This is a genomic window from Sporosarcina ureae DSM 2281, assembly GCF_000425545.1.
GTDB lineage: Bacteria > Bacillota > Bacilli > Bacillales_A > Planococcaceae > Sporosarcina > Sporosarcina ureae.
Map to the genome: position 1 here is coordinate 1 of NZ_AUDQ01000008.1, position 57,671 is coordinate 57,671.

Consider the following 57,671-nt stretch of genomic DNA (forward strand, 5'->3'; position numbering starts at 1 on the left):
CGCATACGCACACACATAGAGCGTTCGACCTCGAGCAATGAGCGGTTGTGCTTTAGCATTGAGCGCTTACACACACATATAGAGCGAAAACGCGGTAGCATTGAGCGAAGCTGGCTAGCAACCACTTAGAGTGTTTAACCATTGAACTATGAGCGGAGTTGCGTTGGTATTGAGCGGATACGCAACTACATAGAGCGCTTAACCCCAGACTATGAGCGAAAACGCGTCAGTATTGAGCGCGTTCGCACTCACTTAGAGCGCTCAACCACAAACTATGAGCGCAAACGCGGCGGCATTGAGCGAATACGCACCCACATAGAGCGTTCAACCCCAAACTATGAGCGGATACGCGTCAGTATTGAGCGCGTTCGCACACACTTAGAGCGCTTAACCTCAAACTATGAGCGAAAACACGTCAGCATTGAGCGGATACACATCCACATAGAGCGCTCAACCACAAACTATGAGCGCAAACGCATCCGCATTGAGCACAAATACAAAAAAACTGCAGACCCACTCTCATTAAAAGAGTGAATCTGCAGCCTAATCAATCAACCAATCAAACCGGCATTGGAGTATCCGTAGGTTTCGCATAGTCTCCGTTACCGTACTCCGTATCAATTGCATCACGGATTTCTTTCATGGACATGCCGTCTTGCTTCATTTGTACGGATTTCACTGCGATTTCCAGACAAGCTAGGCAACGTGTGCCGTGATCGTCCCAGACAACGGAGCCGTCTTCGCGTACTTCATCTAAGAAACAATTCATATTGCTCTTGTGTCCGGCACTTTCTCCGCAACCGCAATAGCAAGGCATGTATTCCAAAATGTCCGTTGCGTTGCCCGCCACTTGATAGATCATGCGCATATCTTCCGGCTTATCATCTAGGAATGAAGGCAAGATGTCCGCTGAAGCGGTTACTTCCTGCAAGTCGCCATTCGGCAAATGCTCTGCGTGATCATGTCCTGCTTCTGCCCTTACATCTTGTGGATCTACTTCAGCAGGTTTTTCTGTAGCGCCGTTTCCGCATGCCGCAAGCGCTACTGTCAACGCAGCCAGTCCTGCTAGTAACTTCTTTTTCATGTATATTCCTGACTCCTTCGTATAGAGATTATGCCTTTAGTATACATGGTTTGCGGGAAAAACAAGCGTACAAATTCATGACAATTATGAGTTGCCCGTCATCTTGCTTGGATCTACATATTCGTCAAATTGCGCTTCTGTCAATAAACCAGTAGAAAGTGCCGCTTCTTTCAGCGTTGTACCTTCTGTATGAGCCTTCTTCGCGATTTTCGCCGCATTTTCATAGCCGATATGCGGATTCAAAGCCGTTACTAGCATCAATGAATTCTTCACTTTATTGTCGATTTCTTCACGGTTCGGTTCAATTCCTACCGCACAGTTATCGTTGAAGCTGACCATACCGTCAGCAAGTAATTTCGCTGATTGTAGGAAGTTGTAGATAATAACTGGTTTGAAGACGTTCAATTCGAAGTTCCCTTGGCTTGCAGAAAATCCGATTGTTGCGTCGTTCCCCATTACTTGTGCCACAACCATCGTTAATGCTTCACTTTGTGTCGGGTTCACTTTACCTGGCATGATTGAACTGCCTGGTTCGTTCTCTGGAATCGTAATTTCACCGATACCTGAACGTGGACCACTTGCCAACCAGCGTACGTCATTTGCTACTTTCATCAAGTCCGCAGCCAATGCTTTTAGTGCGCCGTGTGTATAGACGACTTCGTCATAACTCGTCAATGCGTGGAATTTATTTTGTGCAGATGTAAACTCAATGCCGACAGATTTTGAAATCTCCTCCGCCACTTTTTCGCCGAATCCAGCTGGCGCGTTAAGTCCTGTACCAACTGCTGTACCGCCGATTGCAAGTTCTTTCATTGTCTGGACACTAGTTTCCAGCATGCTGTGTGTTTTCTCTAGCATTTTGTGCCAACCGCTGATTTCTTGGCCCAACGTCAATGGCGTCGCGTCCTGCAAGTGCGTACGTCCAATTTTGATGATATCCGCGAAGTCTTCGGATTTTTTTTGAAGTGTTGTTGCTAGTTTATCAATTGCCGGCAATACTTCGCGCTCTACCGCAATAACACCCGCCACGTGTAGCGCAGTTGGGAATGTATCGTTGGAGCTTTGTGATTTATTGACATCGTCATTCGGGTGCAGGCGTTCTTCCTCGCCCCACTCCTCAAGCAACTGGTTGCCACGGTTAGCGAGTACTTCGTTCATGTTCATGTTCGACTGCGTACCGCTTCCTGTTTGCCAAACCACCAGCGGGAAGTGCTCGTCCCACTTGCCTTCGATAACCTCTTCTGCTGCTGCTTTAATAGCTTTCATTTTAACTTCGGATAGATTGCCGAATGAATGACTTGCGATCGCTGCTGATTTTTTCAAATGGGCAAAGGCTTGGATTACACCAAGCGGAATGCGTTCCCCGCCGATTTTAAAGTTGTGCTTACTGCGCTGCGTCTGCGCGCCCCATAACTTATCTGCTGGTACTTGTATTTCTCCGAACGTGTCATGCTCAATACGATATTCCATCTTTACATCCACCTCTCAAAGTAATAATCAGACTCTCTATCTCTATCATGCCCTATTTTCGAGCAGATTTGAATTAAAAAGGGTTGGAAGGGGGAGTACGAGGGGATTGCAAGGGATTTGTGCGTAGTAGGGGCGACTCCGGAAAGCGTCCCCTCCGAAGCACCACTCCCTACCCCAACAGCCTCTCTTCACTCAAACATCTTGCATACGAAACGCCTTCCGAACCACTGTAAAGAAAATCACCAAAGCACCCGTACTGCATGTCAACACGACCATGCTAAGCGGCCAAGCCGAGCTATCTCCCGCTAGTCCTACTAGCGGCGAAACCGTTGCACCGCCGATGAATGGCATCAGCCCGAGAAACGCCGCTGCGCTTCCTGCCGACTTGCCCTGACTCTGCATCGCAAGCGAAAACGACGCTGGCGACACCAAACCAACGCTCGACACCATAAAGAACAACGCCGTCGCAATTACGGCTAGCGGCCATTCATTCCAGACAGTCAACAAAAGTAAAATACTAGCCGCAAATGAAAGCAACACGCCTGCGCGCAAGAACTTCACCTCGTGAATTCTACCTGAAAGTCGACCCGTCAATTGCGCCGCCGTGATAATCCCGACACCGTTCAGCGCGAAGAACAAGGAAAACTGTTGCGCCGTGACACCATAAATATTTTGTAAAACGAACGGAGAACCCGCAATGTACGCAAACATGCTCGACATAATCAAGCCTTGCGTCAACGCGATACCTATGAACCACTTATCTTTCAGTAGACCACTAAACGTCTTGACGACTGCGAGCATCCCACTCTCTGCACGTTCTTCAACCGGCAATGTATCTGGCAGGAAAAATGCCGTTGATAAAAACATCAACAAACCGATGATTCCGAGTAATAAGAACACCGCTGGCCACGAAGCAAAGTTCAGCACGACACCACCTACAATTGGTGAAAGTATCGGTGCTGCTCCACTGACGATCGACAGCATCGCCATGAATTTAGTTAATTCATTTCCTACATATAAGTCACGTGCGCAAGCTCTCGCGATCACAATTCCCGCAGCCCCTGTCATTCCTTGAACGAAACGTAATGCAACGAAAATCCAGATGTTCGGACTAAACGCACATAAGACGGAAGCGATGGCATACACGCTGAGTGTAATGACGAGCGGTTTCCGCCTGCCGTAAATATCACTTAACGGCCCGAAAATGAGCTGGCCTGCGCCTAAACCGATCAAGCAGGCTGTCAGACTTAATTGGACAAGTGAAGTTGAAGCGTTTAAGTCATCCGCGACAATGGGCAATCCCGGCAAATACATATCCATTGATAGTGGGCCGAATGCTGACAGCGAGCCGAGCAATACTACGAGCCAAACTGTCGGCATGGGAATCTTTTTTTGTAATGAAGTATTCATATGTACATAACCCTTTTCTTCTATAGAATTCATTCAGTATAGCAAAAAAGCAGCCGCTTGAGTTACCGATCTACCATATGGACAATATAGTTCCGCCTATCGCCCCGACTAGTACGACAATCCATGGAGGCATTTTCCAAAAGGTTAGCATGCTGAATAAAATTGCCGCCAATGCGAAGTCTTCTGCCCGCAAAATCGAGCTTGTCCAAATTGGTTTATATAACGCCGAGAGTAAAATTCCGATGACCGCGGCATTGACTCCCATGACTGCTCCTTTGATTTTCGGATGATTACGTAAAACGTCCCAAAAAGGCAGAGCTCCGACGATCAATAGAAAGGCAGGCAAGAATATCGCAACCGTCGCGAATAACCCACCTTGCCAACCGTTCATCACGGCTCCTAGATAGGCAGCGAAGGTAAACAATGGTCCCGGAACCGCTTGCGTCGCACCGTAACCCGCTAGAAATGACTCATTTCCAATCCACCCCACCGGTACCAATTCCTGTTCCAATAAAGGCAAGACGACGTGTCCTCCACCAAATACGAGTGCGCCTGAACGATAAAAACTATCGAATACTGCAACCCAGTAAGACCCCGTCAGTTCCCGAAGCAACGGTAACATCCCGAGCAAAGTGAAAAACAGTGTTAAACAAATGATTCCCATTTTCTTTGATACGAGGAATTTGGACGAAACAGCATCTGACGTGTCATGAACTTTGAACAGCCATAATCCCACGAGTCCCGCTAGTATAATCACACCGACTTGCGTAAAAGCCGCTTGCCATAAAAGTGTAACGACGAGCGCTAGTAATGCGATGGCTTTTCGCTTAACATCCGGTGTCAAATTCTTCGACATCCCTACTATCGCATGTGCAACAATCGCTACAGCCACGATCTTCAACCCATGCAACCAACCTGCTTCACTAATATCTGAACCAGCTAAAAGCGTGGCGAACAAGATCAACGCTACTACGGAAGGCATGGTGAAACCTAGAAAGGAAACTAGCCCTCCGACTACCCCTGCACGTGCCACGCCAATTCCGATCCCTACCTGACTGCTTGCTGGACCTGGAAGGAATTGCGCCAACGCCACTAAATCCCCATACCCTTTTTCATCCATCCACTTACGTTTTCGTACATACTCTTCATGGAAATAACCTAAATGCGCAGTTGGTCCGCCAAATGAGGTCAGTCCTAGTTTAAGAGATACGATAAGTAGTTCTACTAGTCTCTTTACAGAAGAAGCCGTATTATTCTTCATTTTGATCTCCTTTCCTCTTATGTAATACTTTACTGCCGATCATCTCATGTCTACATTAATTTTCAATGGATTTAGTAGAATTTAACGATAACTTAACAATAGATGGACAAACAAATGACTAATTGAAATTCCGCTCAAATTCTACACCGTTCGCTATCTTTTTTCGGACAGTTTTTGTATGATGTAATCACTATCGATGTCAACAATAGATGGAGGAATTGAGATGCTAGGTCCACGTAAACCCGATCCGTTTTTCACAGCGTTATTAGACATCGCAAAGCACGTGCAGGAATCTATGCACTATGCGAACGATTTTCAGATCGATTCTGTCTCAGACCTGAAAGGTGTCAGCATTCGAATGAAGGAATATGAAACAGCTGGTGATACGTTAATTCATGAATTAATCACGAAACTGAATACCTCGTTCATGACGCCAATCGAACGGGAAGATATTTTGAATATCGCGATTGCAATGGATGATATTCTCGATGGCATGGAGCATTTTCTGGCTAACCTGGAGATGTTTTCTCTCATTGAAATTGATGAATACATGCAGAAGTTCATGGTCAACATTATGAAAAGTACCGATGAAATCGTTTTGGCGATGGAATTGCTGACGAAGAAAAAGCTTGTGGAAATGCGTACGCATGCTGTGCAGATTAAAGAGTATGAACGGATTTGCGACGAAGTGTTGCGAACGTCCATTAAGCAAATGTTCATTCGCGAAAAAGATCCTATCCGCATCATTCAATTGAAAGATCTGTATGAACTGCTTGAAGATACTGCAGACTTTTGTCAAGACGTGGCAAATAATATTGAAACAATCATTATGCGCAACGCGTAAGGAGTCCTAACCCATGGATACGATTCTCATACTCACCATTCTCGTCGTGGTATTTGCCTTGGCGTTCGACTTCATTAACGGTTTCCACGATACAGCCAACGCGATCGCTACTTCGGTATCGACACGCGCACTGAAACCCCGAACTGCGATTATGCTCGCCGCCACGATGAACTTCGTCGGTGCACTGACATTCACGGGCGTAGCGAAAACCATTACGAAAGATATCGTCGATCCGTTCCTATTAGAAAATGGTTCTCTCGTAATTTTGGCTGCACTCGTTTCCGCGATCACCTGGAACTTAGTCACGTGGTATTTCGGAATCCCTTCCAGCTCCTCGCATGCATTGATCGGATCTATTGCCGGCTCAGCGATTGCGGCGGCTGGATTTGGCATTCTGAATTACAGCGGCTTCATTAAAATCATTCAGGCACTGTTATTATCTCCTATCATTGCATTGGTCGGTGGATTTATTGTCATGACCATATTACGTACAGTATTAAAGAATCGAAATTTATTTAAAGCCAACCGTCGTATCCGCTACATGCAAATAGGCACGGCTGCGATTCAATCGTTCACACATGGTACGAATGACGCGCAAAAGGCGATGGGGATTATTACGATGGCCTTGATAGCAGCAGAATTACAGACAACCGATGATATTCAGCTATGGGTACGGATTGCGGCGGCTACTGCGATGGGAATTGGTACGTCGATCGGCGGTTATAAGATTATCAAGACCGTTGGCGGCAAGATTATGAAGATCCGACCGATTCACGGGATTGCATCAGATTTAAACTCCGCAGTCATTATTTTCGGTGCTACCCTTCTTCATTTACCTGTCAGCACAACACACGTAATCTCATCTTCTATTATGGGTGTTGGTTCAGCGCAGCGCTTGAAAGGTGTGAAATGGGGAGTCGCACAGAAGATTGTTTTGACGTGGATTATCACGATGCCGATCTCCGCTTTAATGGCTGCAGTCGTCTATAAACTATTCGCACTTTTTCTATAACAACTGGAAAATCCAAGTCATTCTTCCATCGAACTAATCTTTCCACTTGCTATATCTGCCTTTTCTTGTTATGATAAAGAAGAATTATTTTTGTTCGACGTTGGTCTACGATTTATCTCGACCGTTTTTTAGAAATTGAGCAAGGATAGTAATACAATGTGTACACGAGTGTGCACGAGGAGGAAACAAACATGGAACAAGGTAAAGTAAAATGGTTTAACGCAGAAAAAGGTTATGGCTTCATCGAACGTGAAGATGGCGACGACGTATTCGTACACTTCTCAGCTATCCAAGGTGATGGCTTCAAAACTCTTGAAGAAGGTCAAGACGTGTCTTTCGAAATCGAACAAGGACAACGCGGACTTCAAGCAACTAACGTTACTAAAAACTAATTTGCCTATACAAACCACTTCCTTTTAGGAAGTGGTTTTTTTGCGCATTTCTTTCCATATTTACGTAACACTTCACTATAGTTCCTTGTTATGATAAGCATAGACAAGAAAATAATGGATTTTTTTGCATAGAGTGAGGAGGAATAAGGTTGCAACGTTTCGGGAAATGGGTAACTCGATCATATAAATGGATTTTCACGTTTTGGATTTTGCTATTTGGTATGATGACGTATTTCGCCATCCAATTGCCCGGTCTACTAGCAGGAGACGGATTCCGCGTGGACGGCGAGCATGAACAAGTGATGAAGATTGTCTCGGAAGACTTTGGCTTACCTGCAGAATCTTTGTTTTTAGTGTTTGACGGAAAAACTGACGCAGAAATCGATACTTCACTTGATCAGCTGGAAGAGTTCGGTATCATGTCGGATATCGTATCCCCTCTAGCTGAAAAAGCGCAGTATACGAAAGATTTGTCCTATGCCTTGTTGCAATTTGATAAGGCGCCTGACGATATGCCGCAAGTCGTGGAAGATATTCGCGACGAAATTGATGGTCAAACAGGCGTGACACTCACTGGGGGAGGGGCATTTGAACACGATGTCAATCAGGCCAGTCAACGCGACTTGATGACAGCTGAGGCGATCGGTTTGCCGATTGCGATTATCGTACTACTGTTTGCGTTTGGTACAATCGTCGCATCCTTCGTTCCATTAATCGTCGGCATCGGTACAGTCGTCTCTACTCTCGGAATTCTAGCATTGCTCGGCAATACGGTGGACCTTTCCATTTTCGTACTGAATATCGTACCGATGCTCGGTTTAGCCCTCTCTATCGATTTTGCGTTATTATTCATTAGTCGTTATCGGGAAGAACTGACCAAACGTAGCGTGACAGATTCTGTCGTTATGACGATCCGTACTGCTGGTCGCTCGATTATTTTCTCCGCGGTATGCGTGTTCATTGGACTCGGTGCGATGCTTCTCATCCAAGTAGATATTTTCATGAATATTGCACTCGGAGGTATGATTGTCGTCGGGATGGCGGTCGTCTCTTCCCTTACTCTATTGCCTGCCGTTTTGCTAATGCTAGGCGATCGCATCCATACAGGACGTTTGCTGAAAGAGCGTGGCGAAGAGGCGAACGGTTGGAGAAAGTTTGCGCGTTATGTGATCAAGTGCCCCGTTACGATTGCGATCGTGGCGTTTGTGTTACTCGCCATTGCCGTAATTCCAGTGAAAAATATGGAATTGACGATCCCGCAGATTGATTCTTTGCCGGAAAACTTCGATACGCGTGTAGCTTTTGAACAGATGCAAGATACATTTGGTTTAGGCGACGAGAGTACAGTGTTCTTGATCGCAGAGCGTGACGGTAGTTGGAAGACGACGGAAGGTCTTCACGATATGTTAGCGTTACAAGATCAATTGGTGGATGATTCATTGGTCAAAGAAATTTCGACTGTCTTTACGATCAGCGGAATCGATAACGTGGCGGAATGGGAGCAAACACTACGTATTCCGCAACTGTACGACCAGCTCAATCCGGTGTTGAAGAATTTCACCGACAGCGGTAACCGTTTATTCATTCCTGTAACATTACAGGCTTCCGGCAGTTCGAATGAAGCACAAGACTGGATCCGCGATTGGTCAGAGAAAGATATTGGCTTTAACATTTTGCTTGGTGGCGAACCGCGCTTCAACCAGGAAATCTTCGATGAAATAGCGGATCATATCGTCTACGTATTGCTCATTATCATTGTCTCTACCTTCTTCATCCTGATGTTCGCGTTCCGTTCATTGATCATTCCGGTGAAGGCGATTCTGATGAATATTCTCGGATTGTCCGCGACATTCGGCATTCTCGTTTACATATTCCAGTATGGCCACTTCGGATTAAATCCAGGTACCGTAGCGCTCATCATTCCAGTCATCGTCTTCAGTCTCGTATTCGGCTTGAGCATGGACTATGAAGTATTCCTCATCTCGCGCATGCAAGAAGAGTTTGCACAGTCATTCAATAATGATAAATCCACAGTCGAAGGATTGGCCACGACGAGTAAAGTTATCACGTCTGCTGCGCTGATTATGATCGTTCTAACAGGCGCCTTCGCGTTTACAGACGTCATGCCCGTGAAGCAAATCGGCGTCGGAATTGCAGTCGCAGTGGCGATCGATGCGACAATCATTAGACTATTGCTCGTTCCAAGCTTAATGAAACTGTTCGGCAAATGGAACTGGTGGCTACCGTTTGGCAAAGGTCTGTACCGTTCAAATAGCCAGAAATATAGTGTGAAAAAATGAAATGGCGCGGTTGCGACGCATACAAAAAACTGTCGGGAATAGTACATTCCCGACAGTTTTTCTTATCTTTATTGCCAGCCAAACGTACCGATTTCGGTATACGACTGGGTGTCCATTGATTGATGATTCTTTTGTGTAGGATTGTTTTTGAAGGTAGCCTGAACCATTAACACGATGCCTACTACCGCCACAATCAACACCACGACCAGCCAAATCGCAACTGTTTTACCTTTCATTCGATATCACTCCTGTAGCTGTTATTTCGTTTTGACGGAGAATCCTTCTTCTTTCAAATAACTTGCCGCCTCTTGGTAATCTCCAAAGCCCTCTTCCAAGTTTACTTCATGATAAATATTAAAGAAGCCATCTTCTTCGAGAAGTGTCAGCATCTGACCATTGGAATTCTGCCACGTTTCGGCGATTGTTGCAGGTTCCTCGACCTCTGTCGCCAACCCTTCAATTGCCGCACGGATCACTGCGCGGAATTCATCCGCAGAGTATTCGCGTACATTGACTAGACCACGGTCATCTGCTTCATAGCCTTCAACGTCTGCCACGTAGACAAACGCATTACCGTTCGGGTGCAAATGCTGCACGACCACCGTTTTATCATACAAAGACTCTTCATAATGATAGTTTAAGCGCTTCATAGACACTTCTTTCTTCACTAACTCCGGGAACTCTTCTATAATCTCTTGTTTCTCTTCAAATGTTAACATATTTATTCCTTCTTTCTAATGAAATTCGATCCTCATCTTGTCCGCCATTCCGTAATGAGGACAAGCAATATAACGACTGCAAATGCGACTATATAAAACCAGGAAGGTACACTGCTCACACCACCGAACATGCCATCCACTCCTTCCAAACTTTCCATTCTTTTTTTAGTATACCCTTTTTCCCGCTATTATTGAGGATATTTTTCAACATTTCATAGTTCCTGCTGTATTGCCAAGGTACAAACAGAGTATAATGTAATGGAGGAGTGGGTTTCTTATGATAAAACGCCTGTTTCAGTTACTCTTTCTCGCAGTACTGATCTACGCTTTCAAGCCCTTATGGGAAGGTCCTGTATCGCAATATGTGGACTTATCGTTTCTCGACCCGCTTGATGCCAAAGTAGAAACCGTGCTGAACGAGGAAGTAGTTGGATCTGCGCTTGACTATACAAAAGAATCGATTGTCGATTTAATTACATTCGTTTCCGATAAAGCCGTCGGAAGCAGTCCCCCAGAGGAAGTCGCCCAACCCGTGCTCGATGCGCCGGCAACAGGCATTATTTCTATCCACAATATTGAAATTGGTACAACCGAAGCGCAAGTGAAGGAAAAGCTTGGTGACCCTATGCGGAAGTCCGTCAATGAATACGGTACGGAATGGCTCACGTTCCATGACAACTATCAGAACTTTGTCATGCTGTCATACGATATCAAACGTCGCGTCAATGCGATCTATACAAATGATCGTCTGATCGCTTCATCCATCGGCATCGAATACGGTGTGCCGAAATCGGAAGTACGTGAAGAGCTCGGTGAACCGATTTCCGAAATACGTAAAGGTACGAACATTTATAAGTTACAAAACGATGAAGGCATGGACATCTTTCATTCGGATGGTCTCTATATGTATGTTTTTTATGATTTGCATCAAGAGAATACCGTAACTGCAGTGCAATTGATTTCGGATTCGCTAGAGCAAAAAAAAACCGCGCTCTATGCTCCTCAAAACGATGCAATGCGCAAAGGCTTTGAGATGCAACTATTTGATTTGACGAACGCGGCAAGAGTTCGACACGGTCGCTCCATTTTAACATGGGATGAACTTGCATCCGAAACGGCACGTCTGCATAGTACGGATATGGCAGTGCAAGACTACTTCAGTCATGAAAATTTACAAGGTGAGTCCCCTTTCGACCGCATGAAAAAACAAGGCGTCCAATTCGTCAGTGCCGGTGAAAATCTAGCTTACGGTCAGTCTAGCAGTATTTTTGCGCATGAAGGGCTAATGAATTCGAAAGGCCACCGTGAAAACATATTAATCCGCGACTACCAGTTCCTTGGGATCGGCGTGGATTTTAACGACAAAGAACAGCCATTTTATACGGAAAACTTCTTCGCCAAATAAGGGAATTTCCTTTCATTACGGACAGTTATCCAGTAAAATAAAGAGAAGGACTTTGGTAGATCGAAGACCTTCATTACAGCATTAAAGGAGATTATCAATTGAAAAAATTTGCTGCATTTTTCTTGGCCGCGACGTTGATTTTGTCACCACTTGGAAACATCATCTTCCAAGATGAAATTACTGCCGAAGCACGTGGCTATAAGTCTGGTAAGAAGAGCTTCAGTACACCTAATCGTGTGCAACCGAATAAAGCTGAAAAGAAACAAGATACTAATCAAAGTAATGATAAAGCAACAGCAGGTAACACAGCGAAGAAGCCAGGCGGTATGGGTGGCGGCTTGATGAAAGGTCTACTCGTTGGTGGACTGGCAGGTCTATTATTCGGCAGCTTGTTTGCGAATATGGGTATGCTTGGATCCATTATGGGCTTGCTAATTAACGTGTTAGCGATTGTCTTCATCATTTACATGGTTCGGAAGATTTTCGCGATCTTCAAAGAGAAAGAGCGTAAACGCAATGAGGATATGAATCAATGGAACAACAGATAATCTACGAACAAGACGTAGTAAATGCAGTATGTGTATTGATTGCAAAAGAGTCACGTGCAATGCCAGACGACGTGGAAGTCGAACTTGCTTACGATGACGACACTGGGTTTTCAGCAGATGCCGAGCTTCATGGCAAGATGCATCATTTGGATACCTCCCGTCTCGTCGAAGCGCTTCGCCTTTGGATCGAGCAGTATCTCGATCAGGATCCGATGGCAGCAGGCATTCAGCTAAAGCTGGATGATGAAGAAGGGATTATCGCGATCGTTCGATAATCAACAGGACGCCCCTTTCCGGGAGGGCGTTCTTTTTTTGTCTTCGAGAATGGAGAGGCTGGCAGTGAGATACGTAAGGATATTTGCGTCCTTCTACTTTAATTCCCATCACGCATAAAAAAAGGATGCCCCAAAGTCCGAGACATCCTACTTTATTTATTACTTCATACTCTCAGATGTAATCTCTGCACAAGCAAATGGTGTTCCTGAATCGCCTGCTGGATCTGTGATGTTATCATCCGCACCTTCATGGATAATCAACGCGGATCCGTCTTCATCAAGTAATGAATTATCTTTTCCAGACTCAAGTGTGACCGCATCTGTCGTCACAGTAACTTTTGCGTTTCCATCTTCATCCGCCACAAGATTCTCCAAGTCCCCTGCATGGTGTCCTTCTGGATTTTCTAATCCGTGCTTTTTATCCGTTGGGTTGAAGTGACCGCCAGCAGACTCTTTAAAGTCCGGTGCTGTACAGACGCCCGTTTCATGGAAGTGCATGCCATGTTCACCCGGCTCAAGGCCCGTTACGTCAACGTCCATCGCTACACCTGACGGTCCTTGCGTAAGCGTTACGGAACCGATTTCTTCCCCGTCAACATTCATGACTGGTGCCATTACTTCAGGCTCGGCTGTTCCTTCTTCTTCCACAACCGGATCACCGCTACCGTTCACCGGTTCTTTTTCTTCATCCGCCGTGCCTCCACAAGCCGCCATCAGTAATGCTGATCCCAATACAATACTCGGTAGTTTCCACATAATTAAATTCCTCCTTGTGTAAGTTATGTACATTGTAGTTCATTACCGCTTGGATAATGAACTCATAGTGTGTAGTGTACCCACTTTTATAATTTTCTAACATGCTGCTGAAGTTTTAAGAGCGGATTTCAAGTTGAATAGAGCGGTTGTAGAGTTGCAATAAGCGCTTTACGTCTGACTTTGAGCGGATACAGCGTGGCATTGAGCGCTTATCGTCCGACTTTGAGCCGATCCAGCGTGGCATTGAGCGCTTATCGTCCGACTTTGAGCCGATCCAGCGTGTGACATTGAGCGCTTACCGCCAGACTTTGAGCGGATGCAACGTCACATTGAGCGCTTACCGTCCGACTTTGAGCGGATCCAACGTTACATTGAGCGCTTACCGTCCGACTTTGAGCGAATCCAGCGTAACATTGAGCGCTTACCGTCCGACTTTGAGCGAATCCAGCGTAACATTGAGCGCTTAACGCCTAACATAGAGCACTCAACCAGAAACTATGAGCGGACACGCCACAACATAGAGCACTCAGCCAAATTAATGAGCGTTCACCTTCACCGCACCCCTCCCAACAATAAAAAACACTCCAAGGAACCACCCTCAGAGCGTTCTCTACCCACATTACATTACATTCCACAACACTCAATCTTCAATCAGCGGGTACACACCATTCTCATCATGCGTCTCCGTCCCGACGACTGGCGGATTAAAGACGCAAATCAAGCGCATGTCATCTTTTCCACCGCGTAAATAGTGCTCGTCGTGTTCATTCAACGCATACATCGTGCCATCTTTGATTGGGTAGACTTTGCCGTCCGCGATCGTTTCGATTTCACCATCGCCCGCCACACAGTATACAGCTTCTAGGTGGTTTTGGTAATGGATATGCGTTTCCGTTCCAGCGTAAATAATCGTTTCATGGAACGAGAAGCCCATATTGTCTTTCTTCAGTAAGAAACGTCGGCTTGCCCACGTTTCTGCCTTCGTTTCATTTTCGCTACCCATAATTTCATCTACTGTACGTACTATCACTAAACATTCTCTCCCTTAGTTTTTTACGATTTCCTCAATTGCTTCTTCTAGGATATCGAATCCTTGATCAATACCTTTTTCATCTATAATCAATGAACCGAGGAATTTGACGACTTCGCCTTCAGGTCCAGACGTTTCAATGATCAAGCCTTTTTCGAATGCTTTTGCACAGATTTTATCTGCATAGTCTTCCTTGCCTTCACCACAGACGATTCCTTGCATGAAGCCGCGGCCACGAGTTGTAGCTTTCAACTGTGGATAGTCTTCGACGATTGTTTCCATGCGCTTCGTGATGAGCTTGGATTTTTCTTGTACCGATTTAGCGAATTCATCTGTTTCCCAATACGATAAAGCTTCAGTCGCTGTTAAGATGGCCATGTTGTTACCGCGAAATGTTCCGTTATGCTCAGCTGGACCGAATGTATCGTATTCTGGTTTGATCAGCGTGAGTGCTAATGGTAATCCGTAGCCACCAATGGATTTTGACAGGCAAATGATGTCAGGTTTAATGCCAGCTGGTTCAAAACTAAAGAATGTTCCAGTTCGACCGCAACCTGCTTGAACATCATCGACAATTAGTATGATATCGTAATTTCTACAGAGACGTTCTACTTCACGCAACCATTTAAAGCTTGCGGGATTAATGCCGCCTTCGCCTTGTACCGTTTCGAGAATCATAGCTGCTGGCAAATCTAAACCACTGCTGGCATTAGCTAAATATTTTTTGAGAAAGGTCAAAGATTGATCTTCTTCTAAAAACGTATCGAACGGCATAGACGTCGTATTGTTAAGCGGTACTCCGGCTCCACCGCGATTGTATGCGTTGCCTGTTACAGACAATGCGCCAAGCGTCATGCCGTGGAAACCGTTCGTAAAGCTTACAATATTTTGTCGTCCCGTTACTTTGCGGGCGATTTTCAATGCACTTTCGACTGTATTCGTCCCAGTAGGTCCAGGAAACATTACTTTATAGTCCATGTTTCTCGGCTGCAAGATCACTTCGTTAAATCGTTCAAGAAATTCTTTTCGAACCGTCGTCCCCATATCCAAGCTATGTGAAATTCCATCATCTTGAATATATTTAATCAGTTTTTCTTTCATTCTATCGTTGTTGTGGCCGTAGTTCAAAGCACCTGCGCCGGCAAAGAAATCGATATATTCTTTACCTTCCGTGTCCCACATCTTATAGCCTTTTGCTTTGTTGAATACTGTTGGGAAACTTCTGCTGTAACTTCTCACTTGCGACTCGCGATTCTCGAATACTTCCATTACTTTCTGACTTTTTGTCAGTACCATGTGTAATTAATTCCTCCGTTAGATTCTGTATTTTTCCAGTGTCAAGTTGCGGCAATCGGCCAGTTTCTCAGAATGGTCCAATGCGGAACAGTTTTTCTGATTCGTGCCCGCCACCCGGGAATTGATCTTTCGTATAACCATCTGTGATTGTGCATTCCGTCTCTAAGTCACGTGCTAAGCCTTTAAATAGATTTTTTGACGGAATATTAGATGGCGTAACTGTCGTTTCTAGATACCGAATATTCCGACATTCATCACTTTGCAAAATCGTATGCAACATACGAGAAGCCAAACGCTTACCTCGTACAGATTCATCGACTGCCACTTGCCAGATAAACAAGGTATCTTGCGCTTTTGGTTGAATAAAGCCTGAAATGAAGCCGACAAGCTTTCCGTGATCTTCTACTACGATACTCGTGTCGCTGAATTGATCTGCCCACAGCAAATAACTGTAGGAGGAATTCAAATCGAGTATTTTCGTATCCTTAATGAGCTGCCAGATGAACTTTCCATCTTCTACAGTCGGCATACGAAATGAATACGGATCGTTCGGATCTAGCCCTGCAATCGAAACTTTGTGTTTAGTTTCCAAACAGTTTCTCCTCCAAGTTCTCTTACATGTAGTTTTACAAATTTTCATCATCTGAAATTCTCTAAGATGTGTGCTTCTTCATCCGAGAACACCATCTAACTGAAATACGTTCGTCGAATAGTCATCAATGTGAGGTTTTAAGGACCGAGCAAACACGCTCGGCAGATTCTTCTTATGAATCTAGCGGATATAGCAAGGGTACTTACGTAGAAAAGCCAAAATGGAGATTCGTGCTGGCTACTATGGGTGCTATCTTTCTGCCTTGCGGTATGAAGTGCAAAAAAGAGCGCCTTTACAAAAGCGGGGAGCTTTTGTTCATGGAAACAGCAGATATATTAAAGATTCGCTGATATGAAAGACACTTTCAATATCTTGAATTTACTACCATACGCATTCATCCAACCAACGTTCACACACTGGTGAAGAAGCAAACTATGTGTCTCCTCTGACACTGGTTGTAATTATAGGAAACTCTGAAAACGTTGTCAACAGTAAATATATCAATTTATTTATTTGATTAAAAAGTAAAGTACTGATAAGTCAGTCAGCGTATAGCCTAAGAGGGAATATAAAAAACCGGAAACAATTTTCGTTTCCGGTTGAATTTTATGAAAACAATATCTTTTCTAATTCCATTGGTGCAATATATGTATCCCCTTGATAAACACGCATATTACCACCTGAAATTTCATCGATCAACATGATGTTTCGCTCAGGATCGCGACCAAATTCCAATTTGATATCATATAGCTCTAACCCTTTTTCCGCCATCTCTGATCGAACGACTTCAGAAATTTGTTGAGTTAATTCTTTAAGCGTTGCGTATTCTTCATGCGTTAAAATATGAAGTTGCGCCAAAGCATCTTCTGAAATAGGTGGATCTTGACGTTCATCGTCTTTTAGCGTCACTTCCACGAAAGCATCCAATACTTGCCCTTCTTCAGCATACGCACCGAATCTGCGCAAGAAACTTCCGACCGCACGGTATCGACAAATCACTTCTAATCCTTTACCAAAGACCGTAGCAGGTTTCACCGTCATCGTTACTTCATCCAGATCAGCATCGATGTAATGTGTTGGTACGTTTTGCTCCTCCAATTTCTCGAAAAAGTATTTCGTCATGCGAAGCCCAGACTTCCCAGCACCATCAATCGTCAGGCCTACTGTGTTAGCACCTGGATCGAATACACCATCTTCCCCTGTTACATCATCCTTGAATTTCAATAGCACGTGGCCATCTTCCAAGCGGTAGACGTCTTTCGTTTTACCAGAATAGGTTAATTTCATCCGTACGATTCTCCTCTATTCATAAATGTGTACTACCTATTCAGTATAAAGCACTTTGACGAGAAGAAAAAGTATTGTTTGACGAAAGTTGATAGGCATCACTGCAGATTTCACAAAATACTCTTATACTTAGGATCACAAGTACACTTTAAAGAGGAGGAAATGAATCATATACTTTCATACAGTTACCTTCTATCTTTAATTGCAGCGCTTTTTGAAATTCGTACTAAGTAGCATACGTACTCTTCCATCAAGGCAAGTATGGAACCGACTCTACAAGAAGCAAGCATCCTTTGAAACAACAAAATTATGGAAATCACTGTAAATGGTGTATAAATCGGTATCGGTAATCAAATCGCTGAATGCGTACATATGTAAAAGAAACTCTTTTCATTCCGCCATACACATGATATGCTAGACATGAAAACTAAATATTTTGACCATTAGGGGAATCCTTCACAAGGACTGAGAAAAGAGTGTGGCTCTGAAACCCTTATCACCTGAACAGATTAGCACCTGCGGAGGGAAGTGGCGAGTCGTTCCGGATATATTTCTGTCGACATTTCTACCACTTTCCGATTCGGGAAGTGGTTTTTCCTATTGGAGGGGAATGAATGAAATTACTTGGCGTGACCGACGACCGTCTTTCAATTGATGAACTGACGCTACACTTGCAGCAGACTGCACCGTTTCTTGACGCCATCATTTTGCGGGAAAAGTCCAAGACAGATGAACAGCTTGTAAATATAGTCACGCGCCTTGCAAGTGCTGGATTTCCACTCAACAAGCTCATTCTACATGCCAGACCTCACCTAGCTAGCAGGCTGAACCTATCAAAAGTACAGCTGACCGGTTATGGCATGTCTTTACCAGATGCACATCAGGAATTTCCTGAGCTGGCATTCGGTTGCTCGATTCATTCGTTGGCAGAAGCAAAGGAAGCTGTGAAAGAAGGAGCAGACTGGCTTTTGTACGGGCATGTTTTCGAGACGAAATCGAAACCTGGACTGCCAGCGCGCGGAACGGAGGAATTGTTTTCTATTGCAGAGTGTAGTTCGATTCCCGTGTATGCGATCGGCGGAATTCAGCCGCATCACTTGCCCAATTTACAGCAAAACAATGTAGCAGGTGCTGCCGTATTATCCCCTATGCGTTCACTAAAAGTCTTACAAAGTTATAGAAATGGAGTGTCGTCTGATGGAGAAAATGATTGATTTGAACGGAAAATCGTATTCGGTCGTTCCGGAAGTAGGGACGATTCAGCAGTTACTTGAGCATTTAGGACTTGGCGATCGTATTTTGATTGTGGAGAAAAACAAAGAGATTTTGCAGAAAGATTACTATGACGCACCAATTATGGACCGAGACCAAATTGAAATCATACATTTTGTAGGAGGCGGATGAAAATGTTAAAAATAGCAGATAAAAAATTCTCTTCACGGTTATTACTAGGTACGGGGAAATATCCTTCATTTAAAATACAAAAGAAAGCAGTTGAGGTATCAGAAGCAGAAATCCTGACGTTCGCGGTACGACGCATGGATATTTTTGAGAAGTCACAGCCCAATTTCCTCGAACAACTAGATTTAACACGCTATACATTGCTACCGAATACGGCAGGAGCGAGCACAGCAGAAGAAGCTGTACATATAGCACGTCTCGCAAAAGCATCCGGACTCTGCGACATGGTAAAGGTGGAAATCATCGGGTGTAGCCGTTCATTGCTCCCCGATCCCGTAGAAACATTACGCGCGTCTGAAATGCTGTTAGAGGAAGGCTTCATTGTATTACCCTATACGTCAGACGACGTAGTGCTTGCAAGAAAACTATGTGAATTAGGTGTTCACGCTATCATGCCAGGTGCTGCGCCGATCGGTTCGGGCAGAGGCATTCTGAACCCACTGAATTTATCCTTTATTATTGAGCAATCCAATGTACCCGTCATCATTGACGCAGGCGTCGGCTCGCCAAAAGACGCGGCTTTTGCGATGGAACTCGGAGCAGACGGCGTTTTACTGAATACCGCAGTATCCGAAGCTGCAAATCCTGTCATGATGGCAGAGGCAATGAAGTTGGCGATTGAAGCGGGACGTCTCGGCTATAAGGCAGGACGTATGCCAGTACGCGATTATGGCGTAGCTAGCAGTCCGACTGAAGGGCTCGTGACAAATTGAGCAGTAAATATTCTCGGCAAGAGCTGTTTGCACCTATCGGACTAGTTGGGCAACAACGTATTCGCGAAGCAAAAGTTTTCGTCCTAGGAGCTGGTGCACTAGGCTCTTCCGGAGCGGAGATGCTGGTGCGTGCAGGTGTCGGCGAACTGACGATTGTCGATCGCGATATTTTGGAGTGGACTAATCTTCATAGACAACAATTATACACAGAGCAAGATGTGATCAATCAATTGCCGAAAGCGATCGCAGCGGAAAGTCGATTACGTGCTATCAATAGCGATGTGAAAGTTCGCGGGATTGTGGCGGATGTAACGCCTGAAAACGTCCTCGAGTTATTCGAAGGACATCAGTTCATTCTCGACGGCACAGATAATATAGAAACTCGGTTACTAGCAAACGACGCCGCATTACAACTCGGCATACCATTTTTCATGGGTGCTTGCGTCGGTAGCTACGGGCTGACGTTTCCTATCGGCGTAAAAGAAGGATCACCCTGCTTGCATTGTCTGCTCGAAGCTTTGCCGCCACAGTCATTGACTTGCGATACAGTCGGCGTCATCTCGCCAATCGTCGTCACAACTGCCGCCCGTCAAACCGCCGAACTGCTGAAGTGTATAACGGGCGCGACGATGGAACCCCGCCTTGAATCCGTTGATTTATGGACAGGCGAACGCGCCGCAATGAACGTGCAAAGCATGAAGAAACCTGGTTGTCCAAGTTGCTCAGACACCCCTGTCTATCCTTATCTGTCTGCCAACGAAGTCATGCGGACCGCTGTACTGTGCGGACGCGACACCGTGCAACTGACATGGCCGAAAAATCGACAAGTAGAACTAATACCATTCGCCGAATCCATCCGCGATATCGTTTCTAATTTAAAACAAAACCCTTATTTAGTTTCCTGTGAATATAACGACCATCGCCTCGTGTTATTCCGCGATGGCCGGATGTTGGTGCATGGAACGAAGGATATCACGGCTGCTCGGAAGATTGTGGCTGGTTTGCTCGGGTGATGGTTGGAGAATAGAGCAGTCGTGCATGGTTTCATGAGCGGATAACGTGTCTGATAGAGCGGGTAGCTGGCGACATTGAGCGCTCGTGCGATTTTATGAGCGGTACACTCGCTGGATTGAGCGGGTAGCGTGTCGCATAGAGCGGGTAGCCCGTTACATTGAGCGCTGCCACGATTCAATGAGCGGCTTCACGAGTAAACTCTGGATTGAGCAGATAACATGTCACATAGAGCGGATAGCCGGTTACATTGAGCGCTCCCACAGTTTTATGAGCGCTTAACACGCTATATAGAGCAGTTAACACAACGTATAGAGCGCTCCACATCGAACATAGAGCGCGCCCCCACAATCCCACAAATAAAAAAACGCTTCAGAAAGCCATAAAATGGCCGTCTGAAGCGTTTATTTCATTACTTATTCAACATCCCACTCACTCAGTCAAACCCAAATCCTTCTCAGCCGTACTCTCCAGCTTTAACACACCATCCGTCATTTTGTACACCTTATCCACGTACTTAATCAACCGTACATCATGTGTCACAACAATGGTCGCCGTCTGATTGGACTTCGTTTCATTACGCAACAACTCCATGACTTCAAACGCTCGATCAGAGTCGAGTGAAGCGGTAGGCTCATCTGCTAAAAGAATTGACGGCTTACTGAATAACGCTTTGGCAATCGCCACACGCTGCCGCTCACCGCCCGATAAATCGGAAGGATAATTCTTGTGTAACTTAGTAATACCTAAATCCTCGTATAACTTACGTTGCTCGTCTTTCGACATATTATCTTTCTTCACTTTATTCAGCAATTCCAGCTGCTCGTCAACAGTTAAAAACGGCACGAGGTTGGAAGCTTGCAAAATAAAACCAATTTCCTGTAATCGGACTTTAGAACGCTGCTTTTCATTCAGCTGCGATAACTCTTTGCCATTAATGATGACTTGCCCTTCGCTTGGAGATTGCAGACCGCCAGCCACTGTCAGGAACGTACTTTTACCTGAACCGGACGGACCGATGACTGCGACCAATTCGCCACGTTCGACTAAAAAATTGGTCTCCTTCATCGCTTCAACGAGCGTATTGCCTTCACCAAACGTCTTTTTCGCGTTTCGTAATTCCAGTACCATCGTCTTACCCCCCTATTGCTTCGAGCGGATCAATTCGGATAATCGTCCAAACCGAAATGACAGCTCCCAGAATCGCCACTACTATTAAAATCAAACCATAAAGTATCATGGTAGGTATATCGAACATGATAGGAACTGCATTTGGTAGGAAGCTTCCCGCAAGTAACGTTAGACCAAAGGCGAGGACAACCCCGATTAGCGCAAGAATGAATGTCTGTGCGACAACGGATCTTGCCAAATAGGCACTGGAAATCCCCTGCGCTTTCATCAGACCGAACATACTGATTTTTTGTACAGTCAATACGTACAAGAAAATCGCAACGATTGCAGCTGAAATGACAAATAGGAAGTAAATCATATACGTTAACGTCAAATTCTGTTCTGTATAGCCCGGCAGATTCTCGATAAACGTTTCTGTTTCAATGATTTCCGTATTGTCGGGCAAGGATAGTGTATCCCAGTCTTTATCTTTGACGACAACCGCATTGACTACGTCTTTATTCATTGTATAGGCGTCACCGAATTTAATTTTCTGCATATCATTTAACTTCATGTAGAGAATAGGCGATGCATTAAAACGCGCTTTTTCCGTGAAGCCGACAATCGTCAGTTCCGTATCGGATGATGACAACTCGAGTGTATCTCCAATTTTAAAGCCTTCATCTTTCAACACGTCGGATGCTACGACACCGTTTTGAACGTAAAACGTTGGGTCTCCTTCACTAACTTCTGGCTTAATGAACTCTTCCCTATCAATACCGAAGAGCATAACATTTTGCTTGGTATCACCATTGTTCGCAATGGCACCCATTTGGCTGACAACAGCCGTTTCTTTCGCATCCAGCTCATCGGCTACTTCCTTGTTGAGTGCCGATTCGTATAAACTCTTATCCGATTCCTCTGTCAGTAAAACCGCATCGACATTCCAAGTGTCAATCGCTTCCCTGTTCATGCTGGCTAATCCATTTGCCAGTCCGGATAGGAAAAACACAAGGAACGACACCAATAGCAAAATCGATGTAATGAGTAAAAATCGTAATTTATTCTTCTTGATTTCGCTCCAGGCTAAAAACATTCATTCTCACTCCTTTTAATCGGATATTTATAGCTACTTCTTTCGATATGCCATGAATCAAGATAATTCATAGTCTGATCTTCCTTTTTATCCTACCGACACGAACAAACTGCTATTTTCTAATTTGTTCATACTTTGTATAATGTTCATATAAGTTAATAATACATAGCTCTAACTATAAATACTAGAACAATTGACTGCATAGACCTATTTTATACTTTTTGATTTCCTGCTGATCAAAAAACCTACGATGAAACCATATACAGCGTGTCCGGCAACCCACCAGAACAAGGAAACCATGTTCGTGACATTTGGTGTTCTGTCAGAAAACGAAGTCGTCGGATACAGCACTAAACCGATGGCGACATTCACTAAAAAAGGGAACATAATCGCATGATTGCGGATGAAACCACTACTTTTATCGTACAACATCACCAGTATGATACAGAGCACCACCGAGACGATCAGATGAAAAAACACTTCAATTACTTCTGGAAATGCATACTCTTTTATAATAGGTATGTAATCTACATTCAACAACAACGTATATACTTTGTGCCCTGTAAGCGACTGCACGGCTTTTAAAAAAACAGCAAGAAAAATACCCGTTACGATACCGATCCACGTACCTTGTACACTATATGTAGTTTTCATTTTGACACCTTCCTAGAATGTAAAAATAACAGATTTGACTTGTCTCGTCAAATCTATGTATAATGTTAGACATGAAGAACAGAGCGATAATTGATCGCTAATTCTAGTACACAGAAAGGTTGATTGCTTTGAAGCCGTCGTCTGAAACCCCTACGTATACAATTAAACAGGTTGCAGATCAAACAGGCTTGTCGAGGCAAGTCTTGAGGAAGTGGGAAGAGCGCTATGATATCGTGATTCCACAGCGTCTCGATAATGGCTATCGAATCTATCATGATGAGGACATTCGGTTATTTTTGTTGATGAAGCGCTATGCAGAAGATGGTTTTGCGCTATCACAAGCAGCTGAAATGGCCAAATCCCAGAAGAACTCTACTATTTCATCGAATCCTAAAAATACCTATTTAGAAGATACATTGAGCGATTTATTGCGCCACGGTACAAATTGTGATGAGCTAGAATTAAACTTCTCCTTACAAGCGGCCTATCATCGATTAGGACTTGAACACTATCTGCAGCAAATCGTCATTCCATTTTTACAACAAGTAGGCGATCACTGGGCAAGTGGTGAATGGGATGAATATCAAGAAGCCTTGTCGAGTTTGGTCGTACGGGATCAACTCGTCCAGCTACGGCGCAACTTTCACTATCGGGAAGACTCCCCTATATTACTTGGCGCTTGCCTCCCACATGAATCACATGAAATTCCGGTGCATATTTTTTTACTGCAACTCATGCTCAAAGGTTGGCGTACAGCGATGATTGGATCTACACCAGCTCCTGGCGCTATCCAGTCTCTTGTAGAAAAGATCCAGCCTGCCAAAGTGTTGTTGTCGGCATCCACTACGTTTCCGTTTGAGAAAGATCCGCAGATGATACAGGAGTTGGACGAGTTTGCAGGCCAACATCCTAGTACCGAATTTTATCTGGGCGGATATGGAGCGTTCATTTGGGCGGATCGGCTGCATCTACAACATATTCATCTACTTGAATCAATTGACGAGATTTAAGAATTTTTACATGTATCATACGCTGCCAATGCACGCGCACGGGCTGCTTGGTGGTCAACGATCGGAGCGGGATAAGTTGTACCAATCGTAACTCCTGCTGATTCCAACACTTCATTCGGTGCTTTTGCTGGTTGAAATACATACTTTACTGGCATATCCGTTAACTCGGGTAGCCACTTTTTTATATACTGCGCTTCTCCGTCAAATTTCTCCGCCTGAAGAATCGGATTAAACACTCTAAAATATGGTGAGGCATCAAAGCCACTGCCCGCCACCCATTGCCATCCCAACGCGTTGTTCGCTAAATCCAAGTCCACGAGCGTCTCTTCAAACCACGCCATGCCCTCCCGCCAATTGATCAATAAATGCTTGATCAAAAAGGAAGCTACGACCATCCGCACACGGTTATGCATATATCCAGTTTCCCATAATTCCCGCATTCCCGCATCGACTAACGGATAGCCGGTATGCCCTGTTTTCCAAGCCTCGAGCTGACCATCTGCAGGTTGCCACGGAAACTTTTCAAACTCCGGTCGCACAGGTTTCGTCAACATCTCTGGAAAGTACAGTAGCTGGTACTTATCGAAATCCCGCCACGCCAATTGCCGAATAAAAGCTTCCACTTGCTGATCACCGACGTCCTCCGCCGCTGCTACCGCGCCATGCCATAGCGAACGTACGCTGACATTTCCCCAAGCCAAGTAAGGCGACATTCGTGAAACACTAGCTTTTGCAGGAAGGTCCCGTTCCACTAAATAATCGTATAATCCACTATCTCGGAACGTTTCCCAGCATTCTATTGCGGCTTTTTCTCCAGGTTGCCAATGATTGGCGAGCTTGTCATACCAAGGTTTATCCGATAACAGGCCCCATTGATCTGAAGACAATGACTGTAGTGTAGCAGTAGACGGCACGAGTTCAGGCGCCGCAAGCGGTGTCGCGATCGGTTCTTGGCGCAGTCGCCTCCAAAACGGCGTAAATACTTTATATGGCTGATTCGTTTTATTAAAAATCGCATCAGGCGCAACGAGTAGTGTCCCTTGGAATGAACGCACTTGAACACGCCTTTTCTCACAAGCCTCTGCTACTTCACGTTCTGCTACACGGCTTTCCGGATCGTACAATTCATTGAAAACAAGCTGATCAGCCCCGCTTTCATCTATCAACTTCATCAACTGTTCAACAGGTTGTCCTTGCCTGACCACGAACTGGGTCTGCTGCTCCGCAAAACGCTCGATTATTTCCAGCAAACTATGATGCAACCACCAATCGGATGCTGCATACCGCGTTTCTGGCAAAATGAAAACGGGCAACACTTCACCATGTGCCGCCCCCTCCACCAATGCTGGATGATCATGCAAACGCAGATCGTTTCGGAACCAAACTATTGTTTTACTCACTCTGTTCACTCCTTTTACTTCCCTTAAAACGCACCCGATCCACCGCCTCCACCACCGGTTCCTCCGCCTCCACTGCTACTATCACTACTTGGAGCGTTGTTTGATACATTGGATGACGCTTGGTTGAAAGAACCTGCGAGGAATACCGGATTATAGACCGCGCCTCCGTAATAAGAGTTTTCATACTGCGCGTCTCCTGTACCCTGTCGATATCTATCTTCATTACGCGTACGATTTTGATCAAGTTGCTTCTGGGCACTGACGAAATCCTTATAATACGAATCCAGTTCAGGGTGCTTCACACCTACTCCGTAAATCAGCACACGGAATCGATCATCAAGCGATAGTCCTTCCCATTTCTTCGTATCTAGTTCCTTCATCCATTGACCTACTCGCTCCCACTCGAGCTTGAGCAAAATCCCTTCATAATTATACGGACTGTAAAACAAGGCGAATCCAAATGCAACCAAAGTCAAAATCCCGACTATGACTAGCTGTACATACAATTCATAATTGATAAAGGAGATCGCGAATCCGATCCCAAGCACACCGATTAGACTTAAGATTACACGTTCTTTCGTAGTCTTGACCTTCAGATCATATTCATTCAATTCTGCTTTTAAAAAATCTTTCCACATGACAAACTTCTTATCAAATGCTTCATAATTCTTCTTTTCTTTTGTGTATCTTTTCAACTCGCTCAATGTAAACTTTTGATCATGGCCGATTTGGAAAAATAACAACTGAATCAGGTGCTTCTCGTGTTCTAATCTGACATTTGCATCGACCAACTCAAACTCCTCATCAGATAGTTGTTTCACATTCCCTTTACGGACGAGATCAAGCAGCGCCGCGGACATCAGCTCGACGGAAGCTACTCCATTCTTGAAAAGAAGTACGGCCGGTAAGCTCATATCATTTGCAGGAACGTAGAAACCATTCGATTCCATCTGATAGTGCGCTTCCCTAACGTATCTTTTCCTCCTAGTATTCGCAATGAATCCAATAAAACCGACTCCAAGAATACCCGCCACTGTACTAACACCACCCACAGTGCCGATCATCTTTTGATTCTGTATGAACTTCTGACGTGACATAGCTGCCATTTCTTGATCCTTTTTCAACGTCGGACGGATGTCACTATCTACTGCAGTCATTTCCGGAAATAAAGACGACTCATAAACTACACGAATATCTCCATCATCACCTGCACGGACTTCTCCTAATGAAAATACGACCGTTCCATCCGGTTGTACCTTCCCTGTATTTTCCGCACTATCATAGCCGATGAACATCACATCAGACGCTTGACTAGGAGGCACGATTTTAATCGTCATATTGCCATAATCGGTTTCATTACGACGGTCAAAAAATGGCCAGTAAAACTGCGCACCATCATTATATTTTTCCATTCCGTTCCTAATGGTGTACTGCAAATCGAAGATCACGACTTCACTGTCTCCTTTGCGGTGTACACGATATTCAGTATCGCGCTTCTCGATTTCTAACTCTTTACCCTTTTCAAAGGCAGTAAAGTCTTTAATTGAAGCCCCTCTTTTCGGTTGAATTTCTCGAATGATCCCGTTAAATTCACTGTCAAAATCATACGTATGCTGCTCCTTAACCTGAACAGTGCCATCCGGTTCCAACTGCGCGTTGATTTTTACATCCGAAATGCTGAAATCTACAGCTCCAGCTGTCGTCGGCAGAACAAGGAAAGCGAGTAAAGCGACAAGTAACAGTTTCCATTTCATAAAAAATCACCTCTTATCAGGAGTATACGATAAGAGGTGATCAATAGATTCATTTATTGGCAGAATCTTAGGAATACAATACAGCTATTCTCTACAATTTCATTACTTTATAAAAATAGACACCCATCGAACCAAATAGTAGTACGAGTATCGTGATGAAGATGGGCATGTTTAATGAATCGATTCGAGACAAAGCGATATCGGTCGTCTGCCATATTAAAAAGACAAATAATAGTGTCGAAATGTTTTTAGTGACGTTCATAAATAGTACACCATAGCGGTATTGGATTTCTACGTTATCAGGACGCAAATTCAAGTAATTATACGCATGCGGATACTTCTCCAGCATCCACATCCCTACCCACATGACCACACCTATGATTGGCAACAGCAGTAATTCCATTCTTGAACCATAACGGTCCACTTCCCCACCCGCACCAAAATGCGCAGGAATACGGTCCGGCAATTGATCCCACTGCAGCACTAAATAGACGAGAGCAGCAGCAAATAAAGCGATAACCAACACATCGAACGCTTTTGCAACAACAGGTTTCTCTATGTCCAGCTTCGGTTTTTTCGTCTCCATACCCTCGCCACCTCACTTATGATTCCGTTGCACTCGTCATTTCAAATACATCAAAGACGTTCTCTTTAATATTAAGCGAGATGATCTTGCCTTGTTTCTCATAGAAATGAATGGATCCTCTGCGGTCTTCCATCATTTCCGTCCAGCCCCATTCCTCAATCGTACGCAAATAATGATCTGGCGGATTGCCTTCGGAGTCACCAATTCCCTTCAACTTATACTTCGCCGATTTAGAAATCTCTCCTACGCAATCCTCAGCTTTCACTTCGTACGCTTCTTTCGGAACAGGGAACCCTTGATTGATGATTGCCATGCGGTAGCCGTCTTCTTGACTATATACGTTGGAACAGCCAGTTAGTACTAAGATGGACATCACAGCCAACAGCGCAAGTAGTTGTTTCATATGTCTTCCTCCCGTTTCACGAATTCATTGAATCCATCGTACTAGGAAATATTGACATTGTCACCCACGTTTTTGTGACGAATTAACGTAACTTTTGCACGATAACTACTTTTAAATAATTAAATTCTGGATAGTCCCGTGGCGTACGGAAATCTCTTGGTAATGAGGATTCTTCCAGTACTTTATAACGTATATCTGTCTCTTTAAATGCTTGCTCAATAAAGCCTTTGAACTTCTTCATACTAAAGCTCGCGTTATTCGTAGAAGCTACAATAATACCGTTCTTCTCCGTAACCGCAATCGCTTCTTTCATCAGCATAGGATAATCCTTCGCTGTACTGAATGTGTACTTCTTCGAACGCGCAAAGCTCGGCGGGTCCAGTACAACTAGTCCGAATTTCATGTCATGACGCTTCGCATAACGGAAATAATCAAAGACATCCATTACTTTAATATCCTGTTGCTCGTAATCGATACCATTGACACTGAACTGCTCAATCGTCTTTGCAACACTGCGCTTCGCCAAATCCACACTCGTCGTCTTCACCGCACCACCTAATGCAGCCGCAACTGAAAACGCCCCTGTATAAGAGAACGTATTCAACACTTCGCGACCTTCCGAGTAGTTGTCTCGAATCGTCTCGCGTACATCACGTTGATCAAGGAAAATCCCAGTCATCGCGCCATCATTCAAATCAATCGCAAAGTTCATGCCATTTTCCTTAACAATGATTGGGAAGTCTCCAGGCGTTCCTTTAACAAAATCATCCTGCTCGACATACTGCCCCTTCGAATCAAAACGCTTCTTCTCATAGACCGCTTTATAATCCCCACGCTTATCCAACACATTATAGACATGGTGACGGAACGCATAAATACCTTCACTGTACCAACTAACCATATAGTAGCCATCGAAATAATCGATCGTCAAACCACCGATTCCATCGCCTTCCCCATTAAACAAACGGTAAGCCGTCGTATCCGGATCATTAGCATACGCCTCACGACGCTCAAAAGCCGTCGCCATTTTCTGATCGAAGAAATCAAAGTCGATCTCTTCTCTTTCATTCGAAGTCAGCACCCAGCCAATTCCTTTATTTTGAATTCCATAATAACCCGTAGCCAAATATTTATGGTACCGATCCGTCAAACGAATCAAACTACCTTCCTTCGCCTGAATCTCACTTGTCATCACAGCATCCTTCAAAATCAAAGGATACCCCTTCTTCAAAGCCACCGTGCCCTGTGCATTTAACTGTATTTCAACTAATTTACTCATATCGTCATCCTCAAAGTGTATTTTCTCCATTATCGCATGGATGAACCAAAAGTGAAAGGTGGCGCTTAGAGTCGACATCTCATGAAAACGTACTTTTACGACATTTACTCATCCTTCACTTACAATGAAAGTACAACATTAACCAAACAGGAGGAATTCACATGAACATCATCCCTTTAGGCATCTGGGGTGGCTATCCGAAAGCCAACAGCGCCACCTCTTCATTTCTCATCGAACACGAAGGATTTCATTGCCTGTTCGACTGCGGCAGCGGCGTACTTTCATCCCTGCAAAATTACATCGAACTGGACCAACTCGATGCTGTCGTCATCAGTCATTACCACGCCGACCACATAGCGGACATTGGTAGTCTACAATACAGCCGGTTAATCCAGTATTATCTCGGACAACCGTCACCCATCTTGCCAATTTATAGTCACGCACGAGACAAAGAACAGTTTGAGAAGCTGACGTATAAAGAGCAAACGCAAGGTATTGAAATTCAAAAAAACAAATCCGTTAAAATTGGCCCATTCACTGTTACGTTTTGTCCCACCATCCATCCTGTCTACTGTCTCGCAATGAAGTTCACAGTAGACGGCAAGTCTGCTGTTTTCACAGCCGATACGGAATGGTCCGACAAGCTCGTGACATTCTCGCAACACGCAGATATCATATTCTGCGAGGCCAATCTATACGAAGAACATCTCGGCAAATCACCAGGTCACATGGCAGGTAGCCAAGCAGGAAACATGGCACAGCAAGCAGACGTGGGACAACTCGTCCTCACCCATCTGCCACATCATGGTGATATAAATGAGATATTAAATGAAGCTGGAAAAACGTTTAGTGGTTCGGTGGAGATTGCGGAAGTTGGGAAGAAGTATACAATATTTTAAAACTGGGAGAGTAAATTAGTTAGTACAGGGGGATGGAAGCGCCAGCTGGTGGACGCTTTCCTATGGGCACGCAGGAGTCACCGTCAGCTTCCACTTCCAACCTACGTTGATAGTGGAGGTACTCAGATCACTCACTGTAGGTATTGTGTGAAATACGATTACGTTTTTGACTTTTTTAGGTTCAAGCACAAAAGTTCATTTCCGATTACAAGCATCACTTCAATGCACAACAGAAAGTGTCACCCACTCAGATTGCAAGGGATTGGCGCGGAGGAGGGGCGACTCCCAGAGGATCAGCTCGACAGGTGAGACAACCAATAGGGAGCTCGCGACCTGGTTGGCTCACCGCGAGCCCTCAGGAAAGCGTCCCCTCCGCAGCGCCAATCCCCCACCCCAACAGCCTTCCAATTAAAAAAGACCTTTGCAAATACCGCAAAGGTCTCCTAACTTCTTATAAAAATACAATAACTGCCAAGATCGCTGCCAGCACAATACGATAAATCGCAAACGGCATTAACTTGACCTTTGAAATCAACTTCAGGAAGAAACGGATCGAAATCAGCGCGAACACAAACGCACTCAAGAAACCAACCACGTAAAACCCTATGTCATCCATCGACATATACTCCCAGTTCTTCATCACCGACACCAGGCTCGCACCCATCATAATCGGAACCGCCATGATGAACGTGAAATCAGCAGCCGTCCGGTGATTCATGCCGAACAATACACCTCCAGAAATCGTCGCGCCCGAACGAGAAAACCCTGGCCACAACGACAAACACTGAACCAGTCCAACTGTAAATGCTTGTTTATATGTAATCTGATCCAACGTCTGTACTCGCGGTTTTTTCGGCCCAAACTTATCCGCAGCAATCATCAGCAATGCACCAGCAACTAGCGCATAAATAACCGTTTCTACACCGAATAAATAATCATCGATCAAATCCTTGAACGCAAAACCGAAAATTACAGCAGGCAACATACCAACGATGACGTGTAGCAAATTAAAGCGTTCACTCATCTTCACTCCGCTATCCACTTTATACAAACCGACTAAACTAAATAGCCGTTTCCAAAATACAACGACTACAGCTAAGATTGAACCGAGCTGAATCACGATCTTAAATGTAATCGCGGGATATTTCCCAAGGAATTCTTCCGTCTTCAACCACATATCGTCGACAATAATCAAATGACCTGTCGAAGAAACGGGCGCGAATTCCGTCATTCCTTCTACGAATCCTAAAATCAATGCTTTAATTAAATCAAATAATTCCATATGACTCTCTTTCCGCGAAGGTCTCCCTTCTGCTATTCTATTTTCTATTATCCAGTTTACCATGACGTAACAAACAGTGGATAAGTTTCAGACAGAATATTTTTATCCACATGTGCACACTTTTTATTTTTACAAATAACTGAATAGTTATGCACATAGTGCGTGGATAGATTGTGGGGAAGTTAGTAATTTCAGACTATTTTCATTATAAATACTTTTTATCCACAGTTTTATCGTCTATCTACTAATATGTCGTAGCTTTTACTTGTAGACTAGTAATCCGTTAATTTATTTTGAAACGCATAAATAACCGCCTGTGTGCGGTCTTGGACTTCCAATTTCGATAATAGATTACTGACGTGAGTCTTAACAGTTTTTAACGCAATGAATAGTTCATCTGCTATTTCCTGATTGGATTTACCTTTAGCCAATAATAATAATACTTCTAGCTCACGATCGGTTAAATCTTCATGCAAGGCATGTGTTTGACCACCGCGCATTTTTGTCATCATTTTAGACGTCACTTCCGGCTCGAGCACAGTTTGCCCCTGCATCGTTTCCCTAATTGCATCCGCCACGCGTTTCGCATTGGACGTCTTCAAAATATAGCTGACAGCCCCTGCTTCAAGTGCGGGGTATAATTTATCATCGTCAAGGAAGCTAGTGACGATAATGACTTTCGCTTCCGGCCATTTGTCGATAATCGCAGCCGTCGCCTCAGCGCCGTTCATAACTGGCATGACCATGTCCATCAAAATAATATCCGGACGTAAATCCAGTGCTTTTACGACACCGATCTGACCATTTTCTGCCTCCGCAATCACTTCGATATCTGGCTGCATCTGTAAATACGTCGATACGCCAATGCGCACCATTTCATGATCATCTACCAACAGAACTCGAATCATCCGTCAGCTCCCCTTTCAAAATCGGTAATTTCACTTCCACGATCGTTCCTTGAGATGGCACCGAGACAATCTTACAACTACCGCCTATCTCAATCGCACGTTCCTTCACATTTTGTAAACCGTATGATCCGCCTTTGCCGTCATCTTGCTTAAACCCAACCCCATTATCTTGCACGCGCAAAATAGCCAATCCATCACGTTCAATCAATAAAATTTCTACTTCCGTCGCCTGCGCGTGGCGAAGTGTATTCGATAATGTTTCTTGCGCAATTCGGAATAAATGATCTTCCGCACCTTTAGAAAGCACAATATCTTCTAAACGATGTGTAATATCGAACGTCACTTTTTCCTGTAATTCACTCAATAACTCTTCGAGACCTTTCGCAAGCGTTTGGTTATGCAGTGCAGCCGGACGTAAATGAAGAAGCAACGCCCGCATTTCTAACTGCGCCTGCTGAACCATTCGTTCCACTTGCTGTAAGGGCTTGCGGATCGGACCTTCTTCCGCTTGTTCCGCAAGTGCCGACAACAGCATGGACGCCGCGAACAATTGTTGGGACACAGAGTCATGTAATTCTCTCGCCAATCTTTGGCGTTCTTGAACAATACGTTCTTGAATCATTTTATCTTGTGTCTCGACTCGCTCATCCGTAATCTTACGCAAACTATTTCGCTGTGCTTCGAGTACTTCATATAGCTGTTCAATGGAACGATTCGTTTGTTTTTTCATTTTATTCGAGCTCGTAAATTCCTGTTTAGCATACAAATCTTGTAGTTTTCCAATAATGATATTCTCTCTGGTCCTGCTGTTCAGACTGATCCAGCTTGCAATTCCTAAGCTGATGATGAAAATCGTTGTGAACAACCAGACCAGCAACGGCATATCTGCAGCTTCTGTATCGAGTAGCAACCTCTGATATTCAGCGATGGATAAAGCAAAGAACAAATAGGAAAAGACCGCGACGATCGTACTAAACGTCAACGTTAAGAAAATGGTGCGACCAATGATTGCCTTCATTTTCTACGCACCTCCACATCGCCAATCCAAGTAAACACCGATATAATCAACTCGGGATCATTCGACCGCTTCGTTTCATAGCCATCATGTTCTTGTATCGTTTCATTAAATAATTGCTGTGAGGCCTTGCCTAAAATATTCGCTTCACCATACAGCGTGGCATAATGAATTCGCACCGGAATATCATAAGGCAGTTCAATACGCACTTTACCAAAGATTTGCCGAATCGAAATAAATGAAGCGCCTTTAGGCAATACTGTATCCGTCACATCGACATGCACATCACCAAAGAACCCTTGCATATGCATATCTTCCCACTCATACGTCGCAAATGGCGTGGATTGGACCGAGAATAAGCGGTTCCTCCACATACCTTGCGACCGTCTAACTCGGGGTTTTTGCAAATCACCAAATACTTCACTGGCCGGCGTGCCTTTCCATAATTTCATTATAATATATAATACAATTGCTAAAATCAGCAGACGTACACTCCATAACGTCAAAAGCGCGATCACTATGAAGACGATACCTGTGATTGCTGTCCATTTTCCGCGTTTTCGATAACCATAATCAAGAAATCCCCAACCGAGAAGGAGGAAGATGAAATTACCGTTTGAAAACAACATGGATTCGACGAAAGCAATTGCCAAAAGAGCAAGAAAATATACCGAAACTTTAGTAGAATTCCTCTTAGCCATTTCATTCTCTCCCTTCTCGATAGAGGAAGCGCGATGCTTCCTCTTATAGTTTACACAATATCTTGAGATTTTGCGTTAGATTTCTCTAATGAATCTAAACGCTGCTCCATTGACGAGTGCGATTGTGACGTTCTCGTTCCACCACCAAGATTTTCGATGTACGAATGCAAGTCGTCAAGTGTTGAAAACGATTGATCCGGCTTGACGAATCGATTCATCTTTTCCTGCGCACGCGTCACGTTCTCTTTGCCCATCAATTGCAACTGACGAACACGCATATCCTTCACGCGATGCTTCATCTCTTCAAACTTTCGTTCCAATGACAGCAATTCTTGCGTAGCGTCTTGGATGCTCGCAGACAAACGGGCAACTCGTCCTTCATAAGCTTCTACTTCTTCTTGCGCAAATGCGATCAACTCTGCATCTCCTGTCGCTTCAGCGAGTTCTAGCTGACGACGACGTTTCACCGCCATCAAATCCGCATCCTGACATTCGTTTTCCAATTCTTCTTTCAGTCTACCCTGGCGTTCAAGCAACTTACCAATTTCCGCTGTTTGCTTTTGTGCATCTAGGAAATATTGATTCAATAATTCAAGCGGATTTTCTTTCTTTCGTGGTTTATCCATCAAACTATTCAAGTCTTCTTGTACTGTATATTTCAATTTATGCCAAAATGCGTTCATACTGCATCTCTCCTTTTATTTTGTCAGTTCATTCCACTGGCGTTCGAAATTTGTGAACGGGTCATTGGATATGACGTTCGGGTTTACATTGCGATCGTTCCATTTGCGATATATATAATAGATTCCAATCAATGCGATGATCCCGATAAATGCACCGATGTTTGAAATCGAGCTGATTACGCTGATGATCAAGATTGTCATCCAAAATACTTTCGCGAACATCGAGTGGCTCTTTCTCCAGTAGTGGTAGCTGACAAGCGCGATTGCACCTGTAACTGCTAATGCGATAATGGGGCCTACGTTTAACGCCAGGGTTAAACCTGCCACGATTCCTAGTAATAGTAGTCCAAGTTTTTTCATGTTGATGTCCTCCCTTCATTTGTAACCTTAGTTTATAATGAATTCCGGCTTTCTCCGACGGTCCCATAGCGGATTTCTAACTCAGACTTAAGGCTGAGTGTGAGTAGGTATCGTGACTAGGGACTGTTTTGGTAGAACGATTATGCGGTTGCGAGTCTTTGTCACTCTTTGTTGGGGCGTGGCTCGACCGGCTGTTGGGCATTGAATTTAGTTAGTGTTCGTCTTTTTGACCCGCGCAGGCACGTGGGGGATTGCCTACAGCCAGGAGCCAGCTGGCAAAGTGCCGCCAGTTGTCTCCTGGCCACGGCCTACCCCGCAGTTGTGCCTGCGCTACTGAGTGGTAGTTACTTTGGTTGTGGTTGTAACAGGAACAAGATTTACGACTTGGCAATACTGACTTTCTGCTTTTGAAAAAGATGTATATGAACTGCCTTACCCACAATCCAATGAAGCGACTGCCATGGCTCCTTGCGAAAGCTATCCACCAGCTCCGTAGTGGGGACAATGACCAGTCCACTCTCAAAGCCGGTCAAGCGAGTAGCTCTTTACAAAACAGATAAACAAATGATCTTGCCAAACTGCTAGCCCATGACATTTCTTACTTGCTACCTAAATAGAATCCCAATTCCAACACAAAAAAGCTGCTCAAGAAATCCATTATGATCTCCTGAACAGCTATATTTGAATTTATTTATTTGCCTTAAGTAGACCATCAATCAAACCAGCATGCATACCTTCATGCCATGTCAGAAACTGTAGAACTTCTTCCGCAGTTTCCATCGTAATGAACTTTCCAATGGAAATGGGTGTACTCAATTGATGCACCAACTGTTGTTCGGTCAGTTGAGAAATACGCTTGCCTTGGTCTTTCATCGCAGCGAATAACTCCTCTTTCGCTGGAGGTGTGCTTGGCCAAGTAGTTGGACTCGTTCCTGGCGCAAAGAATTCTGCCCATTCCAGCTTGTCGACTGGGTAGTCATTCATTGCACGGTTAAGAAGATCTTCAGTCAATGAATAAATATGTCCTACGTTCCATCTTATGGTATTAGAAAAGCCTTCAGGTTGAGCATCCCACACCTGTTCATCTACTCGTTTAATGAGGCCCAATGTATATGCTCTTGCCAAGGAGAATTGTTGCAATGCACCCATTCATTCCACCCTTTCTTCTAATCTAAAAACAGCCTTGCACTTAGGCAGGCTGACTTTACGATTTATCTTCTTCGTTCTTTTTGATATTCTTATGCTCATTCCACTGGTCATGCGCTTCGTGGTTGTATTTACGATTATATTCTTCCTGATCTCCATACGGGAACATTTCACCGGGTGTTAGATCATGATAATTTTGGCTTGGTGATTTATTTTGACTGTAAGCGGAGGGTTTATGTTCTCCCGTTTCATCCTGTGCATTTTCTCTAAATGCTACACTTGAATCAGAATCTGCTGGATCGGCAAGAGGTAGTTCATCTGGTACTACTACACCTTCGACCACACACTGTTCCTCATTAATCTCTTCCACTTTTGGAGTTAGATCTTTTTTGTTTGGATACTTTCCGTCAACGATTGTCATATAACCATTCCTCCCTTTCATGCAATCCATAATTTATAGACCGCACTCTCTATACATACCCATATTCGCCATAAACTAAACTAATTCCTTTTAATAATCAAAAAAAGAGTAAGATAGGAATTTTATCCCATCCTACTCCGTGCTAATTTACCCACTTACGACATCAATCGTCACTTTGAATAAATCTCCATCGACTTCTACTTCCATCCGGCCGCCATGCAGCTCGACAATAGATTGAGCAATAGCCAATCCTAAACCGGAACCTTCCGTCTGTCTAGATGCATCGCCGCGCTTAAAGCGTTCAAATAACTCATCCGTAGTATCGCCAAGTTCGTATCTCGCCACATTTTTCAACACGATACGTGCAGTCGATCCCACTTGCTGAAGATTGACGTATACTCTCGTACCAGGCAATGAATATTTCAAGATATTGATGAACAGGTTATCGAGTACTCTCCACCATTTTTGTCCGTCCACCATCGCAAAGACCGGTTCTTCAGGTAAAGTAGTTCGAACATGCAAGTCTTGCTCAGTAAATTGTTCCGCATGTTCTGCCAACGCTTGTTGGATCAACTGATTCAAATCCACACGTTGCTTCACCATTTCTAAATTGCCGCTTGCCATTTTTGAAACTTCGAATAAATCTTCAATGAGCGTTTTCAAGCGCTGTGATTTCTGATCTAGAATGCCAACGTATTTCGCACGTTCCTCCGCAGATAACGTCTCATCTTTCAATAAATCCGTATACGTTATAATGGAGGTAAGCGGAGTCCGTAAGTCATGGCTGACATTCGTGATCAACTCTGTTTTCAACCGTTCACTTTTCGCTTGTTCATTGATCGACACGCGAACACCTTCGCGAAGATTATTCAAATTCGCTGCATGTTTCGCAAGCTGCGATTTACCTTTGACCGGTATTGCCTGCGTCAGATGCCCCGCCGCCATATCGTTGGTTGCAGCCAATATCCGATTCAAATAGGCGGTTTTTTTCACGAAAAGGAATAATGCGGGTAGCGCGACAAATAATACACAGAAAGCGTACACTACTATGAGCACCGGTTGCATGAATACACCCGCCAAGCCTAAACCGGCAAGGAAAAAGATGATGAGTAACAGCGACAACTGTACACCAACCGTACGATTGCTGAATGTGTCTCTACTATCTTGTGCAAATTGTACCGTATAACTGTCACGCCAATCCTTCATCAGTCGTTCTGGTTCACGGTATAGCCTAAATAAATGAACAGCCTGAAACGCCAACAGCGCGGTAAACAATACACCTATCAGCAAGAAACTGACGGCCATATTACTGATCGTCCCCAAGCTTACATATCTAAACTGATTGAAAATGTTGAAGATCGCCGATTCGATGTAAAGTGTCAGGATAAAAGCAGTCAGTAGTAAAAGAACTACTTTCACATCTAATTTCCATCGTGAATACGTAGTAGCCAATCTCGACTGGAGTATCCATTCCTTCTGGAACTTCATCACTGTAAACAACGCCACAAGCGCAAGCACACCGAGAACCCACAATCCATATACCATATACTTCCCCCGGATGAATTGATCATTTTCCTTGGCCATTGCCCCTAATATCGTAGCATCTGAGGGAATAATAATTGTTCCTTCAAAATATTGGGGAGGGTTGCTAATGCCTTCCACATCGTCATCTGTGTACATCGATCCTTGTTCCATTGAATAGTCAGAGTACCCATTGTCATACACAGCCGAGTTCGCCTTGAAATATCCTGTTGCTTCAGTAAATTCTTGTTGGAAGAGCGCCGTTACCTCGACATCGCCCCGAGTAAATCGTTCACCCGTTTCAACATTTACAAGATCATAGGCAATCGGAATATTCGTTTGGCGATTATTTTCTGTCTCCTTAATCTGACGCGCTAAAGCTTTTGCCTTTTCCGAACGAATTTTGTCTTCCACATAACTATCGCTTTCAAAATTCTGTTGAATATCTCCTAGTTTCGTATTCCGCTCTTTAACTAGAGCCAATAGTACAGTTTCATTTTCCTCGAGTTTCGCATCCGCAATTCGTTCTGCATATTGTTGCTGGATATTATCAAGCTGTTCAGACAGCGTACCGTATCGTTGTCGGTATTCTGTAATTTCATCCAGCGAAACCGTTAATTCCTTTTCTGTTTTTTTCAAGTCGACTGGATTCAGTACGGTAGCCGACAGATTATCATATTCTTGTTCCATTCTATAGGTAAAATCTTCTTGGTCGGTAAACGATTTGCCAACAAGCTGTGGTGCATAATGAATGATGGACGGCAACGCGATCAATACAAGTGTCACGAGTGCGGACCAAATGGCCAATTTTATATTTTTGTTCATCACACGGTTCCTCCTCTAATAATTCGACCAAAGTAATGAGTTGCCAAGTTTAATCGTTCCCAGCCGTCTAGGAAGAGATCAACCGTAAAGGAAGCGCAGTACATTAGACTTCCAAGGGCTAATGCAATGGCAATGAGCGAACCAACCAAGCCGTTTCTATTTTTCGATTTTATAGCCAACGCCCCACACCACCTTCACATATCGCGGATTTTTCGGATCCGCTTCGATTTTCTCTCGTATTTTCCGAATATGCACCGCCACAATATTTTCTGCGTTATATGCCTGTTCATTCCACACGCGTTCATATATTTCATTGATTGAGAATACACGTCCTGGATGTTTCATCAGTAATTCCGTAATTTTGAATTCAATTGGAGTCAGCCGAACCGGTGTCCCATCCACCGTCAACTCCTTCTCTTCTTCATTTAAAACCAAGCCATTGACTTCAATGACTTTTTGCCCTTCATACGTTCCAAGCTGCACGTACCGGCGAAGTTGCGACTTCACACGGGCCATCAACTCAAGCGGATGGAATGGCTTTGTGACGTAGTCGTCTGCCCCAACTGACAAGCCGTGGATTTTATCCGAGTCTTCCACTTTCGCACTCAACATAATAATCGGGATATTTTGCACTTCCCGTATCTTGAATGTTGCCGTGATTCCATCCATATTCGGCATCATAATATCTAAAATTAATAAATGGATTTCATTCAATGCAAGCAACTCTAGCGCTTCTTGACCATCTTTCGCTTTCAGTACACGATATCCTTCATTTTTCAAATAAATTTCAATTCCCTCGCGAATTTCCTTATCGTCATCCGCCACAAGCACTGTAAACTCTGCCATGTAGGTCACCCCGTCTCACTAATAACTTCATTCTACCACCCCACTCTTAACAAAGACTGAGGATAAATATGAAGAAAATCTTAAGATGTACTCGAATAAATTCCTTTGCGCTCATTAAACTGCCTCAACCGCTCTTAAAAATCCACAAGTGCTCATAGAACACGGCCAAGCGCTCTATCATGCCACACAAGCGCTCATAGAACACATCCAACCGCTCTATACACCATCATAACCGCTCATAGCTGATGTATAATCTTGAATAAGAATGCCACACTCTTATAATGGAGGTGACGAATATGCCTAATAAAAAGAATAATAAGAAGAATACTGAGAACATGCGTGAGGAGTATGGCTTCGGATATGATTTGAGTCCTGATGATTTTGATGTGGTTGGACAGAACGATGCGGCTAAGAAGAATAAAACGAATTCGAAAAAGAATAAGCAGACGGAAGGTAATCAACCGTTTAATCCTTCGTGACTTTGAAGGAGAAGGCATGGTTATCGAATACAATCATTCGCTTTTCATTCATCACATAAAAAAGAGCAGCCAATTCTGGCTACTCTTTTTTTGTGTAGTATGTACATCCGTTAACCGGACTGTTCATATAGCAATCCATACTTCCGCTGAATGCGTTGTAAAATTTTTATCCAACTAACTCCAAATACGATAATGAAAAACACATTGGATAAGGCATGTGCGAGGTCGAAGTAGATACTGGATGCAAAAATCCCCGCAACGTATTTCCAAGACAATGCTTCGATATTTCCTACAATGACCCACGTATTCATGAACCATCCGAATATATAGCCCCAGACGAAACCAAATGTACATTTTCCCCACAATGTCTTCATAAATGCGGTATTGCGCAATAGGCCGGCAGTCATTCCCATCATGCCCCACGCATACATTTGCCATGGTGTCCAAGGCCCTTGACCGAGAAAGAAGTTTGAGACGATCGCCGCGACCGCTCCAACGATGAAGCCCGACTCCGCACCAAATACCAACCCTGCCATAATGATGATGAACGAAGTCGGCTGAATGCTTGGAAGTCCAGCGAATGGAACACGTCCAACTGCCGCAATCGCCGCAAGCATTGCCAGCAAGACGACCTCTCTTCCCCCTACATCCCGCCACTCAAAGCGGGCGAAAAATGGAATCATAATAGCCGCGATCATGATCATACTGAGTAATAAATACGCTCTATAATGAAAGAATACGATGGAAACGACAAGTAACAATAATAATATCAATGAAACAATTACTAAATACTTTCGCGAACGGCCCATGTCGCTACAGCCTCCTCATACGTCAAAACTTCAGGCTGTTTTGTTTCCCGCGTCGCACGATTGATCGCCGTCGTGTAGAAATAATTGCCTTTGAATAATTCATCCGGTGTCCCGTCCGCTGCGATTTCTCCGTCGAACATCATCGCACACCGTTCTGCATAACTCGCTGCAAAGCCGATGTCGTGCGTCACCATGAAGATGGTCAGTCCGCTTTGCTGCAAACTATACAATAACTCGCCTAAATGCTGCTTGGAAACCGGATCCATCCCCTTCGTCGGTTCATCGATAAACAACATTTCGGGTTCACCTAGCAAAATACAGGCAAGTGCCGCTTTCTGGACTTCCCCACCCGAGCAGTCATATGGATGACGCGTACGTAAATGGGAAATACCAAACGCTTCAAGCAAATGATGCATCCGTTCGGTTACATTGGATAGTTTTAAGCGCTCACCGACATTTTGCATTTCTTCTTCAATCGTTTGCTGGACAAAATACGTTCGTGGATTTTGTGGTAAGTATGCAATTTTTCCAAGCCACTCAGAATCCTTCATTTTCTTCATATCCTGCCCATTCAAACGGACCTTGCCACGTTGCGGTTTTATACTGCCGAGACTTGCGCGCAAAGCAGTCGTCTTTCCACTGCCATTTCCACCAACCATCGCAAAAAACTGACCTTTTGGGATGCGTAACGTAAATCTTTTTAAGACAAATGGTGCTTTCTTTTGATACTGAAAAAACACATCGTTCATTTCGAGTATCCATTGCTCTTTCAATTGATTTGATTGCGCTTCAACAGGCATCGTTTCACGCTCTTCCCGACCGATCCACTGCTTACATTCTTTCACTGTCAGAGGAATTGCCGCAATGATAGGTTTCTGTTCAAATTCCATATAGAGCCGTGCGAATGTAGGTAAGTACGGAAAGAACTGTGTCGCACGATCCGCATATAACTCTCCAATGACTTGACGACTGTCCCCTTCGTACCGAACTTCACCTGATTCCATCAGTACGATCCGGTCCGCCACTGCATACAATTCTTCCAAACGGTGTTCGACCAATACAATCGTCATGCCCGTTTCTTTATTCAGACGCTCAAGCATCAGCACCAACTCTTTTGCCGCTACCGGATCGAGTTGTGAGGTCGGTTCATCAAGCAATAGCACACGCGGCTTCATAAGTAGTACCGACAATAGATTCAATAACTGCTTTTGACCGCCTGACAATTCGGAAGGCTTGGCATTCAGCAAGTCCTCCACTCCGAAAAAATGCACCATTTCCGCTACCCGTTTACGCATTTCAAAAGTAGAGTACCCTAAGTTCTCCAGTCCAAAGACAATCTCTTGCATCACTTCATCCATGATGATTTGATTGTCTGGATCCTGGAACACATAGCCAACTTGCTTAACCATCTGCCTCTCTTCCCACTCACTGATCGACTTACCTTTATAGAAAATTTCCCCTTCAAGTTTTCCTGTCGGCGTCAATTCCCTCTTCAATAGTTTCAATAAAGTCGTTTTACCACTGCCACTTGCGCCTCCCATGACAAGGAACTCGCCTTCATTAACGGAAAGTGAAATGTCTTTTAGCACGTGCTGATCTGTATTCGGAAAAGAAAACGAGACGTGGTTCAAATTGAATAATTCCATTTCAGTTGTTCTCTCCCTTCTACAAATAGTGGAAACAGCGCGACGGCCATGCCGCAAGCGAATACGAACCAATCAAGCGACGACAGATGTAATAGACCAAGTTCCGGATAAATGACAATCTTTCCATAGCCCATAAATCCACCCGTGCCGCACATGACGAAAGCTACGAGTAAATAACTCAACCAACGTCTATCGGACTTCGTCATGCGATACGGAATATACGGACGTCTTGTACCAGACCCATACCCCCGTGCTTTCATAGAATCTGCTGTCTCTACAGCTTCTTCCAATGACCACGATAGCAGAACTTGCAACATCGACATTCCGCTCTTTGCACGCTCACTCAATGTTCCTTGTGTCATCGTCATGCCCTTCAGACGCTGAACATCCTGGATTTCGGTCAACCGCCTTTTCAATAACGGCACAAAACGGATGGACATCATAATAAGAAATGCGGTCCTCGGGAGGATTCTTGCGAAAATATATAATAGTTTATTGCCGTTCAGGACACTATTTAATGAAACGAATAGGAGGAGAATCATCAACAACGACATCGCCGTCACGACACCATAGAGCATCGCTTCGAACGTCACTTGTTTTCCAAAGAAATCAAACCATACATGCATCCCTCTTGAGTTAATCAAGGGATTGATTACAATAATTAGCGCAGTCATCGTCACCATCAACGGCGCCCACTGCTTCATCGCCTGCCCGCCGTCATGTGATAGATTGACCGCAATTAATGCGAGGCAACCCGCCAGCAAAAAGATCGGATGATTAAAGAACATCGCAAAAAAGCCAAGGCACATATAATAAAAAAACATCACGAAAGGGTGAATTGCCTGTATTCCATTGCCCATAACCCTTCCCCTTTCTACTACCTCAACATACTACACGTTAAAGACAGACAATCTTGCACCGCGCGGGTGCAAGATTGTGTGATCATTTTGTATTCAAAAACTCTATTAACATTTTCATAGCATGTGCACGAGACGTAGAGTTACTCGGCATAAAGTTGCCATTCTCTCCTTTTGCCATCTTCAAATCATATAGCATGCTCATCGCTTTTACAGCTTCCATATTATATGAACGGATATCACGGAAAGGCGCCATTTTGTCGAACTTATACATTTCGCCATTCTTCACTTCATACGCACGGTATAACATAAGCGCCATCTGTGCACGCGTTACTTCTTGTGCAGGCATGAATTTACCGTCTTTCCCCTTAACTAAACCATGATGGTATGCAGCTGCAATTTCTTCTTGTGTACTTGCAGCATACTTTTGTGTATCAGGGAATGGGGCTTTCTTTTCCGTTTTCAAATCCAATGCACGAACTAAAATAGAGACTGCTTGCGCACGAGTCAATGATTGATTCGGCTTGAACGTATTGTCTTTATAGCCGTTCGCGATTCCTTGCTCTACTGCTTGATTAATGTAATCCTTTGCCCAGTGTGTATGAATATCCGTAAACTGTGGAGTTGGATCTGGTTTCGGATCTGGGTCAGGCGTTGGTTCAGGATCTGGATCTGGCTTTGGCGCCGGAACAACAGGTATCTCTTTAAAGTTGTACAATACCCCTTTGCCTTTTGTGAATAAATCAAATGCTACCAAAGCTTGCAACGCTTGCTCTGTTGCCATTGCATTCGAACGGCTATCTCCTGCTGTATGCTGGAATCCACCGTCAGATGTTTGGAAACTCAAAAGGTGATCAATCAAGTTGATGCCGTTCTTCGTAAACATCGGTATACGCGGATCGATTTGATTCGCAGTCAGGCCGATGATTACTTGTGACGTCGCTTCACTGGAAATACCGCCAACGAACGCTTCGTCGTATCCACCTGTTGGACCTTGTTCATTCGCGAGGAACTTCACTGCACGATCCATCGCTTTACGAACTTCCGGCTTATCTGTATAAGGTGCAATGCCTATCAAAGCCATTGCGGTAATGTCATAGCTTGTCGAGCCTTCTTTACTCGTCGACAAGCTCCACGACCCGTCATCTTTCTGGTATTTCAATAACTCCGCAACTAGGCTCTCACGTGTCCACTTCGAGTTGCTCGGCACTTGGTAGCCTTTTGTATCGAGTGCAATCAACGCGAAAATGATTCCGTTATTACCTTGGTATGTCAGGCTATCAGCACCCGTCATATGCTTTTCACTATTTATAATTTTATCGATTAAGTTAAAACCCTTGCCATCTGCATTCATTGGATCAATGCCAATTGCTGCAGCTGCCATTGTTAAACGTTGTACATCGGTAATCTTCATACGACCTTTGCCGCTTCTGCTAATCACCTGGTCTTGTAAATGTTCGTAGAATTCCTTTGTATAAGACGCAGGTACTTTCTTGCCCGCTTTCACAAGTCCGATTGCCTGCCACTCACTGTCAATCGATCCTGCAAGCATTTGCGCACTTGCCTCGTTAATGGCTGAAGTGACAAGCTTTGAGTAATCTTTAGTAGACGGCGTTTCCGGTGTTGGACCTGGTTTCACTACCGGAGGCTCCGGTGATGGGTTCGGGTTCGGATTTGGAACTGGATTTGGTAACGGGTTCGGTTCAGGGTTAGCGATTGGTGCATACGTCACCTTCACTGTTTTTGTAACCGAATCGTTCTTCGCATCCGTTGCCTGTAAGACGATATTATTCTCACCACTCTGCAATACCGTATGTACTGCGTTTCCTGTAACGCCTGCCGGCTTGCCGTTTACAGTGACTGTCGGTTGAAGTGCTGTTCCGAAATAACTCGCTGCGTTTACTTGGAATGAAAGGGCAGACTTCGTAACTGTTGCTCCCGAAGTAACACCTGACACTGAAATTTTCGGTTCCAAGTCTTCACGGAAAGGGAACAGATCGGCATTTAGGTCCTTACCTAAGTCCGTCGTATATTTCCACTCCACTTTATCACCAGGGATGAGCTTGATGACGCCCGCTCCACGATTCGGGAAGATACCGTTGACGCTGTACATCCAACCGCTGCCTTGTCCGCGGTCGAATTCATATACATTATCTATCCCTTCTACGTAAGCAGTCGCGCCTTCACCGCCACTGTATTCCATTTGAATCCCTCTTGATTCAACATTCCGCTTGAGTACACTTAAAACTGTATCGCCTTCCTGTACTTCGACGGTAGACAACGGCATCGGAACTTCTGTATTGGAAATCGTGATGGAATGCTGTAGTGTCTGTGCTGCTTGATTTTCATAAATCGGAGTCGGTTGCTCTGCGAATGAAGGTGCAGCCGGCATAAGGATAGCGGCACTCGCTAATGCGAATGCTGCTGTTATTTTCGTGAACTTTTTGATGATAGAAATAACGCATACCTCCTTATTTAATGATGAATAGTTTACGAGCTGCTTGTTTTAATGTTTTTCCTTCTATAGAAACTGGGTCAATCACAACTAAAGAATATAACTGGCCTTTCATATAATTGGCTTCCGGTGTCACAGTAACTTCTAAACCGTTCGCTTTCACTGTGACCGGCACGCGCTTACCTGTAATATCTTCTACATAGATTTTATCCAAATTCGCTTTTGAGTCCTGTATTTCTTTGTTGAACGTGACTGTAAATGTATGAGTGGGTTCTACTACTTTTGCATCGAAATAACGATATGGACGATCATTATCTACTATGAATACTTTTTTCGTCCCTTCAGGAATCAACGTTTCTTTTTTAGTCCCTTGTTCTCCCGCTTGTACAATATAATATCCTTCAATTATTTCCGTGTTTTCAATAAAAATAGAAGACCATGCTTCATTTTTGTTTTTCTGCACATTTAGAAGGCTGTTATTAACAATTCCTTGAAGAGTTGAATGACTTGAAACTTCAAGTTGCGTCGATATTACCGAAAAATCATACAGTCTTCCTTCACCTTTTGTAAATAAGTCAAATGCTACAAGACCTTGAATCGCTTGTTCTGTAGCCATTCCGTCTGTCGAACCTGTCATAGTATGCTTGAAGCCTCCGTTTTCTGTTTGGAAGCTTAACAGGTGATCTATCAAGTTGATTCCATTCTTTGTAAACTGTTCACCTTGTGGATCGATGTTATTTGCTGTCAAACCAATGATGACTTGCGAAGTGGCTTCACTAGAAATGCCACCTACAAAGGTTTCATTAAATCCGCCAGTAGGACCTTGGCTTTCAGACAAGAAAGTAACTGCTTTCTCAACAGCTTTTTTGACGGCTGGTTGCTCATTGTAAGGAGCTAATCCAATAAGAGCCATTGCCGTCATATCGTAACTCGCAGCGCCTGTATTGCTTGTTGCTAAACTCCAAGCACCATCAGCTCTTTGATAGCTTAAAAGAGCCTCAACGATCTTTTCGCGATTCCATCGTGCATCTTTTGGCACTTCATAGTTTTTCGTATCGAGTGCAACTAACGCAAAAATTAAACCATTTGTTCCTTGGCGAGTCATCGTATCAACGTTTTTTATATCTATACTGTTATAAATTTTATCGAGTAAATCGATACCATTGATATTTTTAGGATCTTTCCCTATCGCTGCTGCCGCTATCGTCAAACGTTCTGCATCTGTAATTTTTAGACGTCCCGAGTTCTCAACGATCTGTTGTTGGACATTTTGTTCGAATATGTCTGTATAGCTTTCCGGTACAGCTACTCCTGCTTTTGCTAAACCGACTGCCGTCCACTCGCTCGATACAGATTTACTCAGTATATAATTTGTCACTTTCTCAATCGCTTCAGGTACGCTTGCTTGACTCGCAACTACTGTAATTTGTAGTGCATCTGCCGCTTTTCCTACAACTGTTTCTTCTGATGCAACTAGCGAGAAGTTTTCACGGTCTACTTTACCGTTAAATTGAATCGTTATTTGCTGATCCGTGTTTTGAGTAACTGTAGAAATTGTCAAATTAGATTGTCCAACAGTCCAATTTGCCGGCTCTAGCGCCGCCGGTGTAAAAGTATCGCCTATTAGATTCACCGTAATTGCAGGATTTTCACTATGTTCTATAACCTCTGTAGTCGTAGAGATAGCAGCCCAACGGCCATAGAAAAATTTCACCACGTCAGTATCTTTTACTACATAAGCAGCAGCTCCAACAGAAGGTGCTTGTCCGTTTACTGTATAATTCCAGCCATCCCAACCGCCTAATGTTCCTGCTTCTTCATTATTAATGGATGTTACGTACGCCCCGAAATCACTTTCTTGCACAGTATATTTCACGTTCTGGCTAGTAAGTGCCTTCTTCAACGCATCTAACGCATTTTGTCCTTCTGTAACTTGAATCGCTTCTTTTAAAATTACTCCCGATAAACCTTCTACTTCCACATCCACCATGTAGTTAGCGGCTTGCGTGCTTATTTTACTTTGCTGTACATCCGAATTCGCCAAAGCAACTGAACTGGTCGTCGGCAACAGAATCGTTACTGCTAGTAAAACACTTGCGATGATAGATACATAACGCTTAAACAAATGACTTCCCCCTCATACTAGTTTCGTAAATTGAACGTAAAAAAGCCCTTGCCTCCAGAAAGAGACAAGGGCACTATGTATAGATGGACTCCTGTAATGACTTAATTATTGATCCAATACAATATGCATACCTCTTCCTGGGAGGCGTAACGCATGTTATTTTGGCAAGTCTCCTGACTTATGGATCATCACACCTTCAACCTTCCCAGTATTTCACCAGTGGTATTCTAAAGATATTTCCCATTTACAGTGGCCGGACCGTACAGGATTTTCACCTGTTTCCTTTTTCATCTTTACAGTAATGTAAAGAACCAAAATATTCTATTCAATTTTACCATAGTATACCACATTGCCATTCGCTAATTTTGATTATTTCAAAAGAACAGTAGAAAAGACTGACGAAAGGAATCTTCCATCAGTCTTTTAATGAATACTATTTATTACACTACGTGCTTTTTTAAGTGAGTGGAGGTTTACAGCTCCTGGTAATCTCGCTGATAGACTCCGCCGTCTTTCACTTCTGCATGATAAAGTGCTTTCAATGCAAAGCTTTTCTCTAGCTCATGCTCTTTCATAATCTCTTTCAATCGTCTGTTTAACGCTGGGCTATGCTTTACGAGCTGAAGCATCTTAGGTTGTGAATATTGCATGAAAATCCCCTCCTCATTTCATTTGTTTCTATAGTATAACATGGCTACGGTTCTTGTTGTATGAAAGGAAATCATTCCTCTGGCTGGAAATCACCCCTAACTTTCATGTATACTGTCACAAGTACAGACTGATGGTTCTGGGCGAGCAGATGAATTGCACTACGGTATCAACTTACATATTGGACGAGAAGGAATTTTTCTCGTCTTTTTTATTTACACTTGTGATGACATTGTAAACAAACTGTCATATAGTTAGCGTTTACACGAACGACTAGATGGGTATTGTCAAGTGTATGTGTGCAATTTTATTCTACAATCTTGATTAGTTACTTCGATTATTTCACAAACTACATTTAAAAAAGGAGTGCCTATGAAAAAAGTTTCATCAACATTTTATATTACATTAGTAGCTGTCATATTGGCAGTCGGTTATGGTGTAATCGCTCCCGAACACTTTGAGGCGATTACGCTCAATATTAGAAATCTGATTTCGGATTCATTCGGCTGGTATTACTTACTGACAGTTTCTATGCTATTCTTCATTTCAGTTTATTTGATATTCAGTCCGCTCGGCAGGATTCGATTGGGGAAAGACAGTGACAGACCACAGTTTTCCATGTTTTCTTGGCTCGCCATGCTATTTTCCGCGGGTATGGGAATTGGACTCGTGTTCTATGGAGCTGCGGAACCTCTTTCGCATTATGCGGTAAGTTCAGCTACTGCACCTATTGAAACGAAAGAAGCGTATAAAGAAGCGATGCGTTCAACATTTTTCCATTGGGGCTTCCACGCATGGGCTATATATGGTATGACAGCTTTAGCGTTGGCATACTTCCAGTTCCGCAAAGGTCAGCCTGCTTTGATTTCCGCTACACTTCGTCCGATTTTTGGTGATCGCGTAGATGGCAAACTTGGAAGTGTAATCGATGTCTTTGCAGTTTTTGCTACTGTTTTCGGCGTCGCCACATCACTCGGATTTGGAGCAGTCCAGATTAACGCTGGTTTGAATTACTTATTTGGTGTTCCGATCGGGTTCTGGTCTCAGTTTATTATTATTGCGGTCGTTACTGTATTATTCCTACTATCCGCTTGGAGCGGTCTCGGAAAAGGGATTCGTATTTTATCGAATACAAATATGGTATTGGCTCTTACATTGTTGGTGTTTATCATTGCAATCGGTCCAACATTGCTGATTTTCAATATGCTTACTGATTCTATCGGTGGATACTTGGAAAACCTTATTCGCATGAGTTTCCGCACAGCACCCCTTACGCCTGAAAACCGCTCATGGTTGAATGACTGGACACTATTCTACTGGTCTTGGTGGATAGCTTGGTCACCATTCGTTGGAATGTTCATTGCCCGCGTTTCAAAAGGAAGAACGATTCGCGAATTTATGATCGGTGTGCTCGTTGTGCCGACTGTATTGAGTGCAATTTGGTTCTCAGCGTTTGGTACGACAGCTATTGAAACACAAAAGCAAGGCATTATCGATTTAGCTTCTACTGCAACAGAGTTGACGATTTTTGAGATGTTCAGTGGATTACCTTGGTCATTCGTCATTTCAGTTGTCGCAGTTTTGCTGATTACTTCATTCTTCATTACATCAGCGGATTCGGCTACATTCGTACTTGGTATGCAGTCAGCATATGGTTCATTGACTCCACCTAATAACTTGAAGGTCGTCTGGGGTATCATTCAGTCCGCCATCGCGATTATTCTATTATACGTGGGTGGTTTGGACGCACTTCAAAACGTCATCATCATAGCCGCCTTACCATTCTCCATCATACTGATTATGATGATTACCTCGCTATTCAAATCTTTAAAGGAAGAGCGAAGAAAAATCAAACGAAAATAAAAAATGAACACTGCGCACATGCGTAGTGTTCATTTTTTGTATTAGTTTGCAGCTTTTTCGATTGCTTGTTTCAAATCTGCGATAATATCGTCTACTGACTCCAACCCCACAGACAAGCGGATTAGCTCTTCGCTGACACCGGAGTTTTTCAAATCTTCCGCAGACAACTGCTGATGAGTAGTAGATGCCGGATGAATGATTAATGACTTTGCATCTCCCACATTCGCTACGTGAGACCAAATTTCTACATTATCGATTACTTGTCTTCCTGCATCGCGTCCACCTTTGATACCAAATACAATAATTGAGCCATAGCCATTTTTCAAATGTTTATTTGCTAATTCCGCTGTTGGATGATCTTCTAGACCCGTATACGTTACCCACTCTACTGCCGGATGTTGTTGCAAGAATGCCGCAACCTTTTGCGCGTTTTCATTGTGGCGTGGTACGCGTAAATGAAGTGTTTCTAAACCTTGTAACAAGTTGAATGCACTGTCCGGTGATAGGCATGGGCCGAAGTCTCTCAGCAATTGCACGCGCAGTTTCGTTGCGAAAGCTGCAGCAGCCGTGTCGATTCCGTAACGTAAGCCATGGTACGTTTCATCCGGCTCTGTAAAGCCAGGGAATCTACCTTGTGTCCAGTCGAATTTCCCTGCATCAACGGCTACACCACCGATGGTCGTACCGTGTCCGCCGATCCATTTTGTTGCTGAGTGGATGACTACGTCCGCCCCGTACTCGATTGGATTTGATCCATATGGAGATGGGAATGTATTGTCTACTAGCAATGGGATACCATTTTCATGTGCAATATTCGCGACAGCTTCCACGTCCAGCACTTGCAAGCTTGGGTTACCGATTGTTTCTGCAAACAATGCTTTCGTTTTATCCGTAATAGCTGCTTCAAAGTTCTTTGGATCAGATGCGTCAACAAATTTCACTGTGATGCCGTAGCGCGGTAATGTAACGGCGAATAAGTTGTATGTACCACCGTAAAGATTGCTCGCTGCGACGATTTCATCGCCTGCTTGAGCAATATTCATAACAGAAAATGCAATCGCCGCCATTCCAGAAGACAACGCAACTGCTGCTGTTCCTCCTTCTAGCTGTGCGACACGCTCTTCAAAGACAGCTACTGTCGGATTCGTAATTCTTGTATAGATATTGCCTGCTTCTTTTAAGCCAAATAAGTTTTGTGCGTGTTCTGTGTCTCTGAATACATAAGAAGTCGTACGATGAATCGGTAAAGCCCGTGAACCTGTTGCTGGATCCGGTTTTTGCCCTCCGTGTAATAGTATCGTTTCTGGCTGTAAATTCGTCATAACCATTCCCCTTTTCCATGTATTGATGGAACACCGAAACGCCCCGAATATCTTCTCTCTGGGACTAGACAAGGAAAACATAGAGCGTGATTCACTATATATAGAGAAAAAGCCCATCTTCCATAATAAGAAGAGGGCTCTGCTTTCGCTCATTCCCCCTTATCTTCCAAACTGCTGAGAGTTTGTAGGAAGTAGCACCTTTGCTTTCGCCGGTTGCTGGGCATCACAGGGCCTAATCCCTCCGCCGCTCTTGATAAGAGTGTGTCTATTCGTTTTCCATCGTTGAAAAATAGTATACGGCTATTCCTAGTCTATTGCAAGAATTTAATAGAATGTTTTGAAATTAGCATTACTTTCAATATGTTAAATTGAAAGAAAAAGGTAAGAAAGCACCGTTAATCGACGTTGCGGGAGCCATCCACAAGCACCGGAGTGAGTTTAATGATGTTTCTACTTGCGACTCCATTCGAAAAATCGCCAGAGACATGTTCAGTGAACGATGTACTGGCGATTGTGCTTATTTAGAATATGTCCCACCATATTTTCACGGCGGAGGCTATGATTAGCGCGGCTAAAATGCTTTGTAATACTTTAGTATTTACTTTGCGGCTAACTTTTACACCGATCGGAGCTGCGATGATACTTGCGGCGATCATGACGAGAGCCGGTCCATAGGGTACTTGCCCTGTTAAGAGCTTGCCTGATGCTGAGCCCACTGATGACAATAACGTAATCGCGAGTGATGTAGCGATCGTAACGCGTGTCGGGATTTTTAGTATCACGAGCATAATCGGTACCAAAATGAATGCACCACCAGCTCCGACAATCCCAGCTGCCAAGCCGACGATAAAGGCTGCACTAGAAGCAACGAAGCGATTGAATGTAATCTCATCAACCGGCTGATCGTCGAGACCTTTTTTCGGAATGAACATCATAATTGCTGCCATGACGGCTAGAATACCATAGACGACGTTGACGGTAGCTTCTGATAGCATACTGGAACCGGCACCACCGATCACACTACCGACTAATACACTGATTCCCATGTAGAGAACGAGTGGTTTCAAGATCAGATTACTCTTTCTATACGCCAAAACTCCTGAAAGTGATGCAAAGAACACTTCAACTGCAGTAATCCCAGACACTTCATGTGGTGTAAACGCAGCAAAACCCAGTAGTGCAGGGATAAATAGCAACATTGGATATTTAACAATTGCGCCGCCAATTCCCATCATACCGGAAAGGAACGAGCCGACGAATCCAATGAGGAAGATCGTGATAATAAATGGAATGGTCATGATGTTCTCCCTTCTTCCTGATGAAAGAGGGAGACAGCAATTCCCTCTATCCGTAGTTTACCCTTTTTGGATCCAGAATTTAAAGACATCGGACTCTTGTTGCTGATCTTTGATTTCATGATTGCCCGAAGCTGCCCATGCAGTCAGATCGGATACTGATCCTTTGTCTGTCGTATGAATTTCAAGAATATCTCCTGCTTGCAAGTCCTTCATTGCTTTCTTTGCACGTACGATCGGCATTGGACATGCCAGGCCTTTAGCGTCTAAAAATGTTGTTGTACTCATATATATCTTCTCCTTTAAATTTGGTTTTTGTTGTTGTTTTCATTATAAAATCAACTAAATAGTTACCGTACCGCACAGCGATTTGGGCCAATTTCCATCTCGCGTTGCGTTTCTTCATCAGGCTCGATTTTCCCCATATTCATCTGGCGAATTTCCTGATATGCATTTGGCTGTGGGGGCAAGTTATCAGTAACTAATTCTCTGAATTCTTTTTCATCCTGAATATTCAAGCCATGATTTTTTTCATACAATACGCTAAGCTTCTCCGCCACGCTACCATCTTCATTCAACTCATCGATAATCATGAAGTGTGCAGGTAAGACTATTAAGTCCTCAGATAATTTTTTATAGCGACTATACAAAGACTCACGTAAATCACCTACCCAATCTTCCGCTAAACCAGCTAAATCTGGGCGTCCAATCGAATCAATGAACAGAATATCCCCTGTCATCAAATAGCTGTCATCGACGATAAATGAAGTCGAACCAATTGTGTGTCCTGGCGAATAAAGTGCTTGAATATCAATCTTGGTATCACCTATCTGAATGAATGTATCACCTTCTAACGCTGCATATTCAAATACTGCCTCTTCTGCATCTTTCGGAGGCAGCCAATACGTTGCACCCGTGGCGATTGCAATCTGACGACCACCCGAAATATGATCAGCGTGCAAGTGCGTATCAAGTACGTTTGTGATCTTGACACCGCGCTGCGCAGCAAAATCCAAGTACACATCCGTCATACGTGTTGCGTCAATGATTGCCGCTTCCCCACCAGACATGACCATGTAGGAAAGACACCCTTTACCGAGACGGACGAATTGATAGAGCTCGCCACCCGATTTCAAATCAGCAATTTTCACTGGCTCAAGATACTCGCTCCAAGCTTTCATTCCACCTGAAAGGTAACCTACTGGGAAGCCCGCTTCTTCCAGGATTTCCGCCACCATGATGGACGAACCTTCTTTTGCACAGACAACTAGGATTTCTTCATCTTTTGGCAATTGATCTTCAATTTCTTCAATGCCATCCAATAAATCAAAGTACGGTACATTCAAATGGCGCACTTGCTCCCCTTCGATTTTCCAATCTTCAAATGCACCTTCATTTCGCACATCCAAAATGAATAATGATTCCTTCGCAATGACGCGCTTTGCTACTTCACTTGATTGAACGGTTCTCATTTATTCATACCTCCTGTTGTATTTTCTGTCTCGCTATTCCATTCCGACATGCCAGGAATTACATTCGTGACACATTCAAATCCATTTGCGACTAGTTTTCGGCATGCCATATCACTGCGGTTACCTGTTCGGCATACTACAAAGTACTTGTTGTCCTTACTCAAGTGCGCCATACGTTCATCCAATTGACCAAGAGGTATAGATAGGGCCCCAGGTATATGAGCAAATGCATATTCAGCTTCTTCACGAACATCTACTAACACAGCGTTAGGGTGTTGCAGCTGTTCCAGCAACTGATCATTGTGGACTGTAACCGGATATTCTTTTTGTGACTGATCTTCCTGACCTGCTCTTCGTACGAAGTGGCGCCATACATCTGCTTCCTTCACATTCCCTACGTATTGATGACCCGCACTTTCCGTCCACGCCTGTAAATCTGCAGTGGTGCCTGAATCTGTAGACTGGACTTCAAGCACTTGGCCGTCTTCCATATCTTTCATCATCTTTCTCGTCTTCACAATCGGCATTGGACAAGCAAGACCTTTTGCATCTAAAACCTTATCTGACTGAATCATTTTATTCCTCCTATACACCCTGGGGTATCTATTTTTATAAAAAAATTAAATAAACAAATTCACTTGACCGTCTTGCGCTTCTCCTAAGTATGCCGCTACACCGCCATACTCGACTTCTTTAAGAAGTTCATCCTCACCAAGTCCTAGTAAATCCATTGTCATCGTACAGGCGATCAATCTTACATCTTGCTCTATTGCCATATCGATCAGTTGCGGTAATGTCATCGCGTTATGCTTTTTTATCACTTGCTTGATCATCTTAGGACCCATTCCTGCAAAGTTCATTTGGGATAATCCCATTTGATCTGCTCCACGTGGCATCATTTTTCCAAAAGCCTTTTCAATGAAGCTTTTATTACTCTTAATCGGTTCGTCTTTCCGCAATGCGTTCAATCCCCAGAATGTATGAAAAATCGTTACTTCATGATCATACGCCGCTGCGCCGTTCGCGATTATATAAGCCGCCATGGCCTTATCATAATCTCCACTGAATAATACTATCGTTGTTTTCTTTTGCTCCGTCATGTTCTCGTCCCCTTCATTTTAAAAATCATTTTATTAAATACCTATGGGGGTATATTATATGTTATAAAAAAAGAGTCAAGTGATGTTGCTCATCGACTCTTTACTAGAAGATCCACCGCTTCATTAATGATGGATTCATGCGTACGATCATCTGCGTCGTCTAAATTTTCCATGCAGGCGATCAAATTCGAGCTCACGATTACACCGATTGTACGGTCAATAGCAGAACGACTGGCCGATAATTGCGTAATTACTTCTTTACAGTCCTTGCCTTCTTCCATCATACGCAAGACACCTTTGATTTGACCTTCGAGACGCTTTAACCGGTTTTTGACTTTATCATCGTATTCCATATCGCTCAACCTCCTTACTGTTACCCTTATACTATACCCCCTAAGGTATAATGTCAACCGATTGATTTGCATGTGATCTGTACGATTCAATCTTTGATGATAGAACGAGTCAACTTCCAGAATCTTTTCTTACAAATTCCCCTCACAAAACTTGCTCATTCGACATAACTCTAGTATGATGATTAATTTCCCGAAATGTGTTATACTAGTTCTAGTAAGCTATTGTACGTACTTTCCGTCTGATTTTATTGACAAATTACGACAAACTAGATTCCATACTACTGAAGGAGTTGATTCGATTGGCATTCCCACGAAAAGATCGTCCAGTTTCTGATTTTGTAGCATCACGGTATGTAGACGAAGTCATATCTTTCAACCGTAATGAACATGAAGTTTCCGGAACTATACACAAGATTCTCGAAAACTCCGTCATTGTGAAGATTTCTGAAGAAGACGCAGAAAACATTGGAGCAGCTTCCAAC

Annotated in this window: 60 protein-coding genes and 3 riboswitches (1 of these 63 running past the window's edge); of the genes, 16 read left to right on the plus strand and 44 right to left on the minus strand. The window is 43.9% G+C overall.

The genetic code is table 11. The features are described 5' to 3' along the window. Positions 1-559 precede the first annotated feature (559 nt). The 4 genes from H605_RS0108935 to H605_RS0108950 form a co-directional block, all read right to left on the minus strand. Positions 560-1,084, minus strand: coding sequence for a PCYCGC motif-containing (lipo)protein (locus tag H605_RS0108935; RefSeq protein ID WP_029053903.1), 525 nt, complete (start codon positions 1,082-1,084; stop codon positions 560-562). 84 nt (positions 1,085-1,168) lie between these two features. After that, entirely contained in the window at positions 1,169-2,554 is a 1,386-nt protein-coding gene (gene fumC / locus H605_RS0108940) for a class II fumarate hydratase (protein ID WP_029053904.1), read from the minus strand. 192 nt (positions 2,555-2,746) lie between these two features. Then, positions 2,747-3,964: a multidrug effflux MFS transporter gene (locus H605_RS0108945; protein WP_051210532.1), complete on the minus strand. Its 1,218-nt coding sequence runs from the start codon at positions 3,962-3,964 to the stop codon at positions 2,747-2,749. 70 nt (positions 3,965-4,034) lie between these two features. Further along, positions 4,035-5,225, minus strand: coding sequence for a chromate transporter (locus H605_RS0108950; protein WP_029053906.1), 1,191 nt, complete (start codon positions 5,223-5,225; stop codon positions 4,035-4,037). A 223-nt stretch (positions 5,226-5,448) separates the two neighbouring features. On the opposite strand from H605_RS0108950, the gene H605_RS0108955 reads away from it, so the two are divergent. The 4 genes from H605_RS0108955 to H605_RS17680 all read left to right on the plus strand — a co-directional run bounded on the left by H605_RS0108955 (position 5,449) and on the right by H605_RS17680 (position 9,773). Continuing rightward, positions 5,449-6,069 carry a DUF47 domain-containing protein gene (locus H605_RS0108955; RefSeq protein WP_029053907.1) on the plus strand — a complete coding sequence of 207 codons (621 nt, stop codon included), beginning with the start codon at positions 5,449-5,451 and terminating at the stop codon, positions 6,067-6,069. A 13-nt stretch (positions 6,070-6,082) separates the two neighbouring features. Continuing rightward, complete coding sequence (locus H605_RS0108960) at positions 6,083-7,081, plus strand: inorganic phosphate transporter (RefSeq protein ID WP_029053908.1); 999 nt, start codon at positions 6,083-6,085, stop codon at positions 7,079-7,081. Positions 7,082-7,272: 191 nt separating this feature from the next. After that, entirely contained in the window at positions 7,273-7,473 is a 201-nt protein-coding gene (locus H605_RS0108965) for a cold-shock protein (protein WP_009766462.1), read from the plus strand. A 149-nt stretch (positions 7,474-7,622) separates the two neighbouring features. Further along, on the plus strand, positions 7,623-9,773 hold the full coding sequence (locus tag H605_RS17680) for an MMPL family transporter (protein WP_037561833.1): 2,151 nt from the start codon (positions 7,623-7,625) through the stop codon (positions 9,771-9,773). Between the two features lie 68 nt (positions 9,774-9,841). Here the strand turns inward: H605_RS17680 and H605_RS18925 are convergent, their stop codons facing one another. From H605_RS18925 to H605_RS19555, 3 genes are read right to left on the minus strand one after another with little or no spacing between them, the layout of a single operon-like run. Further along, a complete protein-coding gene (locus H605_RS18925) occupies positions 9,842-10,009 on the minus strand; it encodes a hypothetical protein (protein ID WP_155979505.1) in 168 nt (55 codons plus the stop codon). Between the two features lie 21 nt (positions 10,010-10,030). Beyond that, positions 10,031-10,492, minus strand: a complete 462-nt coding sequence (locus H605_RS0108980; RefSeq protein WP_029053909.1) for a hypothetical protein — start codon at positions 10,490-10,492, stop codon at positions 10,031-10,033. Between the two features lie 32 nt (positions 10,493-10,524). Further along, positions 10,525-10,650, minus strand: coding sequence for a hypothetical protein (locus H605_RS19555; RefSeq protein ID WP_255407643.1), 126 nt, complete (start codon positions 10,648-10,650; stop codon positions 10,525-10,527). Between the two features lie 119 nt (positions 10,651-10,769). On the opposite strand from H605_RS19555, the gene H605_RS0108990 reads away from it, so the two are divergent. From H605_RS0108990 to H605_RS0109000, 3 genes are all read left to right on the plus strand, one after another. Next, complete coding sequence (locus tag H605_RS0108990) at positions 10,770-11,897, plus strand: CAP domain-containing protein (protein ID WP_037561834.1); 1,128 nt, start codon at positions 10,770-10,772, stop codon at positions 11,895-11,897. Between the two features lie 98 nt (positions 11,898-11,995). Further along, complete coding sequence (locus H605_RS0108995; RefSeq protein WP_029053911.1) at positions 11,996-12,445, plus strand: hypothetical protein; 450 nt, start codon at positions 11,996-11,998, stop codon at positions 12,443-12,445. Next, entirely contained in the window at positions 12,430-12,720 is a 291-nt protein-coding gene (locus H605_RS0109000) for a DUF2653 family protein (RefSeq protein WP_029053912.1), read from the plus strand. Before H605_RS0108995 ends, H605_RS0109000 begins: the two co-directional genes overlap by 16 nt. A gap of 159 nt (positions 12,721-12,879) precedes the next feature. On the opposite strand, the gene H605_RS0109005 is transcribed toward H605_RS0109000, so the two are convergent. The 5 genes from H605_RS0109005 to H605_RS0109025 all read right to left on the minus strand — a co-directional run bounded on the left by H605_RS0109005 (position 12,880) and on the right by H605_RS0109025 (position 17,681). Then, complete coding sequence (locus H605_RS0109005) at positions 12,880-13,476, minus strand: superoxide dismutase family protein (protein WP_029053913.1); 597 nt, start codon at positions 13,474-13,476, stop codon at positions 12,880-12,882. A 640-nt stretch (positions 13,477-14,116) separates the two neighbouring features. Further along, positions 14,117-14,506, minus strand: a complete 390-nt coding sequence (locus H605_RS0109010) for an ectoine synthase (protein WP_029053914.1) — start codon at positions 14,504-14,506, stop codon at positions 14,117-14,119. A gap of 15 nt (positions 14,507-14,521) precedes the next feature. Next, a complete protein-coding gene (ectB, locus tag H605_RS0109015; protein WP_029053915.1) occupies positions 14,522-15,802 on the minus strand; it encodes a diaminobutyrate--2-oxoglutarate transaminase in 1,281 nt (426 codons plus the stop codon). A 67-nt stretch (positions 15,803-15,869) separates the two neighbouring features. After that, a complete protein-coding gene (gene ectA, locus H605_RS0109020) occupies positions 15,870-16,394 on the minus strand; it encodes a diaminobutyrate acetyltransferase (RefSeq protein WP_081657898.1) in 525 nt (174 codons plus the stop codon). 606 nt (positions 16,395-17,000) lie between these two features. Beyond that, positions 17,001-17,681: a phosphoribosylaminoimidazolesuccinocarboxamide synthase gene (locus tag H605_RS0109025; protein WP_029053917.1), complete on the minus strand. Its 681-nt coding sequence runs from the start codon at positions 17,679-17,681 to the stop codon at positions 17,001-17,003. 435 nt (positions 17,682-18,116) lie between these two features. After that, positions 18,117-18,225, plus strand: a riboswitch (TPP riboswitch). Positions 18,226-18,295: 70 nt separating this feature from the next. Between H605_RS0109025 and H605_RS17685 the strand changes: the two genes are divergently transcribed. Genes H605_RS17685 through H605_RS0109045 form a run of 4 tightly spaced genes read left to right on the plus strand, consistent with a single transcriptional unit; the run spans position 18,296 to position 20,868 of the window. Then, positions 18,296-18,895 carry a thiamine phosphate synthase gene (locus H605_RS17685; RefSeq protein WP_051210534.1) on the plus strand — a complete coding sequence of 200 codons (600 nt, stop codon included), beginning with the start codon at positions 18,296-18,298 and terminating at the stop codon, positions 18,893-18,895. After that, positions 18,879-19,085 carry a sulfur carrier protein ThiS gene (gene thiS, locus H605_RS0109035; RefSeq protein WP_081657899.1) on the plus strand — a complete coding sequence of 69 codons (207 nt, stop codon included), beginning with the start codon at positions 18,879-18,881 and terminating at the stop codon, positions 19,083-19,085. The genes H605_RS17685 and thiS overlap by 17 nt, the downstream gene beginning before the upstream one ends. Then, entirely contained in the window at positions 19,082-19,855 is a 774-nt protein-coding gene (locus tag H605_RS0109040) for a thiazole synthase (protein WP_155979506.1), read from the plus strand. Before thiS ends, H605_RS0109040 begins: the two co-directional genes overlap by 4 nt. Further along, positions 19,852-20,868, plus strand: coding sequence for a ThiF family adenylyltransferase (locus H605_RS0109045; protein ID WP_029053920.1), 1,017 nt, complete (start codon positions 19,852-19,854; stop codon positions 20,866-20,868). The genes H605_RS0109040 and H605_RS0109045 overlap by 4 nt, the downstream gene beginning before the upstream one ends. 430 nt (positions 20,869-21,298) lie before the next feature. On the opposite strand, the gene H605_RS0109050 is transcribed toward H605_RS0109045, so the two are convergent. From H605_RS0109050 to H605_RS0109060, 3 genes are all read right to left on the minus strand, one after another. After that, positions 21,299-21,997: an ABC transporter ATP-binding protein gene (locus tag H605_RS0109050; RefSeq protein ID WP_029053921.1), complete on the minus strand. Its 699-nt coding sequence runs from the start codon at positions 21,995-21,997 to the stop codon at positions 21,299-21,301. 4 nt (positions 21,998-22,001) lie between these two features. Beyond that, positions 22,002-23,072 carry an ABC transporter permease gene (locus H605_RS0109055; RefSeq protein WP_029053922.1) on the minus strand — a complete coding sequence of 357 codons (1,071 nt, stop codon included), beginning with the start codon at positions 23,070-23,072 and terminating at the stop codon, positions 22,002-22,004. 207 nt (positions 23,073-23,279) lie between these two features. Next, a complete protein-coding gene (locus H605_RS0109060; RefSeq protein WP_029053923.1) occupies positions 23,280-23,726 on the minus strand; it encodes a hypothetical protein in 447 nt (148 codons plus the stop codon). Positions 23,727-23,854: 128 nt separating this feature from the next. Between H605_RS0109060 and H605_RS0109065 the strand changes: the two genes are divergently transcribed. Beyond that, positions 23,855-24,736, plus strand: coding sequence for a MerR family transcriptional regulator (locus H605_RS0109065; protein WP_037561835.1), 882 nt, complete (start codon positions 23,855-23,857; stop codon positions 24,734-24,736). Here the strand turns inward: H605_RS0109065 and H605_RS0109070 are convergent. The 5 genes from H605_RS0109070 to H605_RS0109090 form a co-directional block, all read right to left on the minus strand. Continuing rightward, complete coding sequence (locus H605_RS0109070; RefSeq protein ID WP_029053925.1) at positions 24,733-26,136, minus strand: cryptochrome/photolyase family protein; 1,404 nt, start codon at positions 26,134-26,136, stop codon at positions 24,733-24,735. The two genes, H605_RS0109065 and H605_RS0109070, sit on opposite strands and share 4 nt — an antisense overlap. A gap of 23 nt (positions 26,137-26,159) precedes the next feature. After that, positions 26,160-27,890 carry a DUF2207 domain-containing protein gene (locus H605_RS0109075; protein WP_029053926.1) on the minus strand — a complete coding sequence of 577 codons (1,731 nt, stop codon included), beginning with the start codon at positions 27,888-27,890 and terminating at the stop codon, positions 26,160-26,162. Positions 27,891-27,981: 91 nt separating this feature from the next. Then, on the minus strand, positions 27,982-28,476 hold the full coding sequence (locus tag H605_RS0109080) for a DUF1648 domain-containing protein (protein WP_029053927.1): 495 nt from the start codon (positions 28,474-28,476) through the stop codon (positions 27,982-27,984). Positions 28,477-28,492: 16 nt separating this feature from the next. Beyond that, complete coding sequence (locus H605_RS0109085) at positions 28,493-28,879, minus strand: hypothetical protein (RefSeq protein WP_029053928.1); 387 nt, start codon at positions 28,877-28,879, stop codon at positions 28,493-28,495. Between the two features lie 82 nt (positions 28,880-28,961). Continuing rightward, positions 28,962-30,158, minus strand: coding sequence for a class I SAM-dependent rRNA methyltransferase (locus H605_RS0109090; protein ID WP_029053929.1), 1,197 nt, complete (start codon positions 30,156-30,158; stop codon positions 28,962-28,964). 161 nt (positions 30,159-30,319) lie between these two features. On the opposite strand from H605_RS0109090, the gene H605_RS0109095 reads away from it, so the two are divergent. Further along, entirely contained in the window at positions 30,320-31,057 is a 738-nt protein-coding gene (locus H605_RS0109095; RefSeq protein ID WP_029053930.1) for an MBL fold metallo-hydrolase, read from the plus strand. Between the two features lie 451 nt (positions 31,058-31,508). On the opposite strand, the gene H605_RS0109100 is transcribed toward H605_RS0109095, so the two are convergent. From H605_RS0109100 to H605_RS0109155, 11 genes are all read right to left on the minus strand, one after another. Continuing rightward, the gene (locus tag H605_RS0109100; protein ID WP_029053931.1) at positions 31,509-32,339 is read right to left on the minus strand and encodes an undecaprenyl-diphosphate phosphatase; all 831 of its coding nucleotides are present in this window, start codon (positions 32,337-32,339) and stop codon (positions 31,509-31,511) included. A 272-nt stretch (positions 32,340-32,611) separates the two neighbouring features. Beyond that, complete coding sequence (locus tag H605_RS0109105; RefSeq protein ID WP_029053932.1) at positions 32,612-33,247, minus strand: response regulator; 636 nt, start codon at positions 33,245-33,247, stop codon at positions 32,612-32,614. After that, positions 33,222-34,265: a sensor histidine kinase gene (locus H605_RS0109110; RefSeq protein WP_029053933.1), complete on the minus strand. Its 1,044-nt coding sequence runs from the start codon at positions 34,263-34,265 to the stop codon at positions 33,222-33,224. Before H605_RS0109110 ends, H605_RS0109105 begins: the two co-directional genes overlap by 26 nt. Beyond that, complete coding sequence (gene liaF, locus H605_RS0109115; protein ID WP_029053934.1) at positions 34,262-34,963, minus strand: cell wall-active antibiotics response protein LiaF; 702 nt, start codon at positions 34,961-34,963, stop codon at positions 34,262-34,264. Before liaF ends, H605_RS0109110 begins: the two co-directional genes overlap by 4 nt. Positions 34,964-35,013: 50 nt before the next feature. After that, positions 35,014-35,646, minus strand: coding sequence for a PspA/IM30 family protein (locus H605_RS0109120; protein WP_029053935.1), 633 nt, complete (start codon positions 35,644-35,646; stop codon positions 35,014-35,016). Between the two features lie 15 nt (positions 35,647-35,661). After that, positions 35,662-36,006, minus strand: coding sequence for a lmo0954 family membrane protein (locus H605_RS0109125; protein WP_029053936.1), 345 nt, complete (start codon positions 36,004-36,006; stop codon positions 35,662-35,664). Positions 36,007-36,693: 687 nt separating this feature from the next. Beyond that, positions 36,694-37,155 carry a DinB family protein gene (locus tag H605_RS0109135; protein ID WP_029053937.1) on the minus strand — a complete coding sequence of 154 codons (462 nt, stop codon included), beginning with the start codon at positions 37,153-37,155 and terminating at the stop codon, positions 36,694-36,696. Positions 37,156-37,210: 55 nt separating this feature from the next. Further along, entirely contained in the window at positions 37,211-37,573 is a 363-nt protein-coding gene (locus tag H605_RS0109140; protein WP_029053938.1) for a hypothetical protein, read from the minus strand. Positions 37,574-37,720: 147 nt separating this feature from the next. Continuing rightward, positions 37,721-39,919 carry a sensor histidine kinase gene (locus H605_RS0109145; RefSeq protein WP_037561839.1) on the minus strand — a complete coding sequence of 733 codons (2,199 nt, stop codon included), beginning with the start codon at positions 39,917-39,919 and terminating at the stop codon, positions 37,721-37,723. Continuing rightward, positions 39,919-40,098: a hypothetical protein gene (locus H605_RS0109150; RefSeq protein WP_029053940.1), complete on the minus strand. Its 180-nt coding sequence runs from the start codon at positions 40,096-40,098 to the stop codon at positions 39,919-39,921. The genes H605_RS0109145 and H605_RS0109150 overlap by 1 nt, the downstream gene beginning before the upstream one ends. Beyond that, positions 40,076-40,765, minus strand: coding sequence for a response regulator transcription factor (locus tag H605_RS0109155; RefSeq protein WP_029053941.1), 690 nt, complete (start codon positions 40,763-40,765; stop codon positions 40,076-40,078). The genes H605_RS0109150 and H605_RS0109155 overlap by 23 nt, the downstream gene beginning before the upstream one ends. A 296-nt stretch (positions 40,766-41,061) precedes the next feature. Between H605_RS0109155 and H605_RS0109160 the strand changes: the two genes are divergently transcribed. After that, on the plus strand, positions 41,062-41,244 hold the full coding sequence (locus H605_RS0109160; RefSeq protein ID WP_037561841.1) for a hypothetical protein: 183 nt from the start codon (positions 41,062-41,064) through the stop codon (positions 41,242-41,244). Positions 41,245-41,354: 110 nt separating this feature from the next. Here H605_RS0109160 and H605_RS0109165 read toward each other — a convergent pair whose 3' ends face one another. The 6 genes from H605_RS0109165 to H605_RS19140 form a co-directional block, all read right to left on the minus strand. Then, positions 41,355-42,053, minus strand: coding sequence for an ECF transporter S component (locus H605_RS0109165; protein WP_029053943.1), 699 nt, complete (start codon positions 42,051-42,053; stop codon positions 41,355-41,357). Then, positions 42,029-43,699, minus strand: coding sequence for an ABC transporter ATP-binding protein (locus H605_RS0109170; protein ID WP_029053944.1), 1,671 nt, complete (start codon positions 43,697-43,699; stop codon positions 42,029-42,031). The genes H605_RS0109165 and H605_RS0109170 overlap by 25 nt, the downstream gene beginning before the upstream one ends. After that, positions 43,681-44,559, minus strand: coding sequence for an energy-coupling factor transporter transmembrane component T (locus tag H605_RS0109175; RefSeq protein WP_029053945.1), 879 nt, complete (start codon positions 44,557-44,559; stop codon positions 43,681-43,683). The genes H605_RS0109170 and H605_RS0109175 overlap by 19 nt, the downstream gene beginning before the upstream one ends. 82 nt (positions 44,560-44,641) lie before the next feature. Beyond that, positions 44,642-46,948, minus strand: a complete 2,307-nt coding sequence (locus tag H605_RS0109180; RefSeq protein ID WP_029053946.1) for an S-layer homology domain-containing protein — start codon at positions 46,946-46,948, stop codon at positions 44,642-44,644. Between the two features lie 79 nt (positions 46,949-47,027). Continuing rightward, complete coding sequence (locus H605_RS18400) at positions 47,028-49,136, minus strand: DUF4430 domain-containing protein (protein WP_051210535.1); 2,109 nt, start codon at positions 49,134-49,136, stop codon at positions 47,028-47,030. A gap of 146 nt (positions 49,137-49,282) precedes the next feature. Continuing rightward, positions 49,283-49,467: riboswitch (cobalamin riboswitch) on the minus strand. Between the two features lie 142 nt (positions 49,468-49,609). Then, a complete protein-coding gene (locus H605_RS19140) occupies positions 49,610-49,786 on the minus strand; it encodes a hypothetical protein (RefSeq protein WP_169535193.1) in 177 nt (58 codons plus the stop codon). Positions 49,787-50,156: 370 nt separating this feature from the next. Here H605_RS19140 and H605_RS0109195 point away from each other — a divergent pair, with 370 nt between their 5' ends. After that, the gene (locus H605_RS0109195) at positions 50,157-51,647 is read left to right on the plus strand and encodes a glycine betaine uptake BCCT transporter (RefSeq protein WP_029053947.1); all 1,491 of its coding nucleotides are present in this window, start codon (positions 50,157-50,159) and stop codon (positions 51,645-51,647) included. Positions 51,648-51,688: 41 nt separating this feature from the next. Here the strand turns inward: H605_RS0109195 and H605_RS0109200 are convergent, their stop codons facing one another. From H605_RS0109200 to H605_RS0109235, 7 genes are all read right to left on the minus strand, one after another. Further along, positions 51,689-52,969 (minus strand): O-acetylhomoserine aminocarboxypropyltransferase/cysteine synthase family protein, encoded by a 1,281-nt coding sequence (locus tag H605_RS0109200; protein WP_029053948.1) that lies wholly within the window; start codon positions 52,967-52,969, stop codon positions 51,689-51,691. Between the two features lie 156 nt (positions 52,970-53,125). Beyond that, positions 53,126-53,229: riboswitch (SAM riboswitch) on the minus strand. 261 nt (positions 53,230-53,490) lie between these two features. After that, on the minus strand, positions 53,491-54,267 hold the full coding sequence (locus H605_RS0109210) for a sulfite exporter TauE/SafE family protein (RefSeq protein ID WP_029053949.1): 777 nt from the start codon (positions 54,265-54,267) through the stop codon (positions 53,491-53,493). Between the two features lie 57 nt (positions 54,268-54,324). Then, positions 54,325-54,552 carry a sulfurtransferase TusA family protein gene (locus tag H605_RS0109215; protein ID WP_029053950.1) on the minus strand — a complete coding sequence of 76 codons (228 nt, stop codon included), beginning with the start codon at positions 54,550-54,552 and terminating at the stop codon, positions 54,325-54,327. Positions 54,553-54,614: 62 nt separating this feature from the next. Next, a complete protein-coding gene (locus H605_RS0109220; protein ID WP_029053951.1) occupies positions 54,615-55,736 on the minus strand; it encodes an MBL fold metallo-hydrolase in 1,122 nt (373 codons plus the stop codon). Beyond that, the gene (locus H605_RS0109225; protein WP_029053952.1) at positions 55,733-56,311 is read right to left on the minus strand and encodes a sulfurtransferase TusA family protein; all 579 of its coding nucleotides are present in this window, start codon (positions 56,309-56,311) and stop codon (positions 55,733-55,735) included. The genes H605_RS0109220 and H605_RS0109225 overlap by 4 nt, the downstream gene beginning before the upstream one ends. 45 nt (positions 56,312-56,356) lie before the next feature. Further along, positions 56,357-56,836 (minus strand): DsrE/DsrF/DrsH-like family protein, encoded by a 480-nt coding sequence (locus tag H605_RS0109230; protein ID WP_029053953.1) that lies wholly within the window; start codon positions 56,834-56,836, stop codon positions 56,357-56,359. Positions 56,837-56,925: 89 nt separating this feature from the next. Next, positions 56,926-57,189 carry a metal-sensitive transcriptional regulator gene (locus H605_RS0109235; RefSeq protein ID WP_029053954.1) on the minus strand — a complete coding sequence of 88 codons (264 nt, stop codon included), beginning with the start codon at positions 57,187-57,189 and terminating at the stop codon, positions 56,926-56,928. Positions 57,190-57,488: 299 nt separating this feature from the next. Here H605_RS0109235 and H605_RS0109240 point away from each other — a divergent pair, with 299 nt between their 5' ends. Further along, a protein-coding gene (locus tag H605_RS0109240) for a DUF2187 family protein (RefSeq protein WP_029053955.1) crosses the window boundary here: on the plus strand, positions 57,489-57,671 show its 5' portion. Its footprint extends 39 nt past the window's final position; the window shows 183 of its 222 coding nt (coding positions 1-183); the start codon lies at positions 57,489-57,491; the stop codon falls past the right edge of the window.

Excerpts from the sequence above, each read along its gene's own strand:
- H605_RS0108935 (WP_029053903.1), bottom strand. The coding sequence starts at position 1,084 with ATGAAAAAGAAGTTACTAGCAGGACTGGCTGCGTTGACAGTAGCGCTT.
- fumC (WP_029053904.1), bottom strand. The coding sequence starts at position 2,554 with ATGGAATATCGTATTGAGCATGACACGTTCGGAGAAATACAAGTACCA.
- H605_RS0108945 (WP_051210532.1), bottom strand. The coding sequence starts at position 3,964 with ATGAATACTTCATTACAAAAAAAGATTCCCATGCCGACAGTTTGGCTC.
- H605_RS0108950 (WP_029053906.1), bottom strand. The coding sequence starts at position 5,225 with ATGAAGAATAATACGGCTTCTTCTGTAAAGAGACTAGTAGAACTACTT.
- H605_RS0108955 (WP_029053907.1), top strand. The coding sequence starts at position 5,449 with ATGCTAGGTCCACGTAAACCCGATCCGTTTTTCACAGCGTTATTAGAC.
- H605_RS0108960 (WP_029053908.1), top strand. The coding sequence starts at position 6,083 with ATGGATACGATTCTCATACTCACCATTCTCGTCGTGGTATTTGCCTTG.
- H605_RS0108965 (WP_009766462.1), top strand. The coding sequence starts at position 7,273 with ATGGAACAAGGTAAAGTAAAATGGTTTAACGCAGAAAAAGGTTATGGC.
- H605_RS18925 (WP_155979505.1), bottom strand. The coding sequence starts at position 10,009 with ATGAAAGGTAAAACAGTTGCGATTTGGCTGGTCGTGGTGTTGATTGTG.
- H605_RS0108980 (WP_029053909.1), bottom strand. The coding sequence starts at position 10,492 with ATGTTAACATTTGAAGAGAAACAAGAGATTATAGAAGAGTTCCCGGAG.
- H605_RS19555 (WP_255407643.1), bottom strand. The coding sequence starts at position 10,650 with ATGGAAAGTTTGGAAGGAGTGGATGGCATGTTCGGTGGTGTGAGCAGT.
- H605_RS0108990 (WP_037561834.1), top strand. The coding sequence starts at position 10,770 with ATGATAAAACGCCTGTTTCAGTTACTCTTTCTCGCAGTACTGATCTAC.
- H605_RS0109000 (WP_029053912.1), top strand. The coding sequence starts at position 12,430 with ATGGAACAACAGATAATCTACGAACAAGACGTAGTAAATGCAGTATGT.
- H605_RS0109005 (WP_029053913.1), bottom strand. The coding sequence starts at position 13,476 with ATGTGGAAACTACCGAGTATTGTATTGGGATCAGCATTACTGATGGCG.
- ectB (WP_029053915.1), bottom strand. The coding sequence starts at position 15,802 with ATGGTACTGACAAAAAGTCAGAAAGTAATGGAAGTATTCGAGAATCGC.
- H605_RS0109025 (WP_029053917.1), bottom strand. The coding sequence starts at position 17,681 with ATGAAATTAACCTATTCTGGTAAAACGAAAGACGTCTACCGCTTGGAA.
- H605_RS17685 (WP_051210534.1), top strand. The coding sequence starts at position 18,296 with ATGAAATTACTTGGCGTGACCGACGACCGTCTTTCAATTGATGAACTG.
- thiS (WP_081657899.1), top strand. The coding sequence starts at position 18,879 with ATGGAGAAAATGATTGATTTGAACGGAAAATCGTATTCGGTCGTTCCG.
- H605_RS0109040 (WP_155979506.1), top strand. The coding sequence starts at position 19,082 with ATGAAAATGTTAAAAATAGCAGATAAAAAATTCTCTTCACGGTTATTA.
- H605_RS0109050 (WP_029053921.1), bottom strand. The coding sequence starts at position 21,997 with ATGGTACTGGAATTACGAAACGCGAAAAAGACGTTTGGTGAAGGCAAT.
- H605_RS0109055 (WP_029053922.1), bottom strand. The coding sequence starts at position 23,072 with ATGTTTTTAGCCTGGAGCGAAATCAAGAAGAATAAATTACGATTTTTA.
- H605_RS0109060 (WP_029053923.1), bottom strand. The coding sequence starts at position 23,726 with ATGAAAACTACATATAGTGTACAAGGTACGTGGATCGGTATCGTAACG.
- H605_RS0109075 (WP_029053926.1), bottom strand. The coding sequence starts at position 27,890 with ATGAAATGGAAACTGTTACTTGTCGCTTTACTCGCTTTCCTTGTTCTG.
- H605_RS0109080 (WP_029053927.1), bottom strand. The coding sequence starts at position 28,476 with ATGGAGACGAAAAAACCGAAGCTGGACATAGAGAAACCTGTTGTTGCA.
- H605_RS0109085 (WP_029053928.1), bottom strand. The coding sequence starts at position 28,879 with ATGAAACAACTACTTGCGCTGTTGGCTGTGATGTCCATCTTAGTACTA.
- H605_RS0109090 (WP_029053929.1), bottom strand. The coding sequence starts at position 30,158 with ATGAGTAAATTAGTTGAAATACAGTTAAATGCACAGGGCACGGTGGCT.
- H605_RS0109095 (WP_029053930.1), top strand. The coding sequence starts at position 30,320 with ATGAACATCATCCCTTTAGGCATCTGGGGTGGCTATCCGAAAGCCAAC.
- H605_RS0109100 (WP_029053931.1), bottom strand. The coding sequence starts at position 32,339 with ATGGAATTATTTGATTTAATTAAAGCATTGATTTTAGGATTCGTAGAA.
- H605_RS0109105 (WP_029053932.1), bottom strand. The coding sequence starts at position 33,247 with ATGATTCGAGTTCTGTTGGTAGATGATCATGAAATGGTGCGCATTGGC.
- H605_RS0109110 (WP_029053933.1), bottom strand. The coding sequence starts at position 34,265 with ATGAAGGCAATCATTGGTCGCACCATTTTCTTAACGTTGACGTTTAGT.
- liaF (WP_029053934.1), bottom strand. The coding sequence starts at position 34,963 with ATGGCTAAGAGGAATTCTACTAAAGTTTCGGTATATTTTCTTGCTCTT.
- H605_RS0109120 (WP_029053935.1), bottom strand. The coding sequence starts at position 35,646 with ATGAACGCATTTTGGCATAAATTGAAATATACAGTACAAGAAGACTTG.
- H605_RS0109125 (WP_029053936.1), bottom strand. The coding sequence starts at position 36,006 with ATGAAAAAACTTGGACTACTATTACTAGGAATCGTGGCAGGTTTAACC.
- H605_RS0109135 (WP_029053937.1), bottom strand. The coding sequence starts at position 37,155 with ATGGGTGCATTGCAACAATTCTCCTTGGCAAGAGCATATACATTGGGC.
- H605_RS0109140 (WP_029053938.1), bottom strand. The coding sequence starts at position 37,573 with ATGACAATCGTTGACGGAAAGTATCCAAACAAAAAAGATCTAACTCCA.
- H605_RS0109145 (WP_037561839.1), bottom strand. The coding sequence starts at position 39,919 with ATGAACAAAAATATAAAATTGGCCATTTGGTCCGCACTCGTGACACTT.
- H605_RS0109155 (WP_029053941.1), bottom strand. The coding sequence starts at position 40,765 with ATGGCAGAGTTTACAGTGCTTGTGGCGGATGACGATAAGGAAATTCGC.
- H605_RS0109160 (WP_037561841.1), top strand. The coding sequence starts at position 41,062 with ATGCCTAATAAAAAGAATAATAAGAAGAATACTGAGAACATGCGTGAG.
- H605_RS0109165 (WP_029053943.1), bottom strand. The coding sequence starts at position 42,053 with ATGGGCCGTTCGCGAAAGTATTTAGTAATTGTTTCATTGATATTATTA.
- H605_RS0109170 (WP_029053944.1), bottom strand. The coding sequence starts at position 43,699 with ATGGAATTATTCAATTTGAACCACGTCTCGTTTTCTTTTCCGAATACA.
- H605_RS0109175 (WP_029053945.1), bottom strand. The coding sequence starts at position 44,559 with ATGGGCAATGGAATACAGGCAATTCACCCTTTCGTGATGTTTTTTTAT.
- H605_RS0109180 (WP_029053946.1), bottom strand. The coding sequence starts at position 46,948 with ATGCCGGCTGCACCTTCATTCGCAGAGCAACCGACTCCGATTTATGAA.
- H605_RS19140 (WP_169535193.1), bottom strand. The coding sequence starts at position 49,786 with ATGCAATATTCACAACCTAAGATGCTTCAGCTCGTAAAGCATAGCCCA.
- H605_RS0109195 (WP_029053947.1), top strand. The coding sequence starts at position 50,157 with ATGAAAAAAGTTTCATCAACATTTTATATTACATTAGTAGCTGTCATA.
- H605_RS0109200 (WP_029053948.1), bottom strand. The coding sequence starts at position 52,969 with ATGACGAATTTACAGCCAGAAACGATACTATTACACGGAGGGCAAAAA.
- H605_RS0109210 (WP_029053949.1), bottom strand. The coding sequence starts at position 54,267 with ATGACCATTCCATTTATTATCACGATCTTCCTCATTGGATTCGTCGGC.
- H605_RS0109215 (WP_029053950.1), bottom strand. The coding sequence starts at position 54,552 with ATGAGTACAACAACATTTTTAGACGCTAAAGGCCTGGCATGTCCAATG.
- H605_RS0109220 (WP_029053951.1), bottom strand. The coding sequence starts at position 55,736 with ATGAGAACCGTTCAATCAAGTGAAGTAGCAAAGCGCGTCATTGCGAAG.
- H605_RS0109225 (WP_029053952.1), bottom strand. The coding sequence starts at position 56,311 with ATGATTCAGTCAGATAAGGTTTTAGATGCAAAAGGTCTTGCTTGTCCA.
- H605_RS0109230 (WP_029053953.1), bottom strand. The coding sequence starts at position 56,836 with ATGACGGAGCAAAAGAAAACAACGATAGTATTATTCAGTGGAGATTAT.
- H605_RS0109235 (WP_029053954.1), bottom strand. The coding sequence starts at position 57,189 with ATGGAATACGATGATAAAGTCAAAAACCGGTTAAAGCGTCTCGAAGGT.